Here is a 56,119-nt window from a genome sequence, read left to right on the forward strand (position 1 = left end):
CTTTTTCGTGATAATTGATTAAAACGGGAAAACGGATGAACAGAAGGGTTTTAGAAAGCGACTTTTTCAGTGGTCCCGACCTGTCCCCCTGACCCGCATCACATCCTGTTGGAGTAGAGTAAGACTTGAATTGTGGGAATGATGATGATCAGGCATGGCATGAATGTCAGGAAGATGGATAACGGTTCGGAAAAAGGGGCTAGGAAAATGGAGACGATCCCTGCAATCAGCAAAGGGATGGACCACATAATAAATCGTTTAGCCCCGAATCTGTTGATTTTGAACCACATTTCGTCAGACTCGAATGATTTGCCGATCCGCATGCCATAGAAGTGGTTCATCTTTATTTTTCCCTTGTAAAGGGGAATGTTCAATCCGATTAATAACAAAGCAACTGCGATATTTGTGAGGGCAGGACCAAGGTTTTCCATTGTCATCACTCCTTCCGAGCTTTCTTTTCTCCTAATCAAAATTCCTCCATTTTAGGTTCTCGGTAGAACAGCTACCGTTTTCTACATTCGATACATCTAGAAAAATATCCTTTGCGTGAAAAAAGTTTGTTATATGATATTCTGATTTTACTGATTACTCGCAGGTAATATTTGGTACAATCAAGGTGAGGTGATTCTTTGTGGAACCGAAATGGCTGGAATGGGCGAAGCAGCTGCAGGCAATCTCGCAGGCAGGTTTGACTTATTCCAGGGATGTATATGATTTGGAACGATTTGAAATGATCCGGGATATGAGCGTGGAAATGATGGCGAAGCATACAGCAGCGAATGAGACTTTAATAAGGGACTTGTTTGCTAATGAAACAGGGTATGCCACCCCGAAAGTTGATATCCGGGCGGTAGTATTCAAGGAAAATAAACTATTGATGGTCAGGGAAACGACTGACGGCGATTGGTCACTTCCCGGCGGCTGGGGTGACATTGGACTTTCACCGGGTGAAGTAGCAGTAAAGGAAGTAAAGGAAGAATCCGGGTTTGATGTAAAGGCAGTGAAACTGCTTGGTGTGCTGGATAAAAAATGCCACCCGCATCCTCCGTCGCCTTATCATGTGTATAAACTATTCATCCTGTGTGACATCATCGGAGGGAAGCCGGAAGAAGGAATCGAAACGAGCGCCGTCGGTTTCTTTGCGGAAGATGAACTGCCGCCGTTATCAGTAGCGAGGAATACAGAGTCGCAGATTAAGATGATGTTCAGACATTTGTACCATCCAGGGGAAGATGTGTTTTTTGATTAAATTTATACATGGGGGGAAGGTTCAGTGAAACTCTCTATGAGATTATGTATCTTTGTTTTGACGTGCTTTTTACTGGCGGCATGTCATACCTCTGGATCGGGGGACAAAAACAATGTTGTTTCCGCATCATTCAAAGGTAAGATAGAAGAAATCTTTGAAAACAGAGCCATAGTCCAAGTTGAAAACGGGAATATCACTGGGCGGGTATTTATCGATCTATCAGTGAATAAAACAGTGAACTTTCAAGTAGGTGACAAGATAAAAGTGGGATATGACGGGCAAATCAGGGAGTCGGATCCTGCACAGGTAAATACTCTATCAGTAAAGAGGATGGAGTAGCTACATTCCGTTTATCAAATTACCATTCCATAGAAATTAGGAGGAAGCCATGAAAGGTAAAGAATTAGAAGAGGCAATTGACTTTAAAAAGTTAACCATTGTGGAACTGCAGATAAAAATCGAGGAACTTAAAGAAAAGTATCCAAAAGCAAACAAGCTGGTATATGTAACCCAATCCGCATTGATCGAAGCTGATTTTCAGATGGAGCTGGCAGAACACTTGGAAGAGGAACCTATACTGGGTCGTTCATTGCAAGAGTACGAGATTAGACCGGAAATTGATATTAAGGAAAAGGCTATCGTCAATCTATCTGCTTGTATTTATTTGAAAGACGTTAAGCTTATACCATTTTCTTCACCGAACGAACCTACATATCTGGAAGAGTTTATTTTATTTTCCGATCACCTGCTGGGAATCACCATGAAGTGATTCACCGAAAGTTCGCCAAGGAGGTTACTACATATGGATTACGTAAAAGACCTGCGGAATAAAGTCGGAAGCAGACCATTGATCTTAACCGGCTCCGTTACCTTGATCATGAATGAATTCAATGAACTGCTCTTACAGCATAGGGTCGACGGCGGCTGGGGGCTGCCCGGCGGATTGATGGAACTCGGGGAAAGCTTGGAGGATACGGCAAGGAGAGAAGTGAAAGAGGAAACCGGACTCCAAGTGGGTGAACTGAAGCTGCTGGGCATATTTTCAGGTTCTGATTACTATTTTAAAGTAGCAAACGGAGATGAATTATATTCAGTTACTGCAGTATTTGTTACAAGGGATGCAACAGGGGAGATTTGTATGGACCCGGAAGAATCCATAGAGTTAAAGTATTTTAAACTGAATGAATTGCCAGATGGATTAACGGAGGAATACAAGAGTTATGTTCTGCCTTATGTCGATGAGCTGGCTGCGAATGAGCCGGAGGGACAGGTACCTTGACCCAGCAAAGTTCGTCATTATTCATCCGGAAAGGGGGAACTTAGTGTGAAATTGAAACCTGTTTTCTTTATGTTTTGCATTTTTGCGGCAGTCTGTTTAACCGGCTGCAGGGAAGAAAGTGATGAAACAGCCATATTGGACTCCGAGCCAGTTGAAAAAGTGTCGATGCAAGGTACAGAAGGCAAATTCGAAATCGTTAAGGTGAATGGAACATCCGAAGAACCCCCATTCCCGGTTGGAAAGGGCAGGCATTATGAAGTTTATTTTTTAGATGGCTCGACTGATTTTAACGGAAAAAAATATAAAATGACGGCTACTCACAAGAAATCGAACGATACCGTCGAACTCTATGAAGCCGTGATAAACAACAACAGGAGCGGAGCGAAATTTGCCCTGGGAAAAGCAGGGGTTTGGAAAGTTGAAGTAGCTGTAGATGGAGAGCATTATACAGGCTTTGACATTGAAGCAGAGTAGGAAAGAGGAGAGAAGTATTAAAGAGTGTGCTGGTCTGCTATTAAGTAAGTGACATGACTGTTTTGAAACTATTTGGAATCATTTTAGCATCGATGGGGGCAGGTGGGGAGCCATGATAATTTTAGCGTTTTGTAATATATTCTTAGGAATTGCAGCCATTGTTATGCTTTCAAAGGGATGGGAAAAGTTTGATAACTGGGTGTACCGAAGGTTTTCTGCAGCTTTTAATCAATTGACCTTATTTGTTTTCATGAGTTTGTTTTTATTTATATTATTCATTACGATTACTGTTTTGATTGGGACCCTGAATCATTTCAGCCTCATTAACACATTCTTTGTAACCAGCTTTATTCTGCTCTGCATCAATTTCTTCTCGCCGTATTACTCTAGTCATCCAGTGAATGAAGAAAGAGTGTTCATGAAGTATGCAGTGAAGATTCCAAGGGATACGGCCGTGACGGTATTTGATTTAAAATTGACCCCATTCTTGATTGCTTCACTTGGCATTGTGGCGATCACTGCAGTTGTGACGATTGTAATAATCTAACATTCTGGTCTTTTAAAAGAAATAAACTTGAATTGCTATTTTTAAGACTGACAGGAGTGAATTTTACAGACTAAGCCTCACTTTTTATAAAGAGTGACTTTATATTGACCCTCTCGAAGTGCATTCAAGCAGTTATCGTGCCGCTTTCAGAATAATTGCGCCTCTTATTCAAATTATCGTGCCACTTTCCATATAATTGTGCCCCTTATTCAAATTATTGTGCCGCTTTTCCAAATTATCGAGCATCTTGTCGAATTTTCTTTGCTGTTCTTTTGATTTCCTAATAGCTAATGAGAGCCCATTCTGTTTGCTCATCTCCGTGCTGGCCGCCTACCAAAAAAGCCTTCTTTAAAGAAATTTAAAATATATCATTAAGGAGTCCTATATGAATCAATCAATCACCAGCAAACTAGACAGCATATCGGACTATATCAATCAGCTCATGATTGAGCAGGATGGGGTCGGGGTGAGTGTCGCCATTGTAAAAGGTTCCGACATCATCTATTCCAAAGGATTTGGATACTCAAGGATTCAGCCTGACAACCAGCCGATTGATGAAGACACTGTGATGAGCATTCAAAGTATTTCAAAGAATTTCATGGCCATCTCCATCATGCAGCTAGTCGAAAGCAACATGGTTTCATTGGATGATTCAGTTGTTCAGCATCTCCCATATTTTAGAACGAAGGATAAACAGCAAAGCGATGTGATCACGATACGCCACGTCTTGTCGCATACTGCAGGTTTTCCTTCAAATTTAGGGATCGGTAATATGACGGCTCCGAATGTCAGAGAAATATTTTCGGATACCCCGACTGAATTTCAAGAAGCATTAGACTACTATAACCTTACCGAAGAAGAGATCGATTCCATGAAAACCAGAGAAGATATCACGAGATGGTTTGAAAAAGTAGAGTTGGAATACCCGGTTGGACAGGGTTGGAACTATTGTACGGATGCATATGTAATCCTGGGCGACTTATTTGAAAAGGTGTCAGGAGTAAAATGGGAGGCACATCTAAAAGATGAAATCCTGAAGCCCTTGAATATGGAACGAACCATGAGTGACCCGCATGAAGTTGAAAAAGATGCAAACAGCGCCAGGTACTATCTTGGGAAGGAGAAAATCGAAACTCCTTTTCCAAAAAACAAACTCTCTGCCCCGATTGGATATTTGTATTCATCAGCGAATGATCTGGCGAAATATCTTTCCTTTCATTTGACAAAACAACCGGATATTTTATCTTCAGAATCAGTTGGGGAAATGCAGCAGTCGGTTCATCTTGTAAGCGAGGAGTGGCAGTTCGGGAGTAAGGTCAGAAGTTATGGACTTGCATGGTTTACAGACGAGTATAAAGGTGTGAGGGTTGTGGAACATGGAGGCGGCCAGATGGCTGTCCGGACTTTGATGTCTATCATTCCAGAGCTTAACTTGGGAGTGGCGGTATTACTTAATTTTGACGGGACCGCGCATCATGACATTTGCGATAAAATCATTGACGTTTTTGCGGATTTCTAAGGAGCTGATTACTTATCCGCACAAAACGAAGATTGCTTTACATCCGCGGTAACGGTGAAAACCGGGTCTGATACTGCATAACAGTCATTTGGCAATATTCTTGTGCGAAAGGAGCCGATATGCATCTCCGGCTCCATCCAAGTTACTTAAACATCTCATTCTCCAAAACAATCACATTATCCCTGCAAGGGATCTTTGCTGTTTCTTTCGTATTTTCCACCAAGCGATAGATGTTGTCGCAGCATTGCTGAGCACCTTTTACCAATAAAGGCACTCCCAGCGAATCAATTTTCAGCGTTCTCGATAAGAATCCGCCGATGGACATGGGAATCGGGACGGTGGGTGAAGTGTTGGAGAAGATGATTTTTTCATCAAAATGGAATCTATGCTGAAGTACCATCGTCAACTCCTTTAATGCCGGCACTACGAGTTTGTTTCGCTTTTTTCCGATTGTATACACCGGGTTGCCCTCATCATCGATTCCATGAAAAATCAGCTTTCCGAAATCCTTCTTTGTAAGTTGATTGAAATACGGTACATTCAATATTTCTTCTGATGTCAGTACTCTTTCGGACTGAGGCAGTTTTTTTAAGTGGTATGCGGCGGCAAGGGATGTTGTATGAGTACCGCCAAAGTCGTTGTATATGTATATCATAGGGAAACCAATCCTTATTATTTAGGTTCATGCCCATCTAGCAGCTTGGGCACGTATCACCCAATTATTATGTGAAATTGAATGCCTGATTATGCGGGCGTGTAAACTTTGTCACAGCCCATTAGATTAATTGTTTCTGATCTCCGATAAGACCGCTAGGTAAAAATGGGTCGCGGTACCTGTCCCCATGGCTCTTTTTGTCAATATCCAGAAGGGAAATGGAAAAAGATGTCGAAGTTTTAGGGTAGATGACTAAAATATCGTGCTTTTGTCCTAAAGGGGTTCTTGTATGTTAGAGACGGTCCACCATTTAATTTTGCATGTTGTATTTATTTTATTTACTATTCTTCTGTTTCAGATGTTTGCAAGGGAATCAGAACTTGGCCCAAAAGGGTTCAATCTGCAGTTTCTGGCCATGAATATGGTGATTGTCGTGTTTACGATGGTTTTTCCCGTGGTTTATTCCAGTGGATATGTGTATGACTTTAAAGTGGTCCCGGTCATCCTCGCCTTTATCTATGGAGGAAAGAGAGCGGGATATGCCATGGTGATCGTACTCTTGGCATTCAGTTTTCTTACCGGCCATGTCTTCGTTAACTTACTGGTGAATTATGCGATTTACAGCTTGCTCCTTATCCCATTCTCAAAATGGTATAGAAAAGCTGAATGGAAGAAGAAGCTTCTTATGATTACCTTATTTTATTTGTTGGTTCCGGGTACAAGAGCCATTTTCTTGCTTTTAAAAGGTATGCTGGAGCAGCTTCCGCTATTGCTGAGCTCCACAGTGGTTATTTGGCTGACACTATTAATCAGTATTTATCTCATCGAAAACAGGCTGGAGCAGGCAAGGATCAAAAAGGAACTGATAAAAGCGGAAAAATTCAATGTGGTCAGTCAGTTGGCGGCATCAGTCGCACATGAAATCCGGAATCCGATGACGACGGTCAGAGGATTCATGCAGCTCCTACAGGGAGAAGGTCTGTCGGAGGAACAAAAAACCTTCATCAAGATTTCCATCCAGGAACTGGACCGGGCGCAGGAAGTGATCAATCAATATCTCTCACTCGCCAAGCCGCAGACAGAAGAATACGAAGTCTTCAGTCTGAGCGAGGCGATGAGTGAATCCGTCGAAGTAATGTCCACGTATGCAGTCATGAATAGTATTGAAATAAAGAAAGACATCGAGGAAGGGCTTATGGGGAAAGGCTTGAAGATTGAAATCCAGCAAGTTTTCATCAATATCCTGAAAAATGCAATCGAAGCCATAAAGGAAAACGGTGAAATAATGGCTGCTGCAGCACGGAACAAAGACGGCCAGATCGTCATCACCATCAAAGACAACGGAGCAGGTATGCCCCCGGAACAACTCAAAGTCCTTGGAAGCCCTTATTACTCCACAAAAGAAAAAGGAACAGGCCTCGGCCTCACCGTCTGCTACCAAATCGTCAAACGTATGAAAGGCGAAATCATCGTCAAAAGCGAACTCGGCAATGGCACAACGTTCACCATCATCCTGCCTGGGACATGTAGCGGGCAGGGGGGACAGCTGCGTTGACCCACTTTTAAACGATGAGTGAAGCTTAAAGTAACAGCATGATAGGAGGTTCACCATGTATAGGACAAGAAATGCGACAGATGTCGAAATCCCGCTCATGGCTGACCATTGGTACAGAATGGCATGCGAGATGTGTGAAATAGACGACATGCCAAAACCGGATATACATAGGATAGAAGAAGTGAAAAGCCTATTTATAAGGGAATCGGAAGCTGGACAGTTGATGTTCAGGGTGGCCTTGGATGAAAGTGATCAGATTGCAGCCTGCGCAGGAGGGCTTCTCAGGACAGAATATCCTTATCCGCTTGCAAAAGAGCAAAGTCTATTCGGCTGGGTAATTTCCGTATATACGCTTGAGAATCACCGCCATAACGGTCTCGCCTCTACATTAACCGATGAAGTGTGTGTATGGCTCAAACAAAACGGAGCCAAACGGGCAAGGCTCTGGTCCAGTTCAACTGGCAGAAGCGTCTATGAAAAGAACGGATTTAAACCGATGATGGATATGACAAAACCACTGCTTTGAATAAAGGAAGATGTCCAGCATGCTCATAAAACTCTCATTAAGGAGTTGTGTTGTCCAAATGGAGAAAAATCAACGATTACGGATGATTTGGATTATCCCTAATGTCTTCTGCTATATCATGTTTGCCGGAGTTTCTACATTCACAGTGATGTATGCAGGCGGACTGCGGGAAATCGACAGGCTGGGTCTCTGGGTCATTGCTATGATTATCCTTCTTGCGGTATCTCTTTTCGGAAGCTTACAGATCAGGAGATGGATAAAGGAAGGGAAAATGTAAACCGGGTTAAACCGTTTACAGTTAAGGAGAATAAATCGATGTTAAAAATTTTGCGAATCAGTCTGGCCATGATTGGGTTAGTCATGGCACTATACGGATTTTTCACAGATAATTTCTGGCTGCAGCCATACACACTGTTCGTAATAGGTGTCATGCTCCTGGTAATGGGACTGGAAGAATTTCAAAAAGGACGTACAGAGTATGGATATATAAGTGTAGCGACTTGTATCTTTCTTATGATTGTCCTGTTTATCATCTAAACCAACGAAAGGCTGTGAATCAGATGAAACAACTTATCACGCTTGGCGGCGGAGGGTTCTCTATGGAACCGGAGAATCCATTATTGGACCGCTATATACTTGCCCAATCAGATAAATCAGATCCGAAGGTATGTTTTGTTCCCACCGCAAGCGGTGACTCGGATTCATACACCACCAGATTCTACGATTTCTTTGAAAAAGAAAACTGCCAGCCGTCCCACTTTTCATTGTTTAAACCGCCGACAAGGGACTTAGAGGGATTTTTACTAGAGAAAGATATCATCTATGTAGGAGGCGGAAATACCAAGAATCTATTGGTCTTATGGAAAGAATGGGGCCTCATCCCTATTTTTAAAAAGGCGCTGGAGCAGGGAATCATCCTGGCAGGGATAAGTGCGGGATCGATCTGCTGGTTTGAAAAAGGTGTGACCGATTCATACGGCGACGGGCTGGAAACGTTGGAATGCCTCGGATTCTTAAAAGGGAGCAACTGCCCTCATTACGATGGAGAAGCGGAAAGGAGACCTGCATACCATCGATTTATTGAATCCGGGGAAGTGGGCGAAGGCATTGCTGCCAATGACGGAGCGGCTGTTCATTACATTGACGGGAGCATACATAAAATCGTCAGTTCACGCCCCGATGCAAAGGCCTATAGGGTTTATTTTGACGGAAAGGTCATAGAAGAGGAGCTTGAGACGGAGTTCCTGGGTGAAAGAAATAACTAGAAAGAGGGAAGTTCCAATGAAGGAATTATCGTTAAAGAATGGAAACTCATATAGATTGAAAGAGTTTGAGGAAGCTGATTTTGCTCAGGTAAACCAACTGAATGCAGAAGAGGAATGGAATAATCTCGTGAAAAAGAAGGAAGACACGAAGAATGCTTGGCTTCATTCAAATATAAGATTCCTGGTTTACGACGGTGATACTCTGGCCGGATACGTGAGGGGATTCACGGACTTAAACATAACGACTTATATTTGCGAAGTGCTGATCAACAAGGATTACCGAGGACAGGGAATCGGGTCCGAGCTGATTAAATTCGTCCATCACCTCTACCCGAAAACGAGGATTGACCTGCTCGGATCATCGACATCAAGGACCTTTTACGAAGATCAGGATTATCGGAAATTTTATGGGTTTAGGAAGACGATTGAGGAGTATTGACGTTGTAAATCGGGTTGAGTGCCTATTCAATAAAAAAAGAAAGGTTGAAAAGTTATTGCAGAAATTGTTGGCGGTCATGTTCCTCATTATTTCAATCTTGGTTGGCTGCGGACCAGGAGCGAACGGTAACGCAGCTGCAGGCCTTAATGAGTACTTGACTGAGGAAAGAATTGAGAAGAGAGTCGGGACTTTGCAGAAAACCGGTTCTGGAGCGGCAGAAGTTAGAGTTCAGGCCATAGAGCAATTAATAGACGAATACATCTTGAAGGAAGAAGCTGAATCTCAAGGACTATCAGTCTCGGATAAAGAGATTCAGGAAACAATAGAGTACCAGATTAAAACAGCCAAAAAAGTTCAAAATAAGAAGTTTGCTAACGACCTCAAGGAATTGAATCTTTCGATTGAAGAATATTACCGGGATTATGCCTATGATTCCTTTAAGGGAAGACTTTTGGAGAACAAGTTATATGACAAGGTGACGGCTGAGGCTGGAACACCAGATCAAGAAGTGGATAAATGGGATGAATATAAGAGCGCATTGATAAAAGATTTCAGGAATAAAAATGATACCGAAATCGAAAAGGTGATTGATGGTTTAAAGTGATGCCGAGCTGAGTGTTTGACAGCACCTGAATCCTGAGATTCGGATACATACTTTGGAGGTAGCGCATGCTCAAAAGAAAGTTCGGTGACCGTTCCGGCTGGAAACGGGTATTAAACAAGGAATATGCCCAAACCCATCTTAATACTGAAGAATTCGAGGGCTACATAACCCTGCTTCATACTGTGAAAGTCTCACAACCGTTAACAGTCCCTTACGGCAATGACACCCTTTGTATTGTGGACGACGGCTACATGTGGCTGCAGCAATTCCCTAAGGATAAACATCATGTAATGACAACGGTGTTCGATGCCCAGGGACAGGTTGTTCAATGGTACATCGATATCACCTTGCGCAGTGGAGTGGAATCCGGTATCCCATGGATGGACGATTTGTTTTTGGACCTGGTCTTATTGCCATCAGGAGAACTGATTGTCTTGGATGAAAATGAACTTGAAGAAGCTTTATTGGAAGGAACTATTGCTCAATCTCATTATGAGTTGGCTTGGGATGAAGCGGAACGTATTAAGGAGTTAATCAGCAGGGGGAGTTTTGATTTGATAAAATTGTCGAGGGATCATAAGGAGTTACTGAAGTGTATTTTGGAGTGAGGGAGTATGCCGGATATCCCATTTGTTTACAAAGAATGGAATAATAAATGCGGAAATATTTATTAAAAATAGGATTAGTTACAACTTTGGCCATTTACCTGCTTATTCTTTCAAAACTAATCTTATTCAAACATTTGCCGCTTTCAGAGATCACCAGACATTTTACTTTTAACAGTGATCATGCATATTTGGGTAATCATAATTTCATCCCTTTAAAGACAATTATTTTTTATTTTTACTTAGCAGATGTCAATTTAAATATCCGGGTTGAAAATCTGGTTGGTAATATGATTGGTTTTGCACCGTTCGGTTTCATGCTGCCGCTTTTAACAAAAAGGTTTTCAACTATAAAGAATATTATTGCTGCCACATTGTGCTTGAGTTTACTATTTGAGCTGATTCAATTTGTTTTTAAATTCGGCAGTTTCGATGTGGATGATCTGATTTTGAATACGCTTGGCGGATTGCTGGGGTATTGTATATTTTCGGTGTGCAGGAGTATGCGGGTACATTGTAAAGGCCATGGAAGTAAATTTTTCAAAAGTGAGTAAATCAAATGTCTCGCTTAATCGTACTTAAGGAGAATTACCATGCTGCCTCAATGTGAAAATTGTCATTCAACATTCGGCTGGAAAAAGGTCTATCGCTACATATTGGGACCGCAATATAAGCCTTTTTGCTGTCACGGCTGCGGTCAAAATCATTATATTACGGTGAGTGGACGATTGGTGAATAGCCTGCTTATGATTTGCCCATTCTGGATTTTCGTCCAATTCTTTTCACCATTTTCTAATATTTTTCTGACTGTTGGGGTTGGATTTTTCCTTGGTTTTTTCGGCTCTCTCTTAAGCCCTTATTTTACTAAAATAAAGAGGGATCAGCCATCGTACTATTAAAAAGAAGAAAGGATGGTACAAATGAACATACTATGGGATTTTGATGGAACATTATTTGATACATATCCTGCATATACCCGCACTCTCTCTCAAGTGCTGGGGGATAGGGCTGACAAGCAGGAAGTCTATGACAAACTGAAAGTTTCATACTCTCATGCTATCGAGTTTTATAACATATCGGCTGATCAGGTAGAGGAGATTGAGCGACTAAAGAACGAATTATCTCCTGTGGATATGAAGCCTTTTTCCGGAGTCGAAGAAGTACTGAAGTTTGCCGGCCGGAATGTCATCATGACCCATAAAGACAGGGACGGGGTCCTTGCGATACTCGATCATTACGGCTGGACGCATTATTTTGCCGATATCGTCACGATCGACGACGGGTTCCCCCGCAAGCCGCATCCGGCGGCATACCAGCATTTACATACGAAAAATAAAATTGACCTCGCCATCGGGGACAGGGATTTGGATTTATTGCCGGCAAAGGAATTGGGGATTGCTGCATGCATGTTTCAGGGGGAGTCGGATATTGCGGATCATCATCTGGATGATTTCAATGACTTTTTTGATGAAGTTCTTCCTCTACTAAAAAAGTAACATTAATGGAGGTGAACATATGTTAAACCAAGAAAACGAAGAGGCACTCACCGGAGGAAATGTCTCAAGCGTATCCCGGTTGAATGACACGGTCCGCCGTGAACTAAAACCGGAAAGCTCCAAAATTCATAAACTATTAAAGCACTTGGAGAAGAAAGGATATAGATATTCTCCAGCATTCTTGGGGATCGATGATAAAGGCAGGGAAATCCTTTCTTTTATAGAAGGAGAAGCGGGCAACTATCCCTTAAAGGAGTACATGTGGTCTGATGAGGCGTTGGAGGGGATTGCGGCCATGCTGAGTCTTTATCATGACGCGGTCAGCGATTTTCCATTTAATGATAACTGGCAGCCGATCGATAACACCCCGCAGCCATATGAGGTCCTTTGCCACAACGATTTTGCCATTTACAACATTATTTTTAATCAAAAAAAGCCGGTCGGGATCATCGACTTTGATGTAGCTGGTCCGGGACCAAGGATGTACGACATCGCCTACACGCTATACACATGTGTGCCGTTAAGCAGGCATTATCATTCTGAAGCGGGGGAGGAAGTAGTCTATCAATCTGATAGGGATGCTGGACGGATCAAACGAAGAGTGAAATTGTTCTTTGAAGGCTACGGGATGGAGTTTGAAGAAGATTTTGTGAACATGGTCTTACTGCGTTTGGAAGGGATATGCAAGACGATTAAGCGAAAAGCCGAAGAAGGCGACGGCGCTTTTCAAAAGATGCTGGATGAGGGGCATGTCGAGCATTATGAGAAGGACATAGCGTTTGTACGGAAGCATGGGGAAGAGTGGAGGTCTAAGTGAAGAGGAAGGACAGAATTGTCCTTTTTTTATTGAAAAATGGAAAAAAAACTGATTAAGTCGGCTGGACTTGTCATAATGGTGCTCGCTCCTTGAAGTTAAAAACAATATATATAAGGTATTTAGAGGCTCAGAACCGAAAATATTAATATATTAATTTTAATTGCGCCGGTTTTTGAATAATTGCGCAGGAATCCTGTTTATTGCGCTACTTTTTGATTTATTGCGCCACTTTCCTGATAATTGCGCCTGTTGTCGAATTTTCTTTATGCCATATGCCGGTCAGAACAACCAGATCATAAGGTATTTCAGAAAGGAGAAGTATATATGCAAACGTGGGAGAGGCAATTGATTACAACACCCCGCGGTACGTTCGAAGTGTTCATAAAAGGCAGTGGTACGCCGCTCTGTGTCACCCACCACTACTCAGAGTTCAATGAAACGGGTGACTATTTTGCAGAAACCTTCACTTCCGGCTACCAGGTCATCCTGGTGAACTTGAGGGAAGCCGGGGCATCGGAAAAAGCACTCGAACCGTATCAGCTGAGCATGCTGGAAACAATCTTTGATTTAGAAGCCATACGAGAGAGCCTCGGTTTTGAAAAATGGGGATTTGCCGGCCATTCAACCGGCGGGATGCTGGGAATCCTATATGGAATTTATCATTCGGACAGCCTCTCCTATATGATCATCACCGGAGCGGCAGCGAGGGAGTATATGACGTTTTCAAAAGACTGTATCTACAATCCTGAACATCCCAAGTTTCAAATCATGCAGGAATACATGGAGACACTGAAACAAAAAGGTTTGAGTGAATCAAAAAGAAAGAGGATCAGCAAGGAAAGAACGAAATTATCCCTTTTTCAACCCGAGAAGTATGACCAATACTTTTCACTACCCATCCACAAAAAAATGTCAGGTGTCAGGCTGAGTTACTTTAGCAGGGAATTGCATGTGTTCGATGTATCGAGAAAGCTAAAGTTGATCACCGCACCTGCCCTTATCTTGTGCGGCAGACACGACGTTCAGTGTCCGGTTTCTTACTCGATTGAAATGGCGAAAGAAATTCCGCATTCGCAGCTTGCAATCTTTGAAGGAAGCAGCCACTATCCATTTTTAGAAGAGAAAGAGTTGTTCTGTAAGGTAGTTGGGCGTTTTATTGAACAGGATACAGGACTAAGCCAAAATTAAGGGTGGTGAGAAGATGTTGATAAAAGGTCTCAATCATTTCTTATTTTCAGTATCTGATTTAGAAAAATCCATCGTATTTTATCAGAGGGTATTCGATGCCAGGCTGCTGGTGAAAGGCCGCAGGACGGCATATTTTGATTTGAACGGAATGTGGCTGGCCCTCAATGAAGAAAAGGATATACCGCGGAACGAAATCCATCGGTCTTACACGCATACTGCCTTTACAGTAGAAGAAGCTGAATTTGATGAAATCGTACATAAGTTAATGAAAATGAATGTCAATATCCTGCCGGGCCGACCTCGGGATGACAGAGATAAAAGATCCGTTTACTTTACCGATCCAGATGGTCACAAATTTGAATTTCATACAGGGACACTGGGGGACAGGCTGGTTTATTATAAGAAGGAAAAAGGGCATATGGTTTTCTATGAATGATAACTAATTTCAAGTGTACCTTTTGGAACCTTCCTGTCTCTTCAACCGTACTTGTAAAATACCCAAAAGAAAAGAGGCGGGAGCATGGAATTAGATTATCAAACAGAACCAGACTATCAACCGGATCCAAAGAAAAACGGGACACGGACTTTTTTGAATAGTATAGGTTTGGTGATATTCGGAGGGTTCTTGCTTCAGAGCCTGACCGTTCCTTTTACGATTACTGGCAGTGGAGAGTTTTCAAAAATCGAAGAGATTAAAATGAGTGCGGGTGAATCCAATTATCGCCTCCCTTGGTATTTTCAGCATAATGACGGCGGTTTATTTAGTGCAGCACCCTATGTCTCATTAAAAAAAGGAGAATACAGATATGATCAAGCTTGAGTATTTCAACCGATCTGACTTTGATCAACTCATTGAGTGGATCGATTCGCCTTCGTTTTTACTGCAGTGGGGAGGGCCGGAGTTCGATTATCCTTTGGATGACAAACAACTGGAACTTTATATTGAGAACGCAAATAATGAAGAGGGGGATACCCTGATTTAAAAGGTTGTCGATGAAGAGACTGATAAAGCAATCGGTCATATTTCACTGGGGAAAATAGATCGAACCAATATGTCGGCCCGTATCGGGAAAGTGTTGGTTGGCAGCCTGCAGACAAGAGGAAAAGGCATTGGCCAAGAGATGATCAGGGAAGCTTTGCGGATTGCATTTGAAGAACTGAATTTACACAGGGTCAGCCTCGGCGTGTTCGATTTTAACACTGCTGCCATCGTCTTATGAAAAGGCGGGCTTTAATAAAGAGGTTCTGCTCCGGGATGCCAGGAGAAACGGTGATGAGTACTGGAGCTTGTGGGAGATGGGCGTTTTGATAGATGAATGGAAAATGGCTTTACCCAGTAATTCTAGAGGGATATGAGGATGTCCGTTCCTCTTTTGGACATCCAATTTAGTAGGAATCCCAATTATGAAAATTTCAATTTAGCTTTTTCAATAATCTCCCTGATAAACGGTTCTTTATGCTCTGTATACGCTGGCCTATTAAACTTAAACCTCTCGGCAAGCTCCTTTTTAAGCCGGGCATATTCTTCAGCTGCCTGGGGATGGATCCTTAAATAATCCCGAAATAGTAATTTCTCACTCCACTCAGTACCCTGGTATTCACAAACGTGCAAATGACAGGTTCCGTTGCCCCACAAACCTTTTCTGAAAAACCTTCTATCTGTTAATTCCAGTTTTGGAACATACTCAAAGTCAATTTGACACAGAGGTTCAATAAGTATTTCTGTTCGGTTCAGATCGTCTATACCGACCATGATGTCGATAATTGGTTTGGCTTTTAAACCTATTATTGAGGTGCTGCCGATGTGCCCGACAGCTGAAATTTCAGTACCGACCACTTTCAAAATCTGATCTTTCTCATATTCAAATTTGTTTACCCATTCCTTTGAGTATGGACTTAACTGTACGATTGAGTTTGACATGAAATCACCTGCTAACGAATATAATTAAGGAATTTGGTCTCTAGTTGAGGAATTTTGCCCGACATACCCGGTTGGGAATTTGCCATGCTTAAAACTGGAAAGAAAAACAGAGAGCCCCCTGGTTATTCAGAGGCTCTTTCTCTTAGTTTTCTACATAACTTTTAAACCGATCGAGTATCGCCTGCCAACCTTGCCGCTGCATGTCAACAGGGTTCTCGGAATCCGCATCGAACGTCTCCACGATTTCAGTTTTGTCGCCATTTGCTTTGAAGGTGATAATGACGGTCCTTCCATCTTCCATTGAATACGCGATGACCTCGTTTGCTTTGACCTCATCATATGTGCCGCCAAAACCAAATCCGAAGCTGCCGTCTTTCGCTTCCATCCTTGAAAGGAACTTACCGCCTATACGCAAATCATTCTCGGCAAACGGGGTGTGCCAGTCATCCGAAGCCGCATTCCATTTGGTAATGTGGTTTGGTTCCGTCCAGTATGCCCAGACCTTTTCTACCGGTGCCTGTACAGTGGTCTGAATGGTGATTTTTTCAGATGCTCCCATTTTGATTACTTCCTCTCCATTAGAAAATATTGTTCAAAAAGGTTACTGGATGAATCTATTTCTATTGTACCCGATTCCTCAGCGGTGCTGTATTATTTTGAAAACAATTATGTAAAAAAGACTTCTGAAGGATTTTGAAATTTTTCTTGAATATGCCAGATTGTTTTGAAATAATTGGTAGTAAATAGAAAAATGTGACTTGGAGAATACATGATGAATAATAAACTAAAAGAGTACAACTGGATAGGCAGTCAAAACGATTTCGTGGATACCATCAGCATCGTACCTGTTCACCATATCTCATTGGGCCGTTTTGGAGGAAATTCGCTGGCAGGTCAATACAAGAATGAAGATGGATGCATAATCTGGGCCGACGAACAACAGAATTGGGAATTTGCTGTACTGATGGATGCACATCAATCAGCAGATAGTGCGGAGCTGGTCGTCCATCAAATTTATAAGTATAAAAGGGACATTCAAAAAATATTGTCTTTATCGTTTGAACTATCGCTCCAAAAAATAGAGGGAAAAATTTTAACAATCTTTCAAGAAGAAGAGTTCCTTTCTTCCTGCCGTAAAGTAGATGGTGAGACGGCCTGTCTCCTCGTACTGAGAAAAGATAAATATCTGTGGTGGTTCTCGGTCGGCGACTGCATCGCCTATCTTTTTCATCCAGAGCTTGCAGGCCTCGGGCAGTATCAAGTCAATCAGAGACACTTCTTTGAATGGATTGGACAAGTTAATACATTCGATCAGGCAGTCCCTTGTTTCAGCAGCGGTATGAGGGAACTGAGAAAAGGTATGAACAGAATCATGTTAACGACTGACGGCCTCGTTGAATGCCCGAATGACCCTTTTTGCAGGGCTGAAAAAATCTATGAAGCTATCAAAAACCAGCCATTGAACGAGGGAATAAAGATTCTGCTTGAGATAATCAAAGAAAATCATGTGAGAGACAGTACCACGATCATTGCCTGGGATGTGAATATAGTAGAAGAGGTAACCATTCCGAGTGATGCGTAAAATGTTCTCATTTATATTCTAATCACGAATAAGGCGGTTACATAGGTAGAATGTTGATAAAGGAGAGAACAAATGAACAGCGCTTTAGTAATTATCGATGTACAAAAAGGTATGTTCCTTGATGAAGCACCTGTATTCAAAGGCGAAGATCTGATTTCCACTCTGCAAACTTTGCTGGAGAAAGCACGTGCGACTGGAATATCGGTCATTTACATCCAGCATAATGCACCTGCTGGTAAGCCTCTTGAGTATGGGACTGAAGCTTGGGAAATACACGATGATATCAAACCAATTCCCAAGGATTTGGTCATTCAAAAAACAACACCGGATTCGTTTTTTAACACGACATTTGAAAGCGAATTGAATAATCTTGGCATCGACCATCTGTATCTTGCAGGCATCCAGACGGAAGCGTGCGTGGATACGACCTGCCGGAGTGCATTCGGCAAGGGGTACAAGGTCACGTTAATTTCTGATGCACACAGTACTTGGGATTCAGGTGAATTGACTGCACAGCAGATTATCAATCATCATAATGGGGTCCTGCGGTGGTTTGCGGATGTGTATCCGTCCAGTAAGGTTAAATTTGAGGCGGTTGAACCGCACCAGATATGAGGAGGGATAAAAGTGAATCGTGTCGTAACCCAAATAGGACTTGGGGTCGCAGTCCTGTTATTTTCATTGTTTGCAACGTTGTTTGAAGGATCAGAGATAGTGGAGAGACCCTTTGAATGGGAGTACTCCACTCCTTTATCCGGTGATGTAAAAGAAGGAAGTGACATTTCAAAACTTGATTATTTTGTCTATGCAATCAAGTTCAAGCCGACATTCCCGATCGTGTTGGCAATAAGCATGGTCTATGTATTGGTGGTGGCAGGGTATCTATTCATTAGTAGAAAAAGATTCTACAGTCTTTACCTGCCAGTTCTGGCAGTTCTGCAGTTAATAGTTGGCTGGTTTATGTTTTCAGCTACAACATCAGGAGCACAAGCGTTATCTTATGTGTTTATAGCTTGCGGGCTAGTATTTTTGCTTATTGCTTTAATGTATCACTTTCCTCCTTCAGGCAGGAGAATTGGCAATAGGAGGTAGGGTTGCGGGTCGTGAATGGGTCGTGGGGACAGGTTCCCTGACCCGTTTTTTGTTAGGTTGGGTATTGAATGAGTGGTTTTTAGTAATCATTTTGTTAGTAATGGACTGACATCCCCTATTGGCAAGAAACGTTGGAGTTATACAGGGGTATTGAGGGGGCAGGCATTATTTTTATTATCAAAAACAACAAAGTTATTATCAAAAATCCGGAAATATTATCAAAACCGAACCATTTATTATCAAATATAAAAATATATTATTAAAAACTAGATTTACCGTCCATTATACCTGCAGGTGTATGAACAAAGGGACGGCCCCAATATACTGTGCCTCATTACGACAAAAAACCAGTCAGTATGATAAACTATAAAATACACCAGGAACGAAGAGAGGAATAACATGAGTACAATTAAAAAGCACAGGGCCGGTAATAAAGCAAAGTTGATCTTCCGGGGTTTTATGGTCATCCTTGGGGGATTCATTGCTGCTTATGGCCTGGAAACCGTATTAATCCCAAATAACGTGTCGGATGGAGGAGTGACCGGTGTAAGTATCGTCGGTTCAAAGCTGTTTGGCCTGCCGCTCGGGGTGCTGATTGCCTTACTGAATATCCCTTTTGTCTGGCTTGGATATAAACAAATCGGTAAAAGTTTCGCCGTCAATTCGATACTCGGAATCGCATCATTGGCGATCGGGACCAAATTGATGCATCATACGCCTGCAATCATTGAAGGGGATACGCTGTTAGTCACGGTTGTCGGTGGGATTATCCTCGGACTTGGTCTGGGTATCGCATTGCGAAATGGCGGTGCCTTGGATGGCATTGATATGCTCGCAGTACTGCTTTCCCGAAAACTGCCGTTTGGAACAAATGACTTTATCCTGATGCTGAATGTCGGGGTATTTGCGATCGTTTCAACAGTATTCGGCCTGCAGGGAGCCATCCTTTCAGCCATTGCTTATTTCATTGCTGCAAAAGTCATACATATCGTAGAAGAAGGTCTGAGTGGATCGAAAACCTTCCAAATCATCACGACGGAACCGGAACTCATGGTCGAAACCATCCGTGATCGGTTAGGCCGCAGTGCCACTTACAAAGAAGCATACGGTGGTTATTCACATGAGAAATTCAAAGAAATCACCTGCGTCATCAACCGCCTCGAAGAAACAAAACTAAAAGAAATCATCAACGAAATCGATCCGGAATCGTTTGTCACCGTATATGAAGTGGCAGAAGTGAAGGGCGGGAATTTCAAGAAGAGGGATATTCATTGATTCTTTTTCCCGGCAACCCAGGTTCTGTTGGGAATCTCCTTCAGAATGAGACTTATCCATATCAGGGAAGTCTTTTTTTATGAAAATTGTCTTGAGAAGATAAGTTATTATTGAAATAATTGGTAGATAGTTGTGTGACCATTCGGCCATAACCAATAAAGAGGAGGGGAAATAAGTGAGGCTTTTAAGAAAAGTGAATCTAGTCCTTGCACTATTAGGCATCGGGCTCGGCTTCACGCATTTTTTTATTAAAGGAGTCCAGGTTCCTTTGTATGTTTCTTTCGCCTATTTATCTATCATATTTTTACTATGGGGGATACAACAAGTAAAGGACAAACAACTGAAGTCAGGTTATTTTTATATCGTTGTTGCAGTTTTTATGTCTATGAGTCTTATATGGTGATAAATCCCCTGCTTCTGAGGATGGGGTTGAGGAGTGTATCAAATGGATAGGAATAAGCTAAGAATCTTCACTACCATCTCATTTTCTATAGCGATCGTCACGATTGTTGTTATCCCTGTCACGATTTATGCATCTGGACCAAATGATATGGGGACAATTGCATTTCTCCTTTCCGTGGCTGGCATCCCATTGAGTATCGTTTCCATGTTCAGCAAAGAAAATATAGTGAAAAGAATAGTTGCTTTGATTGTCAATCTGATGCCATTAAGCTTGTTTGCTTATGCTTTTGTTTTGGAATTAGCTGATGAGTTTCTTCGGTCGGCCCCATAGGCGGGTGAATCACAAAACTTCAGCAAAAATGACTGCTGTTAAAAACGGCTATTCGAAAAACACCTTTGAATAACGCACAGTCCCATGCACTTTTTCAAGAGCGCCATCGACTAATTCCAAAGCCATGAACACATCATCCAGAACCTCGAATGGAGCTTTGATATTCCACCGTGAAGCCCGTTCGAATCCAAATTTCGGATAATAATCTTTGTGCCCCAGTACGATGATGGAGCAATATCCAAGTTCCCGTGCCTTCTCAATGGCTGCCCGGATCAGTGTACTTCCGATTCCTTTATTTTGATAACCCGGCAAAACAGAAACAGGAGCGAGTGCAAGAGACTCTGTGGTACTTGCATCGTTTTCTATTTGTATCCTCGTCAGCATGATATGACCGACTATTTCCTTACCCTTATTAACAGCAACAAGTGACAGCTCCGGTATGAACGCATCTGAAGTCCTGAGCCGGTTGACGAGGAAGTGCTCCTTTTGATCGCTGTATTCTGCATGTTTAAAAGCCTTCTCAACAATCTTTTCAGTAGTCGCGTAGTCTTCAGCCCCTTCTTTTCTGATTAAAATGGACATGTAATCGTCCCCCCTTTCGCGCATATTTTTAACTTTGGATGTAAGTCGTAACAATAAAACCAGGGTCTTTGATGATAGTGTGCACAATCCCTGCTGTTTGTCTATGGGTGGTCTCGCAAAGAAAGGGTTGGTTTTTGGGGCTTGACTGCAGCTTGTTCAATAGATACAGAGAGCGATCAATAGAGTTCTCGTCTCCCCTCGTATGAATGCGTTCTATCAGTGTTTCTTCGGTCGCCTTCAAAACGATATATTTCATAGTAACCTGCAAATCTGATAGCTGCTTACAAAACCAGTCAAATTCCTCTTCAACCACAAAGTCAATGACCACATTGAAGCCCTTCAGGATGAAACCTCTTGTTAGTGCCAGGATATGCTCCCAAGTGAGACTCAAGCGTTCCTCCCAGGATGCTCCTGCACCGTAACCAAACATATCAAGAATAGTGTCCCCTTCAATTAGTACACAATTATTCACATTCTGTGCGAGCTTTTTTGATGTGGTTGATTTTCCAACCCCTATTGGGCCGGAAATGAGGTAAATTAATCGGTCTGACACGTGGGTACATCCTTTCCGAATCATCAGTTCTTTTGAAAAAATCATATCATAATCCCCATATTTTGTATTGAGTGTAAAAAACATCATAGTAGTTTAGTCTCAACTAGAAAGGGGTATAAAGTATCGAATTCCCTCTATTTGTAAAAAAAGATCATCATCCAGTCATGATTTTGTTTACAATGATTTAGTAGGTACATAGTTATGAAGAATGATAATGGAGGAAACGCTTTGAAAAAATTAATGACTTTGATATGCTCTGCAGCGATTATTCTGGCAGGCTGCGGTTCTGAAGACAAAAAAGAAACAGGTGAAAAAGCTGATGCATCCCCAAAACAAGAAGTGAAAAAGGAAGAACCAACTGAACAGTGGTGGAATGAAGAACTGGAATATTATAAAAAACCAGACACAGGCAGGGAACTGACGGAGATTGAGAATCAACTGATGAGAAAGCCGGGTCCTTTAAGCGGAGACCAATATGATGTACAAAAAGCGAAGAAAAAGCTTGATGAACTGCCGAAAGATGCAAACAAGGATGAAATTGAACGGGCAATCTTGTCCTTGATCCATGAGGATTATCATGAGGAGACGAAAACGTTTATTAAATTCGATCCTTCAGTGAATGTCAATGTCAACCGTCCTGACGAGAAGTCAGAAGAGCCGGCAGCTAAAAAATCGCATTTCGCTATTTTATTGGATGCAAGCGGCAGTATGAATGCTAAGAACCAAAATGGTACCCGGATGGATGAAGCAAAGGATGCCATCAACAGTTTTATTGAGACCCTCCCCGGAAACAGTACGTTATCAATCAGGGTTTATGGCCATAAGGGCTCAAGTGCCGATAAGGACAAAGAATTATCCTGCGGGAACACGGAAAGAATTTATGAAGGCGTGGCGGATTCAGCTAAGGTGACAGTGGCATTGGATAAACTGCAAGCCAAAGGATGGACGCCAATCGGAAAAGCTCTTTCTGAAACCAAAAATGACATTCCGGAAGATGCGGCTGCATCTATTGTTTATGTCGTAAGTGATGGTATTGAAACATGCGGCAGCGACCCTGTGGCAGAAGCGAAAAAACTAGCAGACGAAGGAATCCAGCCGATTATTAACATCATAGGTTTCCAGGTTGATAACGAAGCCCAGACCCTTCTGAAGAAAGTGGCCGAGGCTGGGAATGGAGAATTTTCCTATGTCAATTCAAAGCAGGAATTAGAAAAATATTGGGAAGAAGAATATCAGCGGATGATGGATGCGTGGGACGAATGGAAAGCAGAAGGAATGAAGCAAGCAGATGAAAAAAGTGAGGAATTGATGAATCTGGCAACCGAAACCGGTAATTCCATTATGGATAAATCTGAACTCGAATTTAAACGGGCGGAAGAGTTGATCGCCTATCTTGAGGAAGAACGGAAGTTGGAGAATGCCGGGGATGTGTGGAGTCGCTTCTATGATCGCCAGACTGATATTTGGCAATACGGCTATCACACTTCCACCGACAATTGGCAGGATTCATACCACAACGGGAATGATGTCTGGCGGGAGTTCTACAATGAAGGGAATGCGAAATGGACCGAGTATTACCATAAAACTTATTGAAGCTGAGCCAGGGGGAAAGGTACATTGGCTCGTTTCTCCTGGAGAAGCAATGATGCTTGCAAATTTATCAATTCATTACATGCTTCTAAAAACTTCTAAGTTGTGGCATAATAAGGAAAATAACAAGAACAAATGCAATGATAAGGAAAGTAATTCAACATCATTTTCTTCCAGAGAGCTTCGGGAGCTGAAAAGAAGCAGAAAATCGTTGAGTGAAAATGGCCTTTGAGCTGCGGCATCGACTTCCCATTAGGAATAGATGTTGACGAGATTTGACACTCGTTACAAATGTCAAAGTATAGGGAGTCCCATCTCTCCGTACTTAGTGAGGCTGATCATGTGAGGGATCGGCGAATCAAGGTGGTAACACGAGATAACCCTCGTCCTTAGGCAACTATGTTTGTCTTGGGGCGGGGTTTTTTATTTTTAAAGGAGGAAGAAAGATGACGATATTTATTGGAGGGGCATGGCCTTATGCGAATGGTTCACTGCATTTGGGACATATCGCTGCCTTATTGCCAGGAGATATTCTGGCCAGATACTACAGACAAAAAGGAGAACGGGTCCTTTATGTGTCCGGCAGCGACTGTAACGGAACACCGATTTCAATAAGGGCAAATCAGGAGCATACCACCACCGAGGAGATTGCTGACCGTTATCATCAGGAATTCGAAGAGTGCTTTACGAAACTGGGCTTTACCTATGACCTTTATACCCGCACAGATGCATACCATCATCACAAGTCTGTGCAGGAGATTTTCCTGAAGCTCCTGGAAAATGGTTACCTTTATAAGAAGACGATCGAGCAGGCATACTGCGAAACCGATCAACAATTTTTACCCGATCGCTTTGTCGAAGGGACCTGCCCAAACTGTGGGGCAAAAGCAAGAGGTGATCAGTGCGATTTTTGTTCTGCCATCCTCGATCCACTTGAATTAATCGGCAAGCGCTGCAAAATCTGTGGAAATCAGCCTTCCATAAAAGAGACAGAGCATTATTATTTTGCGTTCAGCAGATTCCAGAAAAGGTTACAAGGATTTTTGGAGTCAGCACAAAAAAAGAATAGGTGGCGGGAAAATGCCGTCTCTTTAACCAACAGATATTTAAAAGAAGGGGTGCCGGACCGGGCGGTGACACGTGACCTGCCAAACGGAGTCCAGGTTCCCATTGCCGGTTTTGAAAACAAGAAAATATATGTGTGGATCGAAGCGGTATCGGGGTATTTAACGGCAAGTATGGAATGGGCAAAACATGCAAATGAAAAAATAGAAGACTGGTTGAATGAGGAAACCATCTCCTATTATATTCACGGGAAGGATAACATCCCGTTCCATACTGTCATTTGGCCGTCGATCTTAATGGGGCTCAACAATCCTGACCTGCCCACACATATTATCTCAAATGAATATCTGACTTTGGAAAAACGGAAGCTGTCGACCAGTCAAAATTGGGCTGTCTGGGTCCCTGACATTTTAAAGAGATATGACCCGGATTCCATCCGCTATTTCTTAACCATCAATGCACCTGAAAACCGGGATACCGACTTTTCATGGCGTGAGTTTATCTACAGTCACAACAGCGAACTGCTCGGTGCCTACGGAAATTTTGTCAATCGTACATTGAAGTTCATCCAGAAATCGTATGACGGTATCGTACCTAAAGGACAAATTGATAGAGAAATTAAAATGAAGATTCGTCAGCTCTACAAAGAGGTGGGAGCTTTAATTGAAGATGCACAATTAAAAAATTCTCTGGAAACCGTGTTTGAGTTTATTCGCTATGCCAACAAATATTTCGATCAGCAAAAACCATGGATACAGATTCATGAGGATAAGCCTTCGTGCGACGATACGATGACCAATTGCATGTACATTATTTCTAACCTTGCCGCGCTCCTGCAGCCTTTTCTCCCTTTTTCGAGCGAGAAAGTGAAAGACATGCTGGGACTGGGTGAGTTTAGGTGGTCGGAATTCGAGCCAGGGGTAAAGACTCTTAAAGACATAAAGCCGCTTTTTGAGAGGATTGATGTCGGGAAGATTGAAGAGGAGTTAAGCAGGTTGAATGAGGGTGTTTCAAGATAGTAAGCGTCATTTTAATGGAAGAAAGCTCGATAAAGTTAGAATCGGGATTTTTATTTTTACAAAAACATTGTAGGATAAGGTTATTTTTGGAATAATTAGAATTAAATGAACTATTTGTGATGAATAAAATTAGTTTAAATAAAGTCAGAATCGAGGAATACCCATGTTTTTTCTCCAAATGTCAGGTTTCCCTGGCTCTGGCAAGTCTACCCTGGCACTAGAAATCGCCAACAGTACAGGAGCAATCGTAATTGATCACGATGTAACAAAGACTGCATTGCTGGAGACGCCAGAGGGTGAGGGGATGGACGGAAAGACCTCCGGGAGCATTTCATATCATATCGACTGGTCTATCATCGAATCAATATTGTCCCAGGGTCGAAGCGTTATTTTTGACAGTCCTTGTCTGTACGAAGAGATAATTAAAAAAGGAACGGACCTGGCAAGGAAGTACCGTGCTTCATATAAGTATGTTGAATGTTATCTCGATGATTTTAATGTAATCAACCAGCGACTGAGTAACAGAGAAAGAAAGATTAGTCAGATAAAAGAGGTAAAATCTTTTGAGGGATTCAAGAAGACTCTTGAAAACAGCAAAAAGCCAGATGGCCATCGGTATTTGGTGGTGGATACGAGTAAGGGTTTGGATACATATATCCATGGGGTTATGGGGTATTTGAAGGAGTAAAAAGCAATATGAGGTACGAATTATGAACTTACCAAATAAAATAACGGTTGTAAGAATAGCGTTCATCCCCGTTTTTCTGCTCTTTTTATTAGTCCCGTTACCTTTGGGAACATTTTTTATAGGAGGTGGGGGAATATACGTTTCTCATTTTATCGCCGCCCTATTATTTATCCATGCTTCTGTTACAGATGGTTTGGATGGGTATTATGCAAGAAAATATAACTTAATTACCGACTTGGGGAAGTTTCTCGATCCTTTAGCAGATAAGTTATTGATAACGGCAGCCTTGGGGCACTGGTGCAGTTAGGGAACGTGCCCAGCTGGATGGCATTTATTATCATATGCCGTGAATCCGCTGTAACTGGTTTACGCTTAATTGCAGTTAGAGAAGGTAAAGTGATTGCAGCAAGCAACCTGGCAAAATGGAAAACAAGAATTCAAATCATATCTATTTCTGCCTTGCTTCTGCATAATATACCGTTCACTTATATTAATGTACCCTTTGATATCCTTTCCTTATGGGCTGCAATGATCATTACCCTGGTGTCCGGTTGGGATTACTTTGTGAAAAACAAACAATTCCTGAAGATAAATAGTTAGTCGCTAAGAGTTTTTAAAAAGGGGGGAAGTCAATGAATCAACAGAGTATCAGTAAAATAAATCAAATCGGATGGAATCAGTCTGAATACCAAGCCTGGGTCAACCGGCATGGAACCCCGAAGGAATATGAGTATTAAAGGCTGAACCTAAAAAAACAGTCTCTCATTATCTTCACTATATGGGGGATGTAAATGGGAAAAAGATAGTCAACCTGCTCGGTTCGAAGGGGAATAAAGCTGTGTCACTTGCGTTATTGGGTGCGGACGTAACTATAGTAGATATCTCTGAAGGAAATAAACAATATGCCGCCGAACTCGCTGATGCAGCAGGTGTACATATTCACTATTTAGTTTCGGATGTATTAAATATTCCGGATGAGGAACAGCTGCCTGATTATGATTTTGTCCTTTTGGAAGTTGGTGTATTGCATTATTTCACGGATTTGTACCCTCTTTTTGAATTGGTTTATACACTTTTAAAACCGGGGGGAAGATTTGTTTTAAGGGACTTTCACCCCATCGTATCTAAGTTAATCAGTGTGGAAAACAAGCAAGTGGCTGCAGACGGGAACTATTTTAATGACGGCCTTAAAGAAGTTGAAGTGGCATACAGTTTACTGCTTTCCGAGGGTGAACGTGTGAAACTCAAGAAGAATACGATTCGCAGATGGACACTAGGGGAGGTCGTGACAGCCGTTATTCGTGCCGGGTTGACCCTGGAAACTCTGGAAGAAGAAGCTGGGATCAGGTGGGCATTTCCTCACGATTCACCTATAGGGATTGAGGACAGAATCCCAGGGTTATTTACAGTTTTGGCGAAAAAATGATAGCTGGTGGAGGTCAATGTATGAAAGCCGTATTTCTAGACCGTGACGGTAGCATAGGAGGGACCGGCGGCGGGGTTCATCCATTTGAGTTTGAGCTGTATGAATTTGCATTTTGTGCTATAAGGTCACTTAATGAATTGGGAATCAAAGTATTTTTGTTCACCAATCAAACGAGGGTGGGCAGAGGTTATTTTACAGAGGAGGAATTAATAAAAGGATTCGAGTTGATGAAAGACGAATTGAAGGGTCAGTCTGCTTTCATCGATGATATCTTTTATTGTCCCCATCACCCTGAAGTTGGCTGTAAGTGTCAGAAGCCTGGAATCGGATTATTACTTAGAGCAAAAGAAAAGTACAATCTAAGACTTGAGGATTGCTTCGTTGTAGGAGATACCGGAAGTTCGGATATGGCAGCGGCACACGTTGCAGGAGCCACAAAAGTGCTCGTGAAAACAGGCTGGGGTGAAAGTTCACTTACCAAATACCGGGAGAGCTGGGCAGGAATCGAACCGGATTTCATTCCGGAGGATTTGAGGGAAGCGGCGGCTTGGATAGGCGGTGATTTGATGGATGTAAGTGGAAAGGAGGGAGCGGATGATCTATTCACAGGATAGTTCTGATCTAGAATATATCATTCTGGGAAAAGGACCAACCATCCTTGTTTTCGAAATAGGAATAGGCAGTTCTATTTATAATTGGTGGTCCTTTATTCAGGAGCTGAAGAATGACTTTACCGTTGTGGTGTACCATAGGGCTGGTTATGGGAAAAGTAAGGTTTCCTCGAAGCCTAGAGATGTGAAAAATATTGCGATGGAGTTGGACAGCTTAGTAAACCATCTAGAAATTAATGAAAAGTTTGTGTTGGCCGGGCATTCATTTGGTGGCCTTTGCGCGCAGCAGTATGCAAAAATGCACCCTCAAAAATTAAAAGCTGTAATATTAATTGATTCCACCTCTTTTAATTTTCAGAAACTGTATGATTTAAATTTGCCCGTTATGTATTCTCACATCAGCATGGAAAAAATGATAGAAAGTAACATGTTATCTTCAGAGAGAACCAGAGAACAATTAGAAAATGATTTTCACGATGCTATCCAAGAAGCGCGCCGCAATATACCTGAAGAACTAATTGGACAGTTCGTTGACTTTTTTACCAGGCCAGTTTTCTTTAGGACCATTGCTGAAGAATTTCAACATTGGCATAAGGACAGTGAGTTGATTAAAGATTCCGGTCCATTTCCTGAATTGCCCTTAACCGTGATAGCCAGGGACGAGAGGCTGTCTGCCCTCCCTTTCATTGAATACGGAATACCGGAAGAAGAAGCAACTCTCCACGAAAAAGTATGGAGAGAGCTGCAGATCGGGTTATCACAATTGAATAACATGGGGCAGCTTGTGATTGCGGAAGGTAGCGATCATGAAGTACATAAGGATCGGCCGGATTTGCTTATTAAGTGTTTGCTGCGTTATAAATGAAAGTTTTAGTTAAAAACATAAATACTGGTACTGAAGATAAGTTAAATTGCTCTTAAGCGGATATGATACCAGCTTTTATAAGCAACTATTCTAAAATATCGGTCCGAATAGCTTCTGTATATATAGGATTTCGGTTGATATGAGGGGTATTATTGGCTCTTGGAAATGTATATTATCAAAAGCGGCCAAGTTATTATCAAAAATCTAGATATATTATCAAAAACCATCCGTTTATTATCAAAAAAAGAAATATATTATCAAATCTCCCAGTGAAGCGCTCTTAATACCCTGGTGTGTATGTGAGTGCTTGATTCTTTGAAGCCAGCAAAAAAATACTGACAAAAAATTTTTTGTATCCGATAGCATTGAAAAAAAGGAGGGACTTATGTTGAATAGACCGGAAGTAATCGTAAATGTGTTCTCCTCAATTGACGGAAAGCTGACAACAGCTCCGGGGAATAATGTCATGGAATGGACAGCTGCAGGAATCGACGGCGGGGCGAATGAAATCACTCACCGGCTGTATGATCAGCTGGAGTGTGACGGGTTGGTGTCAGGCAGTGAAAGTCTGATTGTCTGGGGAAAAGATTGGGTGGAACTCGATCAGCCAATCTATGAACCTCAAAAATCCAAGGCGTACATTGTATTTGATGGGAAAGGGCGCATTGACTGGTACCAAACAGAGGGATTATTGGTCGTGACGAAAGAAGACGTGTCAGATTCATACATTCAGCAGTTGAACGAGAAAGGAATCCAATACATCACGGCAGGCAGAGGAGAGTACATTGATCTGACTTTGGCCCTTCACAAATTATATGAATTGGGCTTCAGGAGACTGGGACTGAGCGGAGGCGGTATGATGAATGGAGCATTTCTGAGGCAGGGGCTCGTTGATGAAATCAGTTTGGTGATGGCACCTTTAGAGGTAGGGGGTAATTCCACCCCGTCACTGTTTGATTCTGAGAATTTAAAAGGACTGGACGGTGCGGCAACACTGAAGTTGAAAGATCTGCAGCGTGTCGGGAATGGTTCGGTTTGGCTCCGTTATCAGGTAAAGAGGTAAGGACTCAGGAATCGAAGTTAATTAAAAAAGGAGCGATAGACATGATCAATTATGATGGACGGTCATTTGTATCAACAGAAAATACGGCTAACGGTGAAGTTTCGTCAAAAACAACTTTTGAATACAAGCAGGACGGTAATATCCTTTCTGCGGCCTATAGCGGGGGAGAAATAAAGAAAGGTACGCTGATTGGGATTGTGAAAGAAGATGGTTCCTTAACCTTCCGATACAACCATGTAAACGTCCATAATGAAATCCGCGGAGGCCAGTGCACTTCCACTCCTGAAATTCTGCATGATGGCAGGATCAGGCTCCATGAAAACTGGAAATGGCTCGATCGTGACCAGAGTGAAGGAGAATCGATTGTGGAGGAAGTTAAATAATAACGGATTCTTGAGAGGATAGAGATGAATGAGCGAAATTGGGAACTATGAGTTGAAGCCAATCGCCAGCCTGCTTGATTTTGATTTACATAGTTTGATAGAGCAAAGCAAAGAAGATGGGTTTCGGTTCGTAGAAAGATTAGTCAATGATTATAAAAATGGAAGCAATACGTTTAACCGTGAAGGAGAAGTTCTCATTGGCGTGTTCAACGAAGAAGGAATCCTTGTTGCGATCGGCGGTTTGAATATAGATCCATTTTCCAAAGATAACAATATCGGCAGATTGAGAAGGTTTTATGTCAGCAAAGAGGTCAGGAGAAACGGTATAGGAAGCCTGCTGGTGAATAGAATCATAGAAGAGGCAAAAAGATACTATGAAATAGTGGTGATTCATACAGACACAGAACAGGGTGATCGGTTTTACCGGGCGGTTGGATTTTCGAAGGGAGATCTTTATCCGGGGTCGAGTCATTATTTAGTGCTTAATAAATGAATGTGAGTTTTATAGAGCTTATCCAAAGGAGGATAAGATCTTTTTTGTTTAAATATTCCAAATTAAAGGAGATAGATGTTTAAAAGAAGAACTAAACAAGTATAAGGAGAGATGCAAATTGAAATATAAAAAAATCAAACAACAATTCAGATTGGTCGGCATGAAGAATAATGGAGCATTTGCTGACTTTGACACGGAGGTTCCAAAAGCAGCCCAGCAATTTATAGCGAAGGCAGCGGACTATAAACACCTGGTCGGTACTGAAATTGCAGTCTTTGAATCAAAAAAGGATGAACAACATCTGACTGGACAGTATTATGTGGGGCTGATTGTCGACGAAGCGCCAAATGATGTACCAGATGGGATGGATGTAATCGAACTGAACGAGGAGTACGTGACTGCGAGGGGGAGCATAAACCAAATCGGCAGCCTGCATAACGGTTTGGTAAAGTGGGCGGCGGAGCAGGGATTCAGGCGGAATCCTGAAGCTTATATTGTGGAGACATATCACCCGGTGGGAAACGGTGACGAAGAGGTAGAAGTATATTTGCCGGTTTATACCTAATCACATTATTGAAAGGAGAACGAAGAGATGGAAAATGTAAAATCGTTAAGTCTGGATGGAGTAAAGACAATGGAGGAGAAGAAATTAGTAGGATTCAGGGGAGTCGGCGGTGATATAGCAGATTTCCAGGAAGAGATACCGAAAGCTTCAATGGAGCTTGCTAAACGTAAAAATGAAATTAAACACCTGGTCGAACCGGTTAAACTGATCGGGGCTTTCAAAGCTTCGGAGACGTCAGAGGATGATGACGGGTACTGGTCCTGTTTCGAGGTCCATGATTTCGAAGACATCCCCGAAGGCATGGTCACGCTGACAGTCCCTGCCCAGAAATATGCCGTACTGAATTTCACTGGCCGTGCTTCAGAAATTTACCGAGTATATGATCATCTGCATCTATGGATCGATGAGAATGGCCATAAGAGGACCCCTGATAAATGGACCCTGGAAATCTATTCTAAATGGTCGGAGAATGAAGATATCGTGGACCTGTGTGACCCGATTCTCTAACTGAATGGCTTACCCCTGCCCGGTCGATCAGGACTGGGTTCTTTTTATGAAAAAATTCAGATTTATCCCTATATCATTATGAGGTATCTGCTGGTAAAATTAGGTTTATGAAACTTATGGAATATTAATATTGTAAAGTGCCCTGGATAGTGTGCTTTGAAGTAAGGTGATTTAACTCCGTCTAGACGGGGGCAAGGTACCTGTCCCCATGGCCCAATTCTTTAAGAAGGAGGAAGAAATGAACAAGGTTTTTTTCTTTTTGGTTGTCTCTTTATCTTTTCTAGTTCCAGGTTGTTCGAGTGACGAATCCAATGAAAAGCAGGTTATAGAAATACAAGAATACGCTGATCTGGATGGAGGGGAATACAGGGAGCTCGAAAATATAACGGAAACAGATCAAGTTCAACAAGTCAAAAAGATCGTTCGTGATGCGAAATGGGAAGAGACGCTTGTCAATATGGGAAGACCGGCTGATTATCGGTTCACCTTTCAATTTGAGAATGCTGACATTGAAGCGAAACCCGTCCTGCATGAGCTTTGGATAAGTGCATCTTCGGAAAAAGCCGAAATGATCAGAGGCGATATAGAATACAGCCGACTAAATGAAAAGGATACTGCAGCCTTAATTGAAGTATTAACCGGAAATTAGTCAACCAATAAAAGTTGAATAGAGAATGGGGCATGGGGACCTCCCCCCCCTGACCCGCTTGGAGGTGTTGTGATGCTGGATGTTAAGACTGATCGCAGGTTTAAGGTGATTGAACCTGTCAATAAGGGCTGGTCGAGTGATAAGAAGTATTATGTGGAGACGGTCACGGGTGAGAGGCTGCTTCTAAGGACGGCGGACCGCCCCCAATATGAAATGAAGAAAAGTGAGTTTGAAGCGATGAAGCAGCTGGCGGAAATGGGGATATCGATGTCTAACCCGCTTGAGTTTGGCTTATGCGACGAAGGGGATAGTGTCTACACGCTCTTTTCTTGGTGCGACGGTGAAGATGCCGCAGAGGTTTTGCCAAAGCTGACCGATACAGAACAGTATGAGCTGGGGCTGAAATCAGGGCGGTATCTCCGTCAGATTCACTCGATCCCTGCACCGGCGGATGAAGAGAGTTGGGAAATGAAGTTTAACCGCAAAGTGGACAGCAAAATCAAACAGTATAATGAATGCCCGATTAAAATTGACGGCGGTGACCAAATTATTGCATATATAGAAGCGAACAGGCATCTCCTCGTCGGTCGTCCGCAATCGTTTCATCACGGAGACTATCACGTTGGAAATATGGTCATTTCTGAAGAAAAGGAACTGTCTATCATCGATTTCAACCGTCATGACTTTGGTGATCCGTGGGAAGAGTTCAATCGGATCGTGTGGAGTGCTTCTGCGAGTCCGCATTTTGCCACCGGACAGGTCAACGGATACTTTGGCGGCAGACCGCCCGAGGAGTTCTTCAAGCTCATGACTTTTTACATAAGCAGCAATATGCTGTCGTCAATCTCTTGGGCGATCGTTTTTGGAGAAAAAGAGGTCGAGGTCATGAAGGAGCAGGCAAATGAAGTCATGGAATGGTTCGACGGTATGAACAATCCTGTGCCGACCTGGTATTTGGAAGACTTCTACGTTCAGTACATAAATCAAATTCCATACAAATTAAAATCTCCCTTCGACTTTTCATTCATAAAGCAGTACGGGGAAGTCTTCAAAGTGTATGACGATCAGGATTCCGGCAATATCTGCTTTGGGGTGAAGAATGGGGACGACAGGTATTTTATAAAATTTGCCGGTGCCCCGACAGCCAGGTACCAGGGTAAACCTGAGGATGCCATCGCTGAGCTGAAAGCTGCCGTTCACGTTTATGAGGACCTCGCTCACCCTTATCTGGTCCGGCTGATCCGGTCGGAGGAAGCCGGCGGAGGGTTTGCAGCCATTTTTGAATGGACAGACGGTGAATGCATGGGAAGAATGTATCCCCTTTCCAGGGAGAAGTTCATGAGGATGCCTGATAAAACCAGGCTCGGTGTGTTCAGTGATATTATCGATTTTCACATACACGTTATTAAGAAGGGCTACGTGGCCATCGATTTTTATGACGGCAGTATCCTGTTTGATTTTAAAAAAGAAAAGACCTTCATATGCGATATTGACCTCTACACAAAGTGTCCCTATATGAATGAAATGGGGAGGATGTGGGGCTCGTCACGATTCATGTCCCCGGAGGAATTCGAGCTTGGAGCGCAAATAGACGAAATCACCAATGTCTACCTCATGGGAGCCACAGCTTTCGCCCTGTTCGGCGGCGAAACAGACCGATCCCGCGACAAATGGAGACTGAGCGGAGAACTCTACAATACAGCCGCCAAAGCAGTCAGCGATGATCGGACCAGCCGTCACCAAACACTGGCGCAATTCAAGGAAGTGTGGGTCAGGGGGACAGGTAAGTTGACTCAGTAAAGTATTACAACTATAGGCATTAATGCAAAAGAGGAAGGCGATCGACGTGAAAAAATCAGTAATAGTTGTATCGATTGTTGCAGCTGCCATGTTTCTCGCAGCTTGTCAGCAAGACCGATCAGAAAAGATGGTCTTGCTGGATGAGAAAATCTCCGCAGTAGACATATCGGAGTCGAAAGGGCTGGGAGGGATGAATGAGGAAGTCCTGATGTCATTCACGGACAAGGACTCCCTTTCCATATTCAAAACAGCCATCACGACTGCTCGCAAGCAACCAGGGAAAGTGGATCTGACGGAACCTGATTATGACGTCATGGTGCAGTACGAATCCGAAGAGGGGCAGCTGCCGACACACGGTATCCATTTATGGCTTGGTGATGAAGGAGATGCGAGCACCTTCGTGTATATCGGGGATGAAACAGTTTATCACGTACCACCGGAAATCACCAAACAGTTGAGGGGATTGATTGTTTCAGAAGGGTAAAGCCGGTGTACTGATTGGATGCGGAAGCTATGATGTGTTCAGATGAGATTTTTCGACAAGTTGCATGTATTTTGAAAAAAGTGGTTCGTAAATTTGATATTTGGAATGTAAACGGCGGATTTGGTTCGTAAATAGTAAAAAGGGATTGGAAATTTGAAAAATTGGATCGAAAGTGACCGATGAGTACGGCCCGGCACTGGTAACAGTCTAACAGAACCATATATTTAACAGTAAATAACTATTTCACTAACTTTTTTTACAGGTAATCTATAAAAATTAAGAATTATTTTATGAAACTTCATGCTGAATTGGCTTATGCCGGGGCACCTACACTGTCCCGTGGGTTATACCGGGGCAGATCAACTTGCCAATGGATTTATTATAGGGGTGATGACAGATGAAGCTGGCTGAAGCACTAATTCTACGCGCTGATTATCAGAAGCGGGTGGAGCAGGTAAGGAAGCGTTTGATTCAAAATGCCATCGTTCAGGAGGGGGATCTGCCGAATGAGGAGCCGAGGGAACTGCAAAAAGAGTTGACGGATCTTTTACGGAATTTGAAAGCATTGATTCAAGGAATCAATAAATCGAATCTCCTCACTGCCTTTGATAAAGGGCAGACACTTGCAGATGCGTTGACGGCGAGGGATCTATTGGGTCAGGAAAGAAAGATCTACAGCGATCTCCTGGAGCACGCAAACGTGCGGCACGACCGCTATTCAAGGACGGAAATAAAGAACGTGACTATCATAGACGTCAAGGAAACACAAAAGCTTGTCGATGAATTATCAAAAAAATATCGATTGATAGATATAAAGATTCAGGAGCTCAATTGGATGACGGATTTAATAGAGAAGTAGGGTCAGTTGGTAGCGGAATGATCAGGCGAATACCAAACCGTGCAGCTGGTGAATGTTGCAATCATGGCAAGGGTTCCGGAGTGACCCTTGAGGTTCAAGTCCCCATCTCACAACTCATACCCAGTAATGTAACACCAGTACAAATGAATGTAACACTTGACTACCAGGTATTGATTTTCATTTCGTGAGGGCGGATAGGGGAAATTATACAATGGTCCTAATCCCGGCACACGCCGGCGGCAAGGGCCGATTTTTATGATAAAATTAGTAGAGTTCCTTAAAACTGACACCTTAGAGGACTTCGTGATAATACTAACATAGATAAATCAGGGGAATCAGTAATGGCGATTGTCAGTTTTTTGCTTATCGGATGGATCCTAGGCTGATTCAAATTTGATGAATTATTCATCCAGGCAATCAAGGAACTGTTCTCAAAAGAAATTACGAAAGCAAGCTATTACTTTGTATTTTTCTGTATAGGGGCACTTGGTGATATTGTCTTGTTCTTTAAAGGAATTTATTTCTTCTTTTCATAAAAATAGGGATGAATGCTTCCATATGGTGACGAAACTAAGGGAGGTAACTATAAAATACGAAAGTGGCATACAGGGACAACTGGATACGCAGCAGCCGATAACATTTTTGCAGAGATAAAACATCGGAGGATCAGCGGGTCAGGGGAGAGCTCCTAAAGTGAGCCGCGGTACCTGTCCCCGCGGCTCAAAATCAGGAAGGAGGCAGAGGATTATGGAATTAGTAGATCAGCTGTTATGTGAAAAGAGAACGTATAATAAGAAGTTTCATTCACATAAGCACGGATTTGGGCAGTTTCTTTTTCCGCTTGTAGGGTCGCTGGATATCCAGACAAAGCGGCAGGAGCTGAAGCTTACGCCTGATCACTGTTTTTATCTGCCTCCGTGGTTTGATCATCAGTACCGTTCGGTCGACCGGAATGAGTTCTTGATTCTGGATATCCCGGTGCATTATCTGCCGGGTGAAACGGACAGCATGTATATGACACTGGATGAACAGTGGTCGTCGATTCGCTATTTACTGTTGGAAGAAACGAGTAATACGGAGAACCGAGCATCATTGATGAGCTTGACCCGATATGTGACAAGCAAGCTTCAGCATAGTTATTCTCCTTCCATTGAATATATCCACAATCATTTCAGGGAGCCGATCAGGTTGGAGACACTGGCGGAATTGGAGCATTATCATCCGGCCTATTATTCGGCCTGGTTCAAGAAAAAGACCGGGAGAAACCCGAAAGCCTATATTTCTGAACTCCGCTTGAACGAAGCTGAGCATCTGTTGCTCTCAACTGGATGGACGATGTCGCGGATCAGCGAGGAAGTGGGGTTTGAGAATTCTTCCTCGTTTACCAGGTGGTTTTCAAGGCGAAAAGGGATCTCCCCGCAAGCATTCAGACATCTTTAAAATGGTTAAAAGGATATCAAACTTGGTGAAGAAATTTCAATTGAAATTATCTATTCTGAGTTTAGATATTCTTTTTTTATTGAGGTGATCACATGAAAGGTCCAATATTCATTTTACTCGCAGGCATCCTTTGGGGAACCACGGGGACGGCGCAGGCATTTGCCCCGGAATCGGCCCATCCGATTGCGATCGGTGCGGCGCGCTTGGCTGTCGGCGGTGTATTTTTATTATGTATCGTATTGGCAAAGGGTAAAGTGAACCTTAGGTATTGGCCTGTAAAACAAACCGTTGCGGCTGCCCTGAGCATGGCATTCTATCAGCCTCTCTTTTTCTCGGCGGTCACGCTGACAGGGGTGGCGATCGGAACAGTAGTCGCGATTGGGAGCGCACCAATCCTTTCGGGGATGATCGAATGGCTGGTTTTAAAAAAGCGGCCTTTACTCATTTGGTGGTTTTCTACCTTTCTATCAATATCGGGCTGTCTGCTGCTGTTTCTGAATAACGGATCTGCATCTGCTGATCCTCTTGGAGTACTCCTCGCACTGGGAGCGGGTCTGACGTTCGCCGTCTATACCCTGGTAAGCAGAGAATTAGTTGAGAACCACTCGGCACTGTCAGTGGTCGCCGTCGTGTTCACACTCAGCGCAGTCTGTTTATCCCCGATTCTATTCATCTATGACATGTCCTGGGTGGCGAGCCTGAGAGGAGCAGGAGTGAGTCTTCAACTGGGAATCATGTCGACCGGGATTGCTTATCTTCTGTTTGCCCGGGGGCTCCTCCAGGTAAGCTCCTCCACCGCCGTCACACTAGCGCTGGCAGAACCGATGACAGCCGCATTACTTGGTGTATTCATAGTTGGAGAACACCTAAGTCTGCTCTCATGGCTGGGAATTCTCCTTCTCCTGGCCGGAATCGGAGCGCTTGTCTGGTCAAGCAGACGGAGGGACAAGGTGACAAACACCTTGTCCCGTTCCGCCTCAAACACTTTATGATAGGCTTGGGACAGGTACACTGACCCGCCATTGAAGCGGGCCGCGGTACCTGTCCCCGTGGCTCAAAGAGGCTGGGACAAAAGTGTTTAGATTAAGTGAAACCCGAACTAATTTGCAAAAGATAGGGCAAATTAGTTCGGGTTTTTAATTTGCCGAAGTGCATTTAGAGTTTAGCCCTTTCTAGCGATTGATTGGAGTGCAAGTCGAAGACTCCTGCGGGAAGAGTAGCTTATGTGAGACCTGTCCAGCTCCAGGGCTTAGAGGCACATGTCATAAGTCAAATCGGCCAAGAAGGCAAAGAACGCCTTCATGACCGATTCGCCTTATGCCACCAGCCTCTAAACAAAGCCCTTCCGCTTTTCTTCCCGCAGGCTTGCCGAGGAGGCTTACGGACTACCCGCAGAAAGCGAAGTCTTGCAGGGAAATCATTAGCGGAAAAAAGAACCTATATTGATATTGTTTGTCTTTGTATAGTAGCTCTTTAGTTTTGACTCAACCTCTTCTTTTATCCCTGAAAACTTCCCATCCTGTACATAGATTGTTAATAATTTCGTAATATTTTCCTTTTAAGATGAAATCAACAGCAACGATCAGCAGAGAAAAATTCTAAGGAGGAAGTAAAGATGTTTGAACATAACAATCAGAATGAAGAAATGACACATATAGAAGATAAACCAAAAGAGGTGATCAACGAGGAAAAGCAAAGAAGTGCCCAACAGAAGAAACCTTTAAAAGGTAAGGGCTTCCTGTCTACGGTGAGTGCGGGGATCATCGGATCGATGCTGACTCTGGCAGTCCTGCCGCATACCGATTATTATGAAGACCTCGCACAGCCTAAAGTTGAACAATCAGCAGTGAGTTCAGCGCAAACAGGATCCTCCTCAAATTCAGACATCACTCCGACACAAGTTTCTGCAGGAACAGGCGGGGACGTAGCGAGTATCGTAGAGGACGCATCCCAATCGATTGTAGGCGTTGTGAATTATCAACAGCAGGGCAGCCGCTTTAATGGTGCCGCACAAGATGCTGCCGCAGGGACAGGCTCAGGAGTCCTTTTCAAGAAAGAAGGTAACAATGCTTATATCATTACGAACAATCACGTCATTGAAGGTGCTTCAAAAATTGAAGTATCGCTTTATGACGGTGAGAAAACGGAAGCCGAATTAATCGGTGCTGATCCGCTGACAGACCTGGCCGTGCTGAAAGTTGACGACAAATACGCGGACAACCTCTTGGAAGTCGGTGATTCCAGTGCGCTGCGTGCCGGCGAGCAGGTGATCGCAATCGGGAACCCACTCGGCCTGGATTTATCAAGGACCGTGACCCAGGGGATCGTCAGTGCGGTCGACCGGACGATTTCAGTCGATACATCCGCGGGGGAAACTGAATTAAATGTCATCCAGACAGATGCCGCGATCAATCCAGGGAACAGCGGCGGAGCGCTCTTGAATTCAAAAGGCGAGCTCATTGGAATCAACAGCCTGAAAATTTCCAACTCAGGAGTGGAAGGACTTGGCTTTGCAATTCCGAGTAAAGACTTCATGCCGATCGTGAATGAAATCATCGAAACAGGGAAAGTGGAACGTCCGTATATCGGAATCGGGATGACCAACCTTGCCGAAGTACCTCGCAGCTATCTTCGCGGACTGCCTGATAAAGTGGAATCCGGTGTGGTCGTGGCAAGCATTGATAACACATCAGCTGCAGCCGAAGCCGGGATCAAAGAAGGCGATGTCATTACAGAGCTGAACGGAAAGCCGGTTGAGAATGCGGCCGATTTAAGAAGACAGCTCTACTCTGACTTGAAGGTAGGCGATAAAATCGAGCTGACCGTTTTCCGCGGATCAGAAGAGGAGACAATCAGTCTGACGTTGACGAGTAATGCAATGGTGAATTAATGGAGGGTTTGGAGTGTGGTGCCAGGCACAGATTATGGTGATTGTGCCTGGCACAAAACGGATGATTTGAGCCAGGCACCAAAAACCCGGCGTGTACCTGGTACATGCTGAAACCCAATCCAATACCAACAAAAAGGAGAGCGGATCATTGACTAAAAAGAAATCGATCACATTATGGAGTATTTTAGGATTTGTTGTTATCACAGGCGCACTGCTTGCTGCGTTTGGATTTTCAAAGGAAGAAGTGGTGGCGAAGGTAGGGAAGGAGTCGATCAGTAAGGATGAACTGTACTCGACGCTAGTGGATCAGTATGGAGAGGCTGCTCTTGATACGCTGATCGCCGAGAAGATCGTGGAGCTTGAGGGTGAGAAGAAAAATATTACGATCAAAGACAGTGAGATAGAGAATGAGCTTCAGTCAATCAAAGAATCATACGGGGGCGATGAGGCTTTCGATGAAGCGCTGGCATCCAGCGGGGCCAGTGTTGACGGGCTTAAGAAAAATATCGAGACGTACCTGATGACGGAAAAATTACTGAAGGACAGGGTTTCCATCACAGCTGACCAGATTAAAGAATACTTCGAAGAGAATAAGGATTCGTTCGCGCAGGCTGAGCAGGTGGAAGCGAGTCATATTCTAGTGGAGGATGAGAAGACCGCACAGGAAGTGAAGAAAAAGCTTGATGAAGGCGGCGATTTTGCAGAACTTGCGAAGGAATATTCCACTGATACGTCCAATGCCGAATCGGGCGGGAAGCTAGGATTTTTTGCTAAAGGAGAAATGGTGGAGGAGTTCGAGGACAAGGCATTTGCGATGAAAAAAGGTGAAATCAGTGAACCTGTCAAAACGGAATTCGGATACCATATCATTAAAGTAACGGACAAGAAAGAAGCGAAGGAAGCGGTAATTGACGATCATAAAGAGGAAATTAAGGATACGCTTTTGGATCAGGCAATGCAGACGGAGTACGGTACATGGCTTGAGGAAAAGAAAGAGAAGTACGATATCGACAACCGCTTAAAAAGTTAATCTGCCGGCAATGGTTTATTCATAAATCGGTCATATCTTCTGGAGATAATGAGGATGCACGGGACAGGATTCTGACCTCGTTCAGCATTTAAGCAGATCCTGCGCCGGAGCAGCATAATAGGAGGAAAGAAAATGAAAAAGAAAAAACCATTAACGCATGTATTGACAGGTGCGCTGACTGTCGGGATAATGGGGGCGATTCCAGCCTTCGCTGCTGAGGAAGACACCGGAACTACGAACGATTCGACTGTGGCGGACAAACAGACGGATCTGGAGTTCGGGCGTAGCGACAGAGGACATGGCGGTAAGTTCCGCCTCGATGAAGATCAATTGAAAGAAAAGGCAGAAGATCTGGGAATCGAAAGTACGGACAAGGATTCCAGGGAATTGGCGAAGGAAATCATGAATGCAGAATATGACAAAAGAGCAAAAGAACTTGGAATCGACACGGAAGGGAAAGATCACCGTACAGTGATGGAAGAAATCCGTGGAGCCGAGCTCTCTGAAAAGGCGAAAGAGCTCGGGATTTCAACTGAAGGAAAAGAGCAGGCAGACCTCGCTCGGGAAGTAAGGGAAGCTCTTCTTAAAAAAGAAGCAAAAGAGCTGGGAATTTCGATCGATGGCAAGGAATTGAAGGAAATAGCCATAGATGTGAGAGAAGCAGCTCTCGTAAAGCAGGCCAAGGATCTTGGTATTGAAACACAAGGAAAAGACGAACATGAATTGAGGAAGGAAGTCTTCGAAGCATCTGTTTTAAAAGCAGCGAAAGAACTAGGAATCTCTGCCGATGGTAAATCGACCCGGGAGCTGATGGATGAAATCATGACAGATTATGTGGATGAAGCTGAGAAGTTGGATTTTTTCCCGTTCAATAAGAAAGAGGAATCGTTCTTCAGAATGGGCGGCAAAGGTCACCACGGTCCTGGACATGGGATGGGCTTGCATGAGGGTGGCTCGGCACCATCTGAAGCTCAAGTGAAAGAACCGGCTGCAGACTCAACCAGCGAAACATTATAAGAAAGACATTAACGAAATCCCCGCCAGACCGCGGGGTTTTTGTTCGTTTCAATAGAAGGAATCGGGCAAAACGACTATAATTAAAATAAAGAGGAAAAGAGAGACCGGTTTAAGGAATTGGATTGGACCGACAGGAAAGGAAGATGAGGATGGACGTGCTGGTAGTCGAAGACAATAAAAGTGTCACGTCGATGCTGGAGATGTTTTTTATAAAAGAGGGCATCCGCGGGGAATTTGTCCACGATGGGAATGAAGGGTACAAGCGTTATAAGGAAGGCGATTGGGATGTCATCATCCTCGACTGGATGCTGCCGGGGATGGACGGCGTCACGATTTGCAGGAAAATCAGGGAGGAGGGTTCACAGGTTCCGGTGATCATGCTTACGGCGAAGGACAGCGAATCCGATCAGGTGCTCGGTCTCGAGCTGGGTGCGGATGATTATGTGACCAAGCCCTTTTCCCCGCTTGCGTTGATGGCGAGGATCCGGGCCGTTGCCCGCCGTTATCAGGGAGAGAAGAACAGTGGTGCCCAGGATGTGGCGACGTCAGATTTCAAGATCAGTAAAGAAACCCGTGAGGTTCTGCTAAATGGAGAACCCCTTACGAACCTCACGCCGAAGGAATTCGAACTGCTTTATTATCTATCACGCCATCCGCGTCAGGTATTCTCAAGGGAACAACTCCTCGAACGGGTGTGGGGATATGATTTTTACGGTGATGAACGGACGGTAGATGTACATATCAAGCGCCTCCGCAACAAGATCGGGAGCAAGGAAAAACCGTATCTGCATACGGTCTGGGGCGTAGGCTATAAATTCGATGAGACGGCGGCCGGTGATGAAGGTTAAATTCAGGTACCTGTATCAGCTGCTTCTCAGCCATACAACCGTCCTTATCATCGCTTTCCTTATCCTCGGCACCCTGTTTTCCCATTATGTCGAAAATCTTGTTTATGAAAATAAGGTGGAAGAACTAAGTTCGTATGGGGATAAAATTTTATCGGACCTTGAACGGCCGAGTCCGAGAAGGCCGCTTTACCTGGAGGAATACAGCAATCTGCTTCAGGCGCGGGATATTGATTTGATCACCTTCAACCGAAAAGGGGAGGTATCTTATTCAAGAGGCGGGGTGTACCCGCAGATCGAGCTCTCCAAAGAAGAATGGAATAAGATCGAACGCGGTGAAACCGTCCCGTTGAAAAAAGATTTCGGCCGCTTCAATCAAGCGGTATCGCTTGTGATCATGCCCCGGGTCATTAACGACCAGCTGGTGGGCGGACTCATCCTGATTTCCCCGATCAGCGGCACGAGGGAAATGCTGACTGAAATCAATCAATATCTTTTATATATCGTGCTGCTCGCATTGGCGATTTCAGTGCTGATTTCCCTGCTTTTATCAAAGCTGCATGTGAAAAGAATCCAGCGGATGAGGGAGGCGACGTCCCGTGTGTCATCCGGCAACTACGATGTCCACGTGCCGAGCTCCAGCTTCGATGAAATCGGCGATCTTGCCGCTGACTTCAATGAAATGGTCACAAAATTGAAGCTCTCCAAAGAGGAAATCGATGCGCTTGAAAACAGGAGAAGGCAGTTCATGGCGGATGTGTCGCATGAACTGAGGACACCGCTGACCACGATCCGCGGCGTCATCGAGGGAATCAGGAACGACATGATCCCAGAAGAGCAAAAAGAAAAAAGCTTCGGCCTTGTAAGCCAGGAAACAATGCGGCTGATCAGGCTCGTTAACGAAAACCTGGACTACGAAAAAATCCGCTCCAACCAGATCACGATCACAAAAGTAACCGTCCAGCTGCTCGATGTGTTCGAAGTCATCAAAGATCAGCTCGATTTTCAGGCTGAAGAAAAAGGCAATGAAATTAGGATTCACGCAGATCCCAATGCTAAGGTGCACGCCGACTACGACCGGCTCATCCAGATCCTGATCAATATCACGAAAAATAGCATCCAATTTACAAACGGCGGCACGATCACATTGAACGGCTCGTCTTCGGATCAAGAAACAATGATCGAAATCCACGACACTGGAATCGGCATGGATCCGGAAGAAATCAAATCCATCTGGCGGAGATTCTATAAAGCCGACATCTCCCGGACCAATAACCCATACGGTGAATTCGGTCTCGGCCTGTCAATCGTGAAACAGCTCGTACTCATGCATGAAGGAACCATCGACGTGTTCAGTGAAAAAGGAAACGGAACACGATTCCTCATCCGGCTGCCACTATAGGCGGATCGGGGGGACAGGTACGGTGACCTGTTCAAATTCAAAGGCCCGTCCCACGGTGCGTTAATGCGTTAATACACCGCGGGACGGGCCTCTTTTATACTTCCGGCCGTACCCATAACTTCGCAAAATCCACATAGCCAAAATGCTTGAATTCGATATTCATAATATCGGTCGAGAAAGGAATGTATTTTTTCTCGTAGTAAAGGGGAATCATGATCGATTCCTTAATAAGCATTTTTTCAAGATTCGAGTTCAAGGCCGTCCAATCTTCAAATGGCGTGCGGCGGTACTCTTCCAACCTGCCTTTCCACATTTCATCTTCAGTAAACAGCTGATATAAAGGAGAGAACCCGTTTTTCAAAAAGTGATAAAACGAGAAGTCCTGGTTTGATTCAAAGATTTCCCCGTGAATGAAAAGGTCTACGTCGAGGGTATCAGGCTGCCTGGTCAAGGTGTCGGCAAAGGAAAACCATCGGACATCTGAGGGGATCCCTTCGTTTTCAAAAATATCGATCAGCCATTGTGTCGCCTTGGCGGTATGGTTTGCACAACGGATGATGATTGGTTCTTCAAACTGCGGACGCACAGGCTCTGAAACGAGCAGTTGATGATGATGACTGCCAAGGACACTCATTCCGTTCGGTGTCCAGCGTGGATCACAATCACTGATGGTGCCACGGTGTTTCGCAATGATCCAATGGAGATATTCCCTAACTTCTATTCTTTGAATCTGAGATACCCGGTCTGGGCAAACATTCATGATCACTGCACCGAACCCGGAATCGCTTTCTACTTCTACTGAAGAAGAATGGCGTCCCTCAGAAGGAGAATGATAGATTCCTTTGAAATCCTGAGGGACCTGGACGAACTCGACTACATCGAGGAGCGGCCTCTCCTGGAAATGGCCCTTGAATGCTGCGAGCGTGGTCTTGGTATCCGTATTTTCCTCCAAGGAAAAACATCCGGTCCCAAGGATGCGTCCCTTATTTTCTTTATAAATGCTCCCGCACATCATGGTGAGCATCGGAAGTATATAGCTGCAGCCCCCGGGGTAATGGATATCCACGATAAGAGGGGCCGCCGCCGAGATCATTTCGACCGGTGACCATAGCTCTTTGTAATTAGGGTGTGCCCTGAATCTTTCGAGACAGGCGGTCACATCGCCGGCTGTTAAAATGGATCCATCATGAAACTGGACATCCTTTTTTAAATAGAGTCGCAGTTTAGTGGAGGAAGCATCCCAGCTGTGTGCGATTTCAGGGATGATGTCTCCTTCTTCGGTAATGGACACGAGCCGGTTATACACATTCGCCGCCAGGTGTGCGCTGAGCACGTCAGCCGCCTCGAGCGGATGGATCGAAAAGAAGGGATATCTTTTCGGCACGATCAGCTTGTCTTCCGATGCCTGTACAAATCCGAGTTTTGTTTGAAATTTATTCATTAGCCTCATCTTGCTGTCGGTGGACCAGTCGTACATCAGATACTTGCTGCTCCGTTCGACCGGTTCCTCCTCTATGAACTTTACCACCTTTTCTTCAAAAATCTCCTCAACATCCCGTTTCCATTTAAGCGATGAGACATTTCCGCGGCCCCGTCCTGGAGTGAAAGAGATCCATCCTTCCTCATTCCATTTCTTCAAATAGCGTGTCGTCTGTTTATGACTCAGCTGCAGGGTTTCGGAGATTTCCTCCACCCGGATGCTGCCGGATGGGTAGTACCTCCACAAGGTGAGCAGTTTGTTCTCCATGAGAATTTCCCTCCTTTTTAAAAGGGGACATCATTTTTGAAAGTGTCTATTTTTAAAATATTAAGTCTAGTTTACTATACAGTAAATAGAGGAGGGGAACAACATGAAGTGGAAGGAATTACCTCAAAATATAAGAGTACGGATGATCACATCGTTTTTTAATCGGGCTGTTTCATCAGCCGTCATGCCGTTCATGGCGCTTTTCTTTGCACAGGAAATGAATAAGATCTGGGCAGGGATGTTTCTGATCATCACCGTGGTGATTGGTTTCTTTGTTAATCTTGTGGGCGGTTACATATCCGACCGCTTTCCGAGGAAAAAAGTACTGCTATCGACATCCTGGCTGAATGCTTTCTTTTTTCTCTTAATGACCGTAAGTCTGTTTCCCGTCGATAAAATGATCCTGCTGTTTGCGGGAGCTTACGTCGGGTTCATCATCACAAGCAGCCTTGGCAGGCCTGCAATGCACGCGATCATCATCGATTCGACGACCCCTGAAAACCGTAAAGCGGTATATGCTCTTGATTACTGGCTCGTCAATTTATCAATGGCAATTGGTGCTGCACTCGGCGGTCTCTTGTACTTGAACCATCAGAAAGAACTGTTCATAATGCTCACCTTCACATCCACAACGATTCCAGTTGCGTATGCGATTTGGCTGCAGGATAAGTTCAAGGATCAGCTTCAGAAGAAGCACGACAATGTATTTATCGATCTCATCAACAATTATAGGATCGCTTTCCGTGATTCTGCTTTTGTAAAAGTGGTGGCAGGCTCTACTTTTATTTTTGCAGCGGAATTTTCCCTGAACAGCTACATCGGGATCCGTCTTGCGGAAACATTCAAAGCCGTGAACATCGGGAACTTTGAGCTCGTCGGGGTCAGGATGCTAAGCCTCCTGAACATCGAGAACATGCTGCTCGTTGTATGCTTCACGTTCATCATCAACCGATGCACGGATCGGCTGAATAAAAAGAATGCCCTTCTGATCGGGCTCATCCTGTACGGTATTGGCTATGCGACAGTTACCTCAGCCAACACCTGGTACGTGTTGATTCTATTTAACCTGATTGCAACACTCGGGGAACTGGTTTATTCCCCGATCCGTAACGCCGAGCAGGCAAACATGATCCCGGCAGACAAACGCGGATCCTATTCAGCCTTCTCCAATCTGTCCTTCAGCGGAGCGGACCTCGTCGCAAGATCCACCATCATCATCGGTGCATTCCTCATGCCGACTATGATGAGCGTCTATATCGGATTCATCATCATGCTCGGCACCGTACTCGTCTACAGCGGGTTGTTTGCGCGGGACTGGACAGCGGGCAAGGTGGAAGTGCCGGTGAGTGCGAGCGGGTCGGGGGGACAGATACGGTGATCCGTTCAGTCCCGAGGTGAGGCACGATAAAGAATTCGACAAGTTGCACGTATTCCGATGAAAGTGGAATGCATTTTTAAAACTTTGCTTAAAAAATTCATAAGTGGAACGTATTTATTAGATTTAGATCTGAAATGTTAAAAAGTGGAACGAATAGCTTCCTAGAGCGGTGAATTTCAATGATTTGAAGGCATTTGACCCGGCGTGAAGACTAATTTCTACAGATAGCAGTCACAAATTGCTTAAATATATGAGTAATCTATTAAATTTTTAATTTGAATCTATCATTTTTCATAAAAGTATAAATCTGTGGTCCGCGAACCAACCATAATAAGCCCCAAAACTCACATTCAAACATGAAAGTGGGACAACGAACCTGTCCCTCTGTCCCGAACCATTTCTACAACACGAAATACTATATTATGTAGTACAACTTTAATATGAATGTGAGGAATTAAATAGATGAAAGATGAAAGAGAAGTAAAAGTGGATAATGGTGTTGGGCTTTCTCCGCCCTGGGTTATGTATCATAATGAATTGAAGTATTCAATCGGGCAGGATCCGAATGTGATTGTCGGGCCGCTGATTCCAGTTGGGAGCACATATGTTATCCCTGTGACTGCGATAAGGGAGAAGACGGCAATTGCTCTTGCGACCCTTCTTAAGAATCCGGTTGAGTTTGGTAATATTAGTGTAATGGTAGTGGTGATCAACGGGGATCAGGAAATTGTCAGCTCGCTTCCTTGTCCGCTGAGTGCGTTCGTTGTAGCAGATCTTGTGCAGAACGCACTGTCAGGCAATCCTTATTTTGTCGAAATAGTGGTCAAGCCGCAGTCACCTGGTGGTTCTAATGCCGTCTTTCCGGTGTTCACGCCTGAAGTCATCCAATTCTTTAATGATGATATTTCAAATCTGTGCAATACCTTCACGTCGGTAGCCGCGGATGTATTCGCAGATGTGATGATGGATGCCCTTTGTGATGTGCCGATTTTGTATTCTACCAGCTGTGAAGATTGATTAAATAAAGCCCGGAGACCTTCTTCTCCGGGCTTTTGCATTTAATTACAATCCTTTTTGAGGCAATGTTTCCTTCAATCTCACCGCTGCCATGAGTCCTGCACTCAAAGGCAGTAGAGCAACTAAGCCGATGGCCCAGCCGACGCTCAGCATATCTGTCAGTAACCCGGCGAACAAGGCGCCGAATGCATAACCGCTGTCTCTCCAGAAGCGATAGACGCCCATGGATGATGCCCGCCATTCCGGCCGGGCGACATCACTTATGGATGCCTGCAGGGTCGGATAGACCATGGCGGTTCCAAGCCCCAATAGAATGGCTGCGACCAGCCACAGGCTGTATTGGCCGACGAACAATATCATCCACAGCGACAGGGCTTGGAGCCACATTCCACACACAATCAACCACTTACGGCCGATTTTATCACTGAGAGCTCCGGTGAACAGTTGGAAAAATCCCCATGAGGCAGGATAGATGGCAACAAGCAGTCCGATCTCCGATACACTTAAGCCGACACCCGTAAAGAATATAGGAAAGAGGCCCCATGCCATGCCGTCTTTGAGATTCGTACTCAGTCCGGCAAACGTGATGCTCGATAAGCTTTTGTTCTGATATGTGGTGGTTTTGAAGACTTCTTTAGCTGAAAGAGTCGGTCCATCATGAACCACTGCTTTTGATTGAAGCTTCATATGTCCAGCCGTATCCCTGACGAGTAACGATAGTATGAAACCAATGGCGACGATGACAATTCCCAGATAAAATGGTTCGGGCCGGTTTGAAAAGTTTGTGGCGACGAAACCAGAGACAGCAGCCATTGCCGCAACCCCGCTGTAGCCTGCAAATTCATTCAGTCCGACTGCAGTACCGCGCTGTGTCGGTTTTGACAGGTCGATTTTCATATTGACGGTCATCGACCATGCAAGCCCCTGATTGATCCCGAGGAAGATATTCGCAAGGACAATCATCCACCATGACGTTGCAAAAATAACGAAGAGCGGAACAAATAATCCGAAGCTCCAGCCAATTAGAAGGACTTTCTTTCGGCCAAACCGATCGGCAATCGCGCCTGCAAAATAGTTCACAATCGCTTTTGAAAAACCAAAGCTGATGATGAACGAAAGGGCTGCACTTGCAGAGGCAAGCCCGAATTCATCCTCTCCGATAATTGGAAGGATCGTCCGTTCAAGACCGACCATCGAACCGACAAAGAAGTTCGTTGCCACAAGAAGGATGAAGTTCAGAAGATTCTCCTTCATTCCGATTTTTATTGTACTCACTTTTTTCACCTCCAATTTGGAAAAAACATACAAGAGTTCGAATCCAATTAATGAATAGAGTCAGCCTCTTTCCACTCATGTATACCTTCTTCCATGCGATAGGCTTCAAATCCATTCGCCAACAAGATTTCGACCGCCTGAGTGGCAAAGGCACAATACGGGCCGCGGCAGTAAGCAATGATTTTTTTATCTTTTGGAAGGGAAGAAAGGTGATCTTCAAGTTTCTGTACAGGGATGGATTTTGCTCCATCGATATGTTCATTCATGTATTCATCTTCCGGTCTCACATCAATCAGGACTGCCTCTCCATTTCGTAATTGAGTCATCATCTCTTTCAAATCTACCAGGTGAATCATTTCATTCCTGTCCATATAATCCTTCCGCACATGCGTTATGTCACTGAATTGAATTTCGGCCAAATGCTTTATGGAATGCAGCAGTCCTGCCACATGATCATCAGCCAGGGAATAATAGACATAGTTCTTTTCTTTATGAAAAGTAACCAGCCTGGCTACGAGCAGTGTCTGCAGGTGTTTTGAAGTATTTGCTGTCGACATGTTCGTTTCACCCGAAAGCCTCTCGACTGTCTTCGGCCCTTGAGTCAAATAGTCCACCAGTTCAACACGTTTGGGACTGGAAAGAGCCTTGCTGATCCGGGCAAACTGACTATACACAAAACTTTTGTATTCTCTTGGCCCCAATTCTGACACCCCCAATCTATTCAACTATTTGGTTGAATAGTAAGATTGTATAAAGAAAAACTGACTATGTAAAGAAGGGTGCTCGTCATGAAAAAATCCCGGCCCAAAAGTGCATTCATGCACTGGGACGGGATTGGAAACATCAAATTATCACTCCGGCAAATCCCCCCGGTCAAAACGGCCTTCCCATCCTGGTTCTCGCATTGGAAGGAATCTGTGATCGCGTTCCGGTCTCTTTGATCTTTTTCATAAGGATCGATACGTACAGTGCACCGAATGGTATCACCCGTGAACACCGGCCGCAGGAAATCGAAATTCATCGTCCGGGCCAGGACATTATGATCTTCACCCACCTTAGTGGGAAGTGTGGCTGTCAAAAGTCCTTGGACGACGAGTCTTCCCTGTTCATCAGGAGTCATGTGGTGGATTCCTGCATCTCCTGAAATCGTAGTGAATAATTCCACGTCTTTCATCGTAAAACGGCGTTCGAAAGAATTGGTATCTCCCACTTTCAACGTCATTATTTAGCATCCTTTCTTCTTCTGAAAACTACACTTTCCAGCCTCTTCTCAAGTTCTATTTCATCCCTGAGCGGAATCCCGTCACTCCCGGTCAGCGGGATTTCAGGCTTGATTTCACGGGCGCGGGCGACCGCATTTCGATGAATCTTCACTAAATGAAATCCTCGTTTCTGATAAAACCTCAATGCAAGTAAATTATCATTTGTCGTGACCAGCGTGACCCTCCTACATTTGTGATGGTGTGCGGCACGTTCGACTTCCTGCACAAGGATGGTGCCGATTCCTTTGCCTTCTTCCAGACTGTCCAGGGATATGATCTCACACTCATTGTTACAGATGACATATGTAATAAGCCCGATGATTTGATCTTCAGTATTAAGAATGGCGAATCCGTCCAGCTCTGAGCAATTGTACACTCCGCTTGAAATCACCATCTGCGGGCTTCCCCAGTGAGTGGTGAAGAAATTATTTAACATCTCTTTAGGCAGTTTTTTGGTATTAATAACATTCATCTTAAGACCTCACTTTGTATCTTATAGAGAATATTTTAACATGAATTTCCTTTTTGAAAGTATGAGATGAGAGGGGAGGTTTAAAACAGAAGGGGTGAGGGAAAAGGGTAGGAGTATATAAACGTTATACCCGTTGTTGACATCACTAACTGTAAATATTATAATTACAGTAATAATAAGTTCTCAATCGAAAAAGGGAACTATTTTTTTAAATCTAACTGTAAAAATATTTGTTACATTTAAACTGAACTTGCCATAACTTATATAAGAAACTTTAAAGGAGTGGATAATATGGTCACATTATACGTCACACCGAGCTGTACTTCCTGCCGGAAAGCTAAGGCTTGGTTTGAGGAACATGGAATCGAGTATACGGAGCGGAACATACTGGCTGACCCGCTGACGGTGGATGAAATCAAGGCGATCCTGCGTCTTACTGAAGAAGGGACAGAAGAAATCATCTCGACAAATTCAAAGACATATAAAGAACTGGACGTCGATCTCGATTCACTTCCGCTTAAAGACTTGTACCAGCTGATCATGGACAATCCGAAAATGGTCAAGAGACCGATCATGCTGGATGAAAAACGGATACAGGTTGGCTATAACGACGAAGAAATCCGCAGTTTCCTGCCGAGGAAGCTCCGTACGTTCAACTATCAGGAATTGATGAAAGAAGCAAATTAGGCTGGCCCGGCAGACTTGACTGGCTAATCTGTAGCATATACGATTATCATGCAGATAGGAAGTAGGAGGAAGCCCATGAATAGTGATTTTACTCTGGCCATTCACAGTTTAACGTATCTCGCACTGCAGAATGACCGGATGTCGAAAAGTGATGCGATCGCTGAAAGTGCAGGCGTCCATGCCGTCCGCATCCGGAAGGTCCTGAGTTTACTGAAAAAACACGGGATCATTAAATCGAAAGAGGGGACCGGCGGAGGATTCCTTTTTGCAAAGGAATTCTGCGAAGTGAGCCTTTGGGACATTTACACCCTTACGTCAGAAGGCGCGCTGCAGCCAAAGTGTCCGCAGTCGAATGAAGCGTGTGTCGTCGGAGCGAATATGCACAGGGTGTTGTTCACCATTTTTTTAGGTGCAGAAGAGCATCTTGGCGAGTACCTGAAACAATATACGATAAAAGACATTGTCGATCTGATTTCAAAAGAAAAATGACATGGAAGGGTCGGCCTTTCCTTTAACCTAAATGTAATAAAAATTATTTCAGTTTAAAAAAGTAGGTGGAATATTATGAACAAAATTCTGACAAAAGGCGATTGGATAAAAGCGACTTCCCTGGAAGGGGAATTGATCATCGGTTATATTGTGAATCTGGATCCGCAGGGTACGACCGTAAAAGCGAAAGTCATCACAAGCGACAACAGAGAAATAGAAGGCTCCGTCATTCCGCTGCTCACGAAAGAAGTAAAGAAGCTGCCTGACACCAAAATAGCGAATAAAGAACAAATCCGATTCCTGATTGACCTCGCTCTTTCTACAGGGGATGAAGAGTGGTTCCTCGAGCTCTCAAAGAAATATAATGCAATGAGGGAACTGGTTAAAAATGGTCAATGACAAAGGAAGTGCCTGATACCTGCTGATTTTCCCATGGGTGTCAGGCACTTTTTATGCGGGCTGGGGTCTGGCGGGAGAGTCAAGGCAGCCAGGTGCAGCGGTTCATTCCGCGGTGCCGTGAAGAGCCGGGGGGACAGGTACAGTGGCCAACTCTGGGGCACGCACAGTTTGAAGGTCAAGAAGCCTATCCTATAATAGTTAAGAGAATAATACATAAGAGGTGTGCACACATGAGCTGGAAGGTTAAACGATTTGATGAACTGACAACTAAAGAATTGTACTCAATTTTACAAGAGAGAACACAGGTCTTCGTGGTCGAACAGGAATGTCCGTACCTCGAAGTTGATGGGAAGGACCTTAACTCTTACCATCTTTATAAAGAAGAAAATGGCGAGGTAGCCACCTACGCAAGGCTTCTGCCAAGGGGTGTGTCTTATAAGGAAGCATCCATCGGCAGGGTGTTTGTGAAAAAGGAATATCGCGGGCGGGGGCTGGCAGGCGAACTGATGACCAGGTCATTGAATTTCATCCATGGCGAATTAGGGGAGTCAGAAGTTAAGATTCAGGCGCAGGAGTATTTGAGGGAGTTTTACGGGTCATATGGATTCCGGGTGGTAACCGAGACGTACTTTGATGATGGGATTCCTCATATTGATATGATGTTGCGGAAATGATTGGTATTAGAACGTCAATTTGAATAATTGAGGGATGGGTGCTGAGACGGTTCTCCTGGAATAAAGATTATCCGACAAGTGGAATGTATTTTAGGAAAAGTGGAATGAAAATCTGAAATTTGGAATGTATTTCTGAAATCTGGATTGAGAATCGTAAAAGAGGAATGTATTTTTCAAAAGGGGAATGAAAACTTCGGATGGTGGAAATGAATGGACTAAAAGTGGTATCAGGTTTAGCTGGAATCCTAAAAAACCACCATTTCAACGTAAAATGGATTCAAAACCAATGGAAACCCTCAATTTCATTCCCTTTAACCAAGATTATTGATTCTCAAAGCTGCCTGTCCTTCGTTTCCTTGTAAGGGAATCAAAGGATAGGCTTTTGATATGGGGATAATTGGAACAAATTAGAAAAAATCATTGAACATACCAAGGTTATTTGAAATAATTAGGAGTGAAGTTTCGTGAGCGGCAGCAGGAAATGCTGTACTTGGTGGTGCCCACCCGCCAATCATAGGAAGGTGGAATGAGAGTGGGACTCTTTTTCTTAAAAATAATCTTCTTTTTATTGATCTATTTTCTGCTCTTGTATGCAGCACATCTGGGAATCAGCGGCTGGCTTGGTATGGAAAGAAGGAAGATTTGGTCGAGGGAAAATATTATTAATGAGCATCATGAAAAAGTGGATAGAATACACAAATGGATCCTGATGATTGTCTTATTTTCATGTCCTGTAATAGATGTTTTATATGACTTTGAACAATGGTACCAAAATCCATATACTTATATTCTAGTGATTTTATTATCCGGCTCATTATTAAAAGCTTACATGGAATGGAAATATGTTGAGGATAAACGTGAATATACATATACAATATTCGAGACCAGTTTTAATATCGTTCTGCTAATCCTGTTTTTTACACTGGGAGTCCAATATTTAAATAATTCATTTTAAAAAAGGGTGATGCGATCCGATGAATGTGTTTTTAATACTATTGATCTTATTCCCTGTCATTTCAGTTATTTTGGGGATAGCGGGTTATGCAATCTTCAAGAATATTATTGCTGCCTCAGCAGTTGTTTTCTTTGCATCCATGATTGCATTGTATTTGGTTTTTAACGAAACCTTTTTGATATGGGTGTTTGTGTATACTATTTTGGCTTTAGTTTCAGGTGTATTCGTAAAGGCATTTAATAAAAAAGTGAACTGAATGGAAAGAGCTTATCCGGTGTCAGGAGAAGCTCTTTTTGTATGACTGAAAGCGTAAAAAGACGCTTATGGGGTATAGAATATTATACTTTGCACGAAAGGCGGATTTACCATGGAAGTTTACTCAATTGGCCACTCTACACACACCAAAGAACAATTCCTCAAAATGCTTAAGGCAGCAGACATCGAATACATAGCGGATATCCGTGCATTCCCCGCCAGCCGCAGATACCCTCAGTTTAAAAAGGAGAGCATGTCGGAATGGCTGGAGGAAGCAGGATACGGGTACAGCCATTTTCCGGACCTCGGGGGGAGGAGGCGGTTATCCGGTGTGATCGGAGAAGAGTTGAACACAGGTTGGAACAATCGATCGTTTCATAACTACGCAGATTATTCCCTCACGGATGAATTCAAAGAGGGCCTTTCAAAATTAAAAAACGCAGCATCCGATAAAAAGCTTGCCTACATGTGTTCGGAACGGCATCCGGCGAGGTGCCACCGGCTGCTGATCAGTAATGTCCTGAAAGCGGACGGATGGGATGTTCGGCATATCGTCTTGGACTCAGATGGAGAGGCTTCAATAATCAGTCATGAACTGGGCAAGTGGGGAGCCGTACCGATCATTGAAGAAGATGGGACGGTGGTTTACCCAGAGTTGGAGGGGTAGGTGTCATTTCACCTTAATACATATTTTTTATGCCCCGTTTATTAAGCTTGTTCTATTATTTCGCTCTCTTATATAACATTTTATGGTAAAATAAATGTAAATTGTAAATTTTAAAGATAGAGGTGGCCCACATGGAACAAGCAGAAAAGAGAAATACAGACAGCAAACAAATCGTAAAGAAAAAGGATAATCTCA

Annotated in this window: 69 protein-coding genes, 4 pseudogenes and 1 other annotated feature (1 of these 74 cut by a window edge); of the genes and pseudogenes, 62 read left to right on the top strand and 11 right to left on the bottom strand. The window is 43.7% G+C overall.

Going from position 1 to position 56,119, the window contains the following annotated elements:
- Positions 1-98: 98 nt before the first annotated feature.
- On the bottom strand, positions 99-431 hold the full coding sequence (locus ACKA06_RS14560; RefSeq protein WP_411159968.1) for an SdpI family protein: 333 nt from the start codon (positions 429-431) through the stop codon (positions 99-101).
- 200 nt (positions 432-631) lie between these two features.
- Between ACKA06_RS14560 and ACKA06_RS14565 the strand changes: the two genes are divergently transcribed.
- The 7 genes from ACKA06_RS14565 (at position 632) to ACKA06_RS14595 (ending at position 5,068) form a co-directional block, all read left to right on the top strand.
- Positions 632-1,249: an NUDIX hydrolase gene (locus ACKA06_RS14565; RefSeq protein WP_411159969.1), complete on the top strand. Its 618-nt coding sequence runs from the start codon at positions 632-634 to the stop codon at positions 1,247-1,249.
- Between the two features lie 24 nt (positions 1,250-1,273).
- Positions 1,274-1,588 (top strand): DUF3221 domain-containing protein, encoded by a 315-nt coding sequence (locus ACKA06_RS14570; RefSeq protein ID WP_411159970.1) that lies wholly within the window; start codon positions 1,274-1,276, stop codon positions 1,586-1,588.
- Between the two features lie 49 nt (positions 1,589-1,637).
- Entirely contained in the window at positions 1,638-2,018 is a 381-nt protein-coding gene (locus ACKA06_RS14575; protein WP_411159971.1) for a hypothetical protein, read from the top strand.
- Between the two features lie 33 nt (positions 2,019-2,051).
- A complete protein-coding gene (locus ACKA06_RS14580) occupies positions 2,052-2,528 on the top strand; it encodes an NUDIX hydrolase (protein WP_411159972.1) in 477 nt (158 codons plus the stop codon).
- 45 nt (positions 2,529-2,573) lie between these two features.
- On the top strand, positions 2,574-3,002 hold the full coding sequence (locus ACKA06_RS14585; protein WP_411159973.1) for a cupredoxin domain-containing protein: 429 nt from the start codon (positions 2,574-2,576) through the stop codon (positions 3,000-3,002).
- A gap of 112 nt (positions 3,003-3,114) precedes the next feature.
- The gene (locus ACKA06_RS14590; RefSeq protein WP_411159974.1) at positions 3,115-3,549 is read left to right on the top strand and encodes a hypothetical protein; all 435 of its coding nucleotides are present in this window, start codon (positions 3,115-3,117) and stop codon (positions 3,547-3,549) included.
- A gap of 385 nt (positions 3,550-3,934) precedes the next feature.
- The gene (locus ACKA06_RS14595) at positions 3,935-5,068 is read left to right on the top strand and encodes a serine hydrolase domain-containing protein (protein WP_411159975.1); all 1,134 of its coding nucleotides are present in this window, start codon (positions 3,935-3,937) and stop codon (positions 5,066-5,068) included.
- Between the two features lie 142 nt (positions 5,069-5,210).
- On the opposite strand, the gene ACKA06_RS14600 is transcribed toward ACKA06_RS14595, so the two are convergent.
- Positions 5,211-5,723, bottom strand: a complete 513-nt coding sequence (locus ACKA06_RS14600) for a DUF3189 family protein (protein ID WP_411159976.1) — start codon at positions 5,721-5,723, stop codon at positions 5,211-5,213.
- 289 nt (positions 5,724-6,012) lie between these two features.
- Between ACKA06_RS14600 and ACKA06_RS14605 the strand changes: the two genes are divergently transcribed.
- The 16 genes and pseudogenes from ACKA06_RS14605 (at position 6,013) to ACKA06_RS14680 (ending at position 15,574) form a co-directional block, all read left to right on the top strand.
- A complete protein-coding gene (locus tag ACKA06_RS14605; protein ID WP_411159977.1) occupies positions 6,013-7,278 on the top strand; it encodes an ATP-binding protein in 1,266 nt (421 codons plus the stop codon).
- 55 nt (positions 7,279-7,333) lie between these two features.
- The gene (locus ACKA06_RS14610) at positions 7,334-7,804 is read left to right on the top strand and encodes a GNAT family N-acetyltransferase (protein WP_411159978.1); all 471 of its coding nucleotides are present in this window, start codon (positions 7,334-7,336) and stop codon (positions 7,802-7,804) included.
- A gap of 58 nt (positions 7,805-7,862) precedes the next feature.
- A complete protein-coding gene (locus ACKA06_RS14615) occupies positions 7,863-8,081 on the top strand; it encodes a hypothetical protein (protein ID WP_064563216.1) in 219 nt (72 codons plus the stop codon).
- A gap of 38 nt (positions 8,082-8,119) precedes the next feature.
- Positions 8,120-8,341: a hypothetical protein gene (locus tag ACKA06_RS14620; RefSeq protein WP_411159979.1), complete on the top strand. Its 222-nt coding sequence runs from the start codon at positions 8,120-8,122 to the stop codon at positions 8,339-8,341.
- Between the two features lie 23 nt (positions 8,342-8,364).
- The gene (locus tag ACKA06_RS14625) at positions 8,365-9,069 is read left to right on the top strand and encodes a Type 1 glutamine amidotransferase-like domain-containing protein (RefSeq protein WP_032088250.1); all 705 of its coding nucleotides are present in this window, start codon (positions 8,365-8,367) and stop codon (positions 9,067-9,069) included.
- A 16-nt stretch (positions 9,070-9,085) separates the two neighbouring features.
- Positions 9,086-9,508 (top strand): GNAT family N-acetyltransferase, encoded by a 423-nt coding sequence (locus ACKA06_RS14630; protein WP_032088251.1) that lies wholly within the window; start codon positions 9,086-9,088, stop codon positions 9,506-9,508.
- Entirely contained in the window at positions 9,495-10,112 is a 618-nt protein-coding gene (locus tag ACKA06_RS14635; protein WP_411159980.1) for a SurA N-terminal domain-containing protein, read from the top strand. The genes ACKA06_RS14630 and ACKA06_RS14635 overlap by 14 nt, the downstream gene beginning before the upstream one ends.
- Before the next feature lie 65 nt (positions 10,113-10,177).
- Positions 10,178-10,720 (top strand): DUF402 domain-containing protein, encoded by a 543-nt coding sequence (locus ACKA06_RS14640; protein WP_032088253.1) that lies wholly within the window; start codon positions 10,178-10,180, stop codon positions 10,718-10,720.
- Between the two features lie 47 nt (positions 10,721-10,767).
- Positions 10,768-11,271: a VanZ family protein gene (locus tag ACKA06_RS14645; RefSeq protein WP_411159981.1), complete on the top strand. Its 504-nt coding sequence runs from the start codon at positions 10,768-10,770 to the stop codon at positions 11,269-11,271.
- 39 nt (positions 11,272-11,310) lie between these two features.
- On the top strand, positions 11,311-11,616 hold the full coding sequence (locus ACKA06_RS14650) for a TIGR04104 family putative zinc finger protein (RefSeq protein WP_082921310.1): 306 nt from the start codon (positions 11,311-11,313) through the stop codon (positions 11,614-11,616).
- Positions 11,617-11,637: 21 nt separating this feature from the next.
- Positions 11,638-12,213: an HAD-IA family hydrolase gene (locus tag ACKA06_RS14655; RefSeq protein ID WP_411159982.1), complete on the top strand. Its 576-nt coding sequence runs from the start codon at positions 11,638-11,640 to the stop codon at positions 12,211-12,213.
- Between the two features lie 19 nt (positions 12,214-12,232).
- The gene (locus tag ACKA06_RS14660) at positions 12,233-13,030 is read left to right on the top strand and encodes a phosphotransferase (protein WP_411159983.1); all 798 of its coding nucleotides are present in this window, start codon (positions 12,233-12,235) and stop codon (positions 13,028-13,030) included.
- A gap of 324 nt (positions 13,031-13,354) precedes the next feature.
- Positions 13,355-14,218, top strand: a complete 864-nt coding sequence (locus ACKA06_RS14665; protein WP_411159984.1) for an alpha/beta fold hydrolase — start codon at positions 13,355-13,357, stop codon at positions 14,216-14,218.
- Between the two features lie 16 nt (positions 14,219-14,234).
- Positions 14,235-14,654, top strand: a complete 420-nt coding sequence (gene fosM / locus ACKA06_RS14670) for a FosM family fosfomycin resistance protein (protein WP_411160048.1) — start codon at positions 14,235-14,237, stop codon at positions 14,652-14,654.
- Positions 14,655-14,738: 84 nt separating this feature from the next.
- A complete protein-coding gene (locus ACKA06_RS14675; protein WP_411159985.1) occupies positions 14,739-15,038 on the top strand; it encodes a hypothetical protein in 300 nt (99 codons plus the stop codon).
- Positions 15,025-15,574, top strand: a pseudogene (locus ACKA06_RS14680) (GNAT family N-acetyltransferase). Before ACKA06_RS14675 ends, ACKA06_RS14680 begins: the two are co-directional and overlap by 14 nt.
- Positions 15,575-15,620: 46 nt before the next feature.
- On the opposite strand, the gene ACKA06_RS14685 reads toward ACKA06_RS14680, so the two are convergent.
- Together ACKA06_RS14685 and ACKA06_RS14690 are read right to left on the bottom strand one after the other, a co-directional pair.
- A complete protein-coding gene (locus tag ACKA06_RS14685) occupies positions 15,621-16,139 on the bottom strand; it encodes a GrpB family protein (protein ID WP_411159986.1) in 519 nt (172 codons plus the stop codon).
- Between the two features lie 142 nt (positions 16,140-16,281).
- Positions 16,282-16,698, bottom strand: coding sequence for an SRPBCC domain-containing protein (locus ACKA06_RS14690; RefSeq protein ID WP_411159987.1), 417 nt, complete (start codon positions 16,696-16,698; stop codon positions 16,282-16,284).
- Between the two features lie 213 nt (positions 16,699-16,911).
- Between ACKA06_RS14690 and ACKA06_RS14695 the strand changes: the two genes are divergently transcribed.
- The 6 genes from ACKA06_RS14695 (at position 16,912) to ACKA06_RS14720 (ending at position 20,821) form a co-directional block, all read left to right on the top strand.
- The gene (locus ACKA06_RS14695; RefSeq protein WP_411159988.1) at positions 16,912-17,721 is read left to right on the top strand and encodes a protein phosphatase 2C domain-containing protein; all 810 of its coding nucleotides are present in this window, start codon (positions 16,912-16,914) and stop codon (positions 17,719-17,721) included.
- A gap of 72 nt (positions 17,722-17,793) precedes the next feature.
- On the top strand, positions 17,794-18,336 hold the full coding sequence (locus ACKA06_RS14700; RefSeq protein ID WP_411159989.1) for a cysteine hydrolase family protein: 543 nt from the start codon (positions 17,794-17,796) through the stop codon (positions 18,334-18,336).
- 12 nt (positions 18,337-18,348) lie between these two features.
- Positions 18,349-18,813, top strand: coding sequence for a DUF4306 domain-containing protein (locus ACKA06_RS14705; RefSeq protein WP_411159990.1), 465 nt, complete (start codon positions 18,349-18,351; stop codon positions 18,811-18,813).
- Positions 18,814-19,212: 399 nt separating this feature from the next.
- Positions 19,213-20,088, top strand: a complete 876-nt coding sequence (locus ACKA06_RS14710; protein WP_032088268.1) for a YitT family protein — start codon at positions 19,213-19,215, stop codon at positions 20,086-20,088.
- A 175-nt stretch (positions 20,089-20,263) separates the two neighbouring features.
- Complete coding sequence (locus ACKA06_RS14715) at positions 20,264-20,491, top strand: hypothetical protein (RefSeq protein WP_411159991.1); 228 nt, start codon at positions 20,264-20,266, stop codon at positions 20,489-20,491.
- A gap of 42 nt (positions 20,492-20,533) precedes the next feature.
- Positions 20,534-20,821, top strand: a complete 288-nt coding sequence (locus ACKA06_RS14720; RefSeq protein WP_411159992.1) for a 2-acyl-glycerophospho-ethanolamine acyltransferase — start codon at positions 20,534-20,536, stop codon at positions 20,819-20,821.
- Positions 20,822-20,869: 48 nt separating this feature from the next.
- Here the strand turns inward: ACKA06_RS14720 and ACKA06_RS14725 are convergent, their stop codons facing one another.
- Positions 20,870-21,403, bottom strand: a complete 534-nt coding sequence (locus ACKA06_RS14725; protein WP_411159993.1) for a GNAT family N-acetyltransferase — start codon at positions 21,401-21,403, stop codon at positions 20,870-20,872.
- 28 nt (positions 21,404-21,431) lie between these two features.
- Complete coding sequence (locus ACKA06_RS14730; RefSeq protein ID WP_411159994.1) at positions 21,432-21,956, bottom strand: AAA family ATPase; 525 nt, start codon at positions 21,954-21,956, stop codon at positions 21,432-21,434.
- Between the two features lie 228 nt (positions 21,957-22,184).
- Here ACKA06_RS14730 and ACKA06_RS14735 point away from each other — a divergent pair, with 228 nt between their 5' ends.
- The 23 genes and pseudogenes from ACKA06_RS14735 (at position 22,185) to ACKA06_RS14845 (ending at position 44,647) form a co-directional block, all read left to right on the top strand.
- Positions 22,185-23,549 carry a VWA domain-containing protein gene (locus ACKA06_RS14735; RefSeq protein WP_411159995.1) on the top strand — a complete coding sequence of 455 codons (1,365 nt, stop codon included), beginning with the start codon at positions 22,185-22,187 and terminating at the stop codon, positions 23,547-23,549.
- Between the two features lie 128 nt (positions 23,550-23,677).
- Positions 23,678-23,940 (top strand) — a binding site (T-box leader).
- 52 nt (positions 23,941-23,992) lie between these two features.
- Positions 23,993-25,630, top strand: a complete 1,638-nt coding sequence (gene metG / locus ACKA06_RS14740; RefSeq protein WP_411159996.1) for a methionine--tRNA ligase — start codon at positions 23,993-23,995, stop codon at positions 25,628-25,630.
- Positions 25,631-25,793: 163 nt separating this feature from the next.
- Positions 25,794-26,318 carry an AAA family ATPase gene (locus ACKA06_RS14745; protein ID WP_411159997.1) on the top strand — a complete coding sequence of 175 codons (525 nt, stop codon included), beginning with the start codon at positions 25,794-25,796 and terminating at the stop codon, positions 26,316-26,318.
- Positions 26,319-26,340: 22 nt separating this feature from the next.
- Positions 26,341-26,918: pseudogene (gene pgsA / locus ACKA06_RS14750) on the top strand (CDP-diacylglycerol--glycerol-3-phosphate 3-phosphatidyltransferase).
- A 32-nt stretch (positions 26,919-26,950) separates the two neighbouring features.
- Positions 26,951-27,744: pseudogene (locus tag ACKA06_RS14755) on the top strand (class I SAM-dependent methyltransferase).
- A gap of 20 nt (positions 27,745-27,764) precedes the next feature.
- Positions 27,765-28,358 carry a D-glycero-alpha-D-manno-heptose-1,7-bisphosphate 7-phosphatase gene (locus ACKA06_RS14760; protein WP_214871597.1) on the top strand — a complete coding sequence of 198 codons (594 nt, stop codon included), beginning with the start codon at positions 27,765-27,767 and terminating at the stop codon, positions 28,356-28,358.
- On the top strand, positions 28,339-29,220 hold the full coding sequence (locus ACKA06_RS14765; protein WP_411159998.1) for an alpha/beta hydrolase: 882 nt from the start codon (positions 28,339-28,341) through the stop codon (positions 29,218-29,220). Before ACKA06_RS14760 ends, ACKA06_RS14765 begins: the two co-directional genes overlap by 20 nt.
- A 385-nt stretch (positions 29,221-29,605) precedes the next feature.
- Positions 29,606-30,283 (top strand): RibD family protein, encoded by a 678-nt coding sequence (locus ACKA06_RS14770; protein ID WP_411159999.1) that lies wholly within the window; start codon positions 29,606-29,608, stop codon positions 30,281-30,283.
- A gap of 41 nt (positions 30,284-30,324) precedes the next feature.
- Positions 30,325-30,666, top strand: a complete 342-nt coding sequence (locus ACKA06_RS14775; protein WP_411160000.1) for a n-acetylglutamate synthase — start codon at positions 30,325-30,327, stop codon at positions 30,664-30,666.
- Positions 30,667-30,694: 28 nt separating this feature from the next.
- The gene (locus ACKA06_RS14780) at positions 30,695-31,159 is read left to right on the top strand and encodes a GNAT family N-acetyltransferase (RefSeq protein WP_411160001.1); all 465 of its coding nucleotides are present in this window, start codon (positions 30,695-30,697) and stop codon (positions 31,157-31,159) included.
- A 118-nt stretch (positions 31,160-31,277) separates the two neighbouring features.
- A complete protein-coding gene (locus tag ACKA06_RS14785) occupies positions 31,278-31,724 on the top strand; it encodes a GyrI-like domain-containing protein (protein WP_411160002.1) in 447 nt (148 codons plus the stop codon).
- 27 nt (positions 31,725-31,751) lie between these two features.
- On the top strand, positions 31,752-32,231 hold the full coding sequence (locus tag ACKA06_RS14790) for a GyrI-like domain-containing protein (RefSeq protein ID WP_411160003.1): 480 nt from the start codon (positions 31,752-31,754) through the stop codon (positions 32,229-32,231).
- Positions 32,232-32,469: 238 nt separating this feature from the next.
- Positions 32,470-32,880 (top strand): hypothetical protein, encoded by a 411-nt coding sequence (locus tag ACKA06_RS14795; RefSeq protein ID WP_411160004.1) that lies wholly within the window; start codon positions 32,470-32,472, stop codon positions 32,878-32,880.
- A 72-nt stretch (positions 32,881-32,952) separates the two neighbouring features.
- Positions 32,953-34,680 (top strand): aminoglycoside phosphotransferase family protein, encoded by a 1,728-nt coding sequence (locus ACKA06_RS14800; RefSeq protein WP_411160005.1) that lies wholly within the window; start codon positions 32,953-32,955, stop codon positions 34,678-34,680.
- 46 nt (positions 34,681-34,726) lie between these two features.
- Entirely contained in the window at positions 34,727-35,164 is a 438-nt protein-coding gene (locus tag ACKA06_RS14805; RefSeq protein ID WP_411160006.1) for a hypothetical protein, read from the top strand.
- Between the two features lie 397 nt (positions 35,165-35,561).
- The gene (locus ACKA06_RS14810; protein ID WP_214871589.1) at positions 35,562-36,023 is read left to right on the top strand and encodes a DIP1984 family protein; all 462 of its coding nucleotides are present in this window, start codon (positions 35,562-35,564) and stop codon (positions 36,021-36,023) included.
- 747 nt (positions 36,024-36,770) lie between these two features.
- On the top strand, positions 36,771-37,463 hold the full coding sequence (locus ACKA06_RS14815; RefSeq protein WP_032088282.1) for a helix-turn-helix transcriptional regulator: 693 nt from the start codon (positions 36,771-36,773) through the stop codon (positions 37,461-37,463).
- Positions 37,464-37,555: 92 nt separating this feature from the next.
- Positions 37,556-38,455 carry a DMT family transporter gene (locus tag ACKA06_RS14820; RefSeq protein ID WP_214871588.1) on the top strand — a complete coding sequence of 300 codons (900 nt, stop codon included), beginning with the start codon at positions 37,556-37,558 and terminating at the stop codon, positions 38,453-38,455.
- A 623-nt stretch (positions 38,456-39,078) separates the two neighbouring features.
- On the top strand, positions 39,079-40,353 hold the full coding sequence (locus ACKA06_RS14825; protein ID WP_411160007.1) for a S1C family serine protease: 1,275 nt from the start codon (positions 39,079-39,081) through the stop codon (positions 40,351-40,353).
- A 148-nt stretch (positions 40,354-40,501) separates the two neighbouring features.
- Positions 40,502-41,383, top strand: coding sequence for a foldase protein PrsA (locus ACKA06_RS14830; protein WP_411160008.1), 882 nt, complete (start codon positions 40,502-40,504; stop codon positions 41,381-41,383).
- 132 nt (positions 41,384-41,515) lie between these two features.
- Complete coding sequence (locus ACKA06_RS14835) at positions 41,516-42,400, top strand: hypothetical protein (protein WP_411160009.1); 885 nt, start codon at positions 41,516-41,518, stop codon at positions 42,398-42,400.
- A gap of 149 nt (positions 42,401-42,549) precedes the next feature.
- Complete coding sequence (locus ACKA06_RS14840) at positions 42,550-43,248, top strand: response regulator transcription factor (protein ID WP_064563275.1); 699 nt, start codon at positions 42,550-42,552, stop codon at positions 43,246-43,248.
- A complete protein-coding gene (locus ACKA06_RS14845; RefSeq protein WP_411160049.1) occupies positions 43,238-44,647 on the top strand; it encodes a sensor histidine kinase in 1,410 nt (469 codons plus the stop codon). Before ACKA06_RS14840 ends, ACKA06_RS14845 begins: the two co-directional genes overlap by 11 nt.
- Positions 44,648-44,741: 94 nt before the next feature.
- Here the strand turns inward: ACKA06_RS14845 and ACKA06_RS14850 are convergent, their stop codons facing one another.
- Entirely contained in the window at positions 44,742-46,394 is a 1,653-nt protein-coding gene (locus ACKA06_RS14850; RefSeq protein ID WP_411160010.1) for an ABC transporter substrate-binding protein, read from the bottom strand.
- 103 nt (positions 46,395-46,497) lie between these two features.
- On the opposite strand from ACKA06_RS14850, the gene ACKA06_RS14855 reads away from it, so the two are divergent.
- Positions 46,498-47,772 carry an MDR family MFS transporter gene (locus tag ACKA06_RS14855; protein WP_411160011.1) on the top strand — a complete coding sequence of 425 codons (1,275 nt, stop codon included), beginning with the start codon at positions 46,498-46,500 and terminating at the stop codon, positions 47,770-47,772.
- 462 nt (positions 47,773-48,234) lie between these two features.
- Complete coding sequence (locus ACKA06_RS14860) at positions 48,235-48,789, top strand: hypothetical protein (protein ID WP_411160012.1); 555 nt, start codon at positions 48,235-48,237, stop codon at positions 48,787-48,789.
- Positions 48,790-48,834: 45 nt separating this feature from the next.
- Here the strand turns inward: ACKA06_RS14860 and ACKA06_RS14865 are convergent, their stop codons facing one another.
- The 4 genes and pseudogenes from ACKA06_RS14865 to ACKA06_RS14880 all read right to left on the bottom strand — a co-directional run bounded on the left by ACKA06_RS14865 (position 48,835) and on the right by ACKA06_RS14880 (position 51,798).
- The gene (locus ACKA06_RS14865; protein WP_411160013.1) at positions 48,835-50,064 is read right to left on the bottom strand and encodes an MFS transporter; all 1,230 of its coding nucleotides are present in this window, start codon (positions 50,062-50,064) and stop codon (positions 48,835-48,837) included.
- A gap of 47 nt (positions 50,065-50,111) precedes the next feature.
- On the bottom strand, positions 50,112-50,765 hold the full coding sequence (locus ACKA06_RS14870) for an ArsR/SmtB family transcription factor (RefSeq protein ID WP_411160014.1): 654 nt from the start codon (positions 50,763-50,765) through the stop codon (positions 50,112-50,114).
- 142 nt (positions 50,766-50,907) lie between these two features.
- A pseudogene (locus ACKA06_RS14875) lies at positions 50,908-51,286 on the bottom strand (hotdog domain-containing protein).
- Positions 51,286-51,798 carry a GNAT family N-acetyltransferase gene (locus tag ACKA06_RS14880; RefSeq protein ID WP_411160015.1) on the bottom strand — a complete coding sequence of 171 codons (513 nt, stop codon included), beginning with the start codon at positions 51,796-51,798 and terminating at the stop codon, positions 51,286-51,288. Before ACKA06_RS14880 ends, ACKA06_RS14875 begins: the two are co-directional and overlap by 1 nt.
- Before the next feature lie 291 nt (positions 51,799-52,089).
- Here ACKA06_RS14880 and spxA point away from each other — a divergent pair, with 291 nt between their 5' ends.
- The 8 genes from spxA to ACKA06_RS14920 all read left to right on the top strand — a co-directional run.
- Positions 52,090-52,485, top strand: coding sequence for a transcriptional regulator SpxA (spxA, locus tag ACKA06_RS14885; RefSeq protein WP_064564852.1), 396 nt, complete (start codon positions 52,090-52,092; stop codon positions 52,483-52,485).
- Positions 52,486-52,560: 75 nt separating this feature from the next.
- Positions 52,561-52,974 carry an RrF2 family transcriptional regulator gene (locus ACKA06_RS14890; RefSeq protein ID WP_032088288.1) on the top strand — a complete coding sequence of 138 codons (414 nt, stop codon included), beginning with the start codon at positions 52,561-52,563 and terminating at the stop codon, positions 52,972-52,974.
- Between the two features lie 75 nt (positions 52,975-53,049).
- On the top strand, positions 53,050-53,373 hold the full coding sequence (locus ACKA06_RS14895) for an IDEAL domain-containing protein (protein ID WP_176716113.1): 324 nt from the start codon (positions 53,050-53,052) through the stop codon (positions 53,371-53,373).
- Between the two features lie 230 nt (positions 53,374-53,603).
- Positions 53,604-54,047, top strand: coding sequence for a GNAT family N-acetyltransferase (locus tag ACKA06_RS14900; RefSeq protein WP_411160016.1), 444 nt, complete (start codon positions 53,604-53,606; stop codon positions 54,045-54,047).
- Between the two features lie 532 nt (positions 54,048-54,579).
- Positions 54,580-55,002: a DUF4181 domain-containing protein gene (locus ACKA06_RS14905; protein WP_411160017.1), complete on the top strand. Its 423-nt coding sequence runs from the start codon at positions 54,580-54,582 to the stop codon at positions 55,000-55,002.
- 19 nt (positions 55,003-55,021) lie between these two features.
- A complete protein-coding gene (locus tag ACKA06_RS14910) occupies positions 55,022-55,258 on the top strand; it encodes a DUF2651 family protein (RefSeq protein ID WP_411160018.1) in 237 nt (78 codons plus the stop codon).
- Between the two features lie 111 nt (positions 55,259-55,369).
- Complete coding sequence (locus tag ACKA06_RS14915; RefSeq protein ID WP_411160019.1) at positions 55,370-55,924, top strand: DUF488 domain-containing protein; 555 nt, start codon at positions 55,370-55,372, stop codon at positions 55,922-55,924.
- A 131-nt stretch (positions 55,925-56,055) separates the two neighbouring features.
- On the top strand, positions 56,056-56,119 hold the 5' end (the start) of the coding sequence (locus ACKA06_RS14920; RefSeq protein WP_032088293.1) for a hypothetical protein. Its footprint extends 164 nt past the window's final position; only the first 64 of its 228 coding nucleotides appear in the window; the start codon lies at positions 56,056-56,058; its stop codon lies beyond the right edge, outside the window.

The sequence above is a fragment of the Rossellomorea oryzaecorticis genome (genome assembly GCF_045897515.1).
Taxonomy (GTDB): domain Bacteria; phylum Bacillota; class Bacilli; order Bacillales; family Bacillaceae_B; genus Rossellomorea; species Rossellomorea enclensis.

Excerpts from the sequence above, each read along its gene's own strand:
- ACKA06_RS14835 (WP_411160009.1), top strand. The coding sequence starts at position 41,516 with ATGAAAAAGAAAAAACCATTAACGCATGTATTGACAGGTGCGCTGACT.
- ACKA06_RS14895 (WP_176716113.1), top strand. The coding sequence starts at position 53,050 with ATGAACAAAATTCTGACAAAAGGCGATTGGATAAAAGCGACTTCCCTG.
- spxA (WP_064564852.1), top strand. The coding sequence starts at position 52,090 with ATGGTCACATTATACGTCACACCGAGCTGTACTTCCTGCCGGAAAGCT.
- ACKA06_RS14845 (WP_411160049.1), top strand. The coding sequence starts at position 43,238 with ATGAAGGTTAAATTCAGGTACCTGTATCAGCTGCTTCTCAGCCATACA.
- ACKA06_RS14720 (WP_411159992.1), top strand. The coding sequence starts at position 20,534 with ATGGATAGGAATAAGCTAAGAATCTTCACTACCATCTCATTTTCTATA.
- ACKA06_RS14780 (WP_411160001.1), top strand. The coding sequence starts at position 30,695 with ATGAGCGAAATTGGGAACTATGAGTTGAAGCCAATCGCCAGCCTGCTT.
- ACKA06_RS14765 (WP_411159998.1), top strand. The coding sequence starts at position 28,339 with ATGATCTATTCACAGGATAGTTCTGATCTAGAATATATCATTCTGGGA.
- ACKA06_RS14700 (WP_411159989.1), top strand. The coding sequence starts at position 17,794 with ATGAACAGCGCTTTAGTAATTATCGATGTACAAAAAGGTATGTTCCTT.
- ACKA06_RS14695 (WP_411159988.1), top strand. The coding sequence starts at position 16,912 with ATGAATAATAAACTAAAAGAGTACAACTGGATAGGCAGTCAAAACGAT.
- ACKA06_RS14745 (WP_411159997.1), top strand. The coding sequence starts at position 25,794 with ATGTTTTTTCTCCAAATGTCAGGTTTCCCTGGCTCTGGCAAGTCTACC.
- ACKA06_RS14595 (WP_411159975.1), top strand. The coding sequence starts at position 3,935 with ATGAATCAATCAATCACCAGCAAACTAGACAGCATATCGGACTATATC.
- ACKA06_RS14915 (WP_411160019.1), top strand. The coding sequence starts at position 55,370 with ATGGAAGTTTACTCAATTGGCCACTCTACACACACCAAAGAACAATTC.
- ACKA06_RS14645 (WP_411159981.1), top strand. The coding sequence starts at position 10,768 with ATGCGGAAATATTTATTAAAAATAGGATTAGTTACAACTTTGGCCATT.
- ACKA06_RS14620 (WP_411159979.1), top strand. The coding sequence starts at position 8,120 with ATGTTAAAAATTTTGCGAATCAGTCTGGCCATGATTGGGTTAGTCATG.
- ACKA06_RS14790 (WP_411160003.1), top strand. The coding sequence starts at position 31,752 with ATGGAAAATGTAAAATCGTTAAGTCTGGATGGAGTAAAGACAATGGAG.
- ACKA06_RS14610 (WP_411159978.1), top strand. The coding sequence starts at position 7,334 with ATGTATAGGACAAGAAATGCGACAGATGTCGAAATCCCGCTCATGGCT.
- ACKA06_RS14825 (WP_411160007.1), top strand. The coding sequence starts at position 39,079 with ATGTTTGAACATAACAATCAGAATGAAGAAATGACACATATAGAAGAT.
- ACKA06_RS14675 (WP_411159985.1), top strand. The coding sequence starts at position 14,739 with ATGGAATTAGATTATCAAACAGAACCAGACTATCAACCGGATCCAAAG.
- ACKA06_RS14910 (WP_411160018.1), top strand. The coding sequence starts at position 55,022 with ATGAATGTGTTTTTAATACTATTGATCTTATTCCCTGTCATTTCAGTT.
- ACKA06_RS14815 (WP_032088282.1), top strand. The coding sequence starts at position 36,771 with ATGGAATTAGTAGATCAGCTGTTATGTGAAAAGAGAACGTATAATAAG.
- ACKA06_RS14760 (WP_214871597.1), top strand. The coding sequence starts at position 27,765 with ATGAAAGCCGTATTTCTAGACCGTGACGGTAGCATAGGAGGGACCGGC.
- ACKA06_RS14810 (WP_214871589.1), top strand. The coding sequence starts at position 35,562 with ATGAAGCTGGCTGAAGCACTAATTCTACGCGCTGATTATCAGAAGCGG.
- ACKA06_RS14850 (WP_411160010.1), bottom strand. The coding sequence starts at position 46,394 with ATGGAGAACAAACTGCTCACCTTGTGGAGGTACTACCCATCCGGCAGC.
- ACKA06_RS14615 (WP_064563216.1), top strand. The coding sequence starts at position 7,863 with ATGGAGAAAAATCAACGATTACGGATGATTTGGATTATCCCTAATGTC.
- ACKA06_RS14560 (WP_411159968.1), bottom strand. The coding sequence starts at position 431 with ATGGAAAACCTTGGTCCTGCCCTCACAAATATCGCAGTTGCTTTGTTA.
- ACKA06_RS14880 (WP_411160015.1), bottom strand. The coding sequence starts at position 51,798 with ATGAATGTTATTAATACCAAAAAACTGCCTAAAGAGATGTTAAATAAT.
- ACKA06_RS14860 (WP_411160012.1), top strand. The coding sequence starts at position 48,235 with ATGAAAGATGAAAGAGAAGTAAAAGTGGATAATGGTGTTGGGCTTTCT.
- ACKA06_RS14580 (WP_411159972.1), top strand. The coding sequence starts at position 2,052 with ATGGATTACGTAAAAGACCTGCGGAATAAAGTCGGAAGCAGACCATTG.
- ACKA06_RS14605 (WP_411159977.1), top strand. The coding sequence starts at position 6,013 with ATGTTAGAGACGGTCCACCATTTAATTTTGCATGTTGTATTTATTTTA.
- ACKA06_RS14665 (WP_411159984.1), top strand. The coding sequence starts at position 13,355 with ATGCAAACGTGGGAGAGGCAATTGATTACAACACCCCGCGGTACGTTC.
- ACKA06_RS14775 (WP_411160000.1), top strand. The coding sequence starts at position 30,325 with ATGATCAATTATGATGGACGGTCATTTGTATCAACAGAAAATACGGCT.
- ACKA06_RS14820 (WP_214871588.1), top strand. The coding sequence starts at position 37,556 with ATGAAAGGTCCAATATTCATTTTACTCGCAGGCATCCTTTGGGGAACC.
- ACKA06_RS14590 (WP_411159974.1), top strand. The coding sequence starts at position 3,115 with ATGATAATTTTAGCGTTTTGTAATATATTCTTAGGAATTGCAGCCATT.
- ACKA06_RS14655 (WP_411159982.1), top strand. The coding sequence starts at position 11,638 with ATGAACATACTATGGGATTTTGATGGAACATTATTTGATACATATCCT.
- ACKA06_RS14770 (WP_411159999.1), top strand. The coding sequence starts at position 29,606 with ATGTTGAATAGACCGGAAGTAATCGTAAATGTGTTCTCCTCAATTGAC.
- ACKA06_RS14690 (WP_411159987.1), bottom strand. The coding sequence starts at position 16,698 with ATGGGAGCATCTGAAAAAATCACCATTCAGACCACTGTACAGGCACCG.
- ACKA06_RS14625 (WP_032088250.1), top strand. The coding sequence starts at position 8,365 with ATGAAACAACTTATCACGCTTGGCGGCGGAGGGTTCTCTATGGAACCG.
- ACKA06_RS14725 (WP_411159993.1), bottom strand. The coding sequence starts at position 21,403 with ATGTCCATTTTAATCAGAAAAGAAGGGGCTGAAGACTACGCGACTACT.
- ACKA06_RS14640 (WP_032088253.1), top strand. The coding sequence starts at position 10,178 with ATGCTCAAAAGAAAGTTCGGTGACCGTTCCGGCTGGAAACGGGTATTA.
- ACKA06_RS14855 (WP_411160011.1), top strand. The coding sequence starts at position 46,498 with ATGAAGTGGAAGGAATTACCTCAAAATATAAGAGTACGGATGATCACA.
- ACKA06_RS14650 (WP_082921310.1), top strand. The coding sequence starts at position 11,311 with ATGCTGCCTCAATGTGAAAATTGTCATTCAACATTCGGCTGGAAAAAG.
- ACKA06_RS14660 (WP_411159983.1), top strand. The coding sequence starts at position 12,233 with ATGTTAAACCAAGAAAACGAAGAGGCACTCACCGGAGGAAATGTCTCA.
- ACKA06_RS14900 (WP_411160016.1), top strand. The coding sequence starts at position 53,604 with ATGAGCTGGAAGGTTAAACGATTTGATGAACTGACAACTAAAGAATTG.
- ACKA06_RS14575 (WP_411159971.1), top strand. The coding sequence starts at position 1,638 with ATGAAAGGTAAAGAATTAGAAGAGGCAATTGACTTTAAAAAGTTAACC.
- ACKA06_RS14800 (WP_411160005.1), top strand. The coding sequence starts at position 32,953 with ATGCTGGATGTTAAGACTGATCGCAGGTTTAAGGTGATTGAACCTGTC.
- ACKA06_RS14710 (WP_032088268.1), top strand. The coding sequence starts at position 19,213 with ATGAGTACAATTAAAAAGCACAGGGCCGGTAATAAAGCAAAGTTGATC.
- ACKA06_RS14795 (WP_411160004.1), top strand. The coding sequence starts at position 32,470 with ATGAACAAGGTTTTTTTCTTTTTGGTTGTCTCTTTATCTTTTCTAGTT.
- ACKA06_RS14840 (WP_064563275.1), top strand. The coding sequence starts at position 42,550 with ATGGACGTGCTGGTAGTCGAAGACAATAAAAGTGTCACGTCGATGCTG.
- ACKA06_RS14685 (WP_411159986.1), bottom strand. The coding sequence starts at position 16,139 with ATGTCAAACTCAATCGTACAGTTAAGTCCATACTCAAAGGAATGGGTA.
- metG (WP_411159996.1), top strand. The coding sequence starts at position 23,993 with ATGACGATATTTATTGGAGGGGCATGGCCTTATGCGAATGGTTCACTG.
- ACKA06_RS14630 (WP_032088251.1), top strand. The coding sequence starts at position 9,086 with ATGAAGGAATTATCGTTAAAGAATGGAAACTCATATAGATTGAAAGAG.
- ACKA06_RS14890 (WP_032088288.1), top strand. The coding sequence starts at position 52,561 with ATGAATAGTGATTTTACTCTGGCCATTCACAGTTTAACGTATCTCGCA.
- ACKA06_RS14600 (WP_411159976.1), bottom strand. The coding sequence starts at position 5,723 with ATGATATACATATACAACGACTTTGGCGGTACTCATACAACATCCCTT.